At 55.6% G+C, this 57,671-nt stretch carries 49 protein-coding genes (2 of these 49 running past the window's edge); 25 read left to right on the plus strand and 24 right to left on the minus strand.

Annotated elements, in window-relative coordinates; all coding sequences use genetic code 11:
- The 7 genes from AB3175_RS03505 to rfbG form a co-directional block, all read right to left on the minus strand.
- Positions 1 to 1,126, minus strand: the 5' portion of a protein-coding gene (locus AB3175_RS03505) for a thiamine pyrophosphate-binding protein (protein ID WP_367359560.1). Its footprint begins 674 nt before the window's first position; only the first 1,126 of its 1,800 coding nucleotides appear in the window; it begins with the start codon at positions 1,124 to 1,126; its stop codon lies off the left edge, out of view.
- A complete protein-coding gene (locus AB3175_RS03510; RefSeq protein ID WP_367359561.1) occupies positions 1,123 to 1,605 on the minus strand; it encodes a KdsC family phosphatase in 483 nt (160 codons plus the stop codon). Before AB3175_RS03510 ends, AB3175_RS03505 begins: the two co-directional genes overlap by 4 nt.
- A complete protein-coding gene (locus AB3175_RS03515) occupies positions 1,598 to 2,476 on the minus strand; it encodes an N-acetylneuraminate synthase family protein (RefSeq protein WP_367359562.1) in 879 nt (292 codons plus the stop codon). The genes AB3175_RS03510 and AB3175_RS03515 overlap by 8 nt, the downstream gene beginning before the upstream one ends.
- 12 nt (positions 2,477 to 2,488) lie before the next feature.
- Positions 2,489 to 3,592, minus strand: a complete 1,104-nt coding sequence (locus AB3175_RS03520) for an NAD-dependent epimerase/dehydratase family protein (protein ID WP_367359563.1) — start codon at positions 3,590 to 3,592, stop codon at positions 2,489 to 2,491.
- Between the two features lies 1 nt (position 3,593).
- A complete protein-coding gene (gene rfbF / locus AB3175_RS03525) occupies positions 3,594 to 4,361 on the minus strand; it encodes a glucose-1-phosphate cytidylyltransferase (RefSeq protein WP_367359564.1) in 768 nt (255 codons plus the stop codon).
- A gap of 115 nt (positions 4,362 to 4,476) precedes the next feature.
- A complete protein-coding gene (rfbH, locus tag AB3175_RS03530) occupies positions 4,477 to 5,799 on the minus strand; it encodes a lipopolysaccharide biosynthesis protein RfbH (protein WP_367359565.1) in 1,323 nt (440 codons plus the stop codon).
- Positions 5,796 to 6,935 carry a CDP-glucose 4,6-dehydratase gene (rfbG, locus tag AB3175_RS03535; protein ID WP_367359566.1) on the minus strand — a complete coding sequence of 380 codons (1,140 nt, stop codon included), beginning with the start codon at positions 6,933 to 6,935 and terminating at the stop codon, positions 5,796 to 5,798. The genes rfbH and rfbG overlap by 4 nt, the downstream gene beginning before the upstream one ends.
- Before the next feature lie 176 nt (positions 6,936 to 7,111).
- Between rfbG and AB3175_RS03540 the strand changes: the two genes are divergently transcribed.
- The 5 genes from AB3175_RS03540 (at position 7,112) to AB3175_RS03560 (ending at position 13,051) form a co-directional block, all read left to right on the plus strand.
- Positions 7,112 to 8,320, plus strand: coding sequence for a tetratricopeptide repeat protein (locus AB3175_RS03540; RefSeq protein WP_367359567.1), 1,209 nt, complete (start codon positions 7,112 to 7,114; stop codon positions 8,318 to 8,320).
- A gap of 442 nt (positions 8,321 to 8,762) precedes the next feature.
- Complete coding sequence (locus AB3175_RS03545) at positions 8,763 to 9,176, plus strand: flagellar hook capping FlgD N-terminal domain-containing protein (protein WP_367359568.1); 414 nt, start codon at positions 8,763 to 8,765, stop codon at positions 9,174 to 9,176.
- A gap of 56 nt (positions 9,177 to 9,232) precedes the next feature.
- Positions 9,233 to 10,420: a flagellar hook protein FlgE gene (locus AB3175_RS03550; RefSeq protein ID WP_367359569.1), complete on the plus strand. Its 1,188-nt coding sequence runs from the start codon at positions 9,233 to 9,235 to the stop codon at positions 10,418 to 10,420.
- Positions 10,421 to 10,472: 52 nt separating this feature from the next.
- Positions 10,473 to 11,846 (plus strand): flagellar hook-associated protein FlgK, encoded by a 1,374-nt coding sequence (gene flgK / locus AB3175_RS03555; RefSeq protein ID WP_367359570.1) that lies wholly within the window; start codon positions 10,473 to 10,475, stop codon positions 11,844 to 11,846.
- A gap of 95 nt (positions 11,847 to 11,941) precedes the next feature.
- Positions 11,942 to 13,051, plus strand: a complete 1,110-nt coding sequence (locus AB3175_RS03560) for a FlgD immunoglobulin-like domain containing protein (protein ID WP_367359571.1) — start codon at positions 11,942 to 11,944, stop codon at positions 13,049 to 13,051.
- A gap of 3 nt (positions 13,052 to 13,054) precedes the next feature.
- Here the strand turns inward: AB3175_RS03560 and AB3175_RS03565 are convergent, their stop codons facing one another.
- Positions 13,055 to 15,172, minus strand: a complete 2,118-nt coding sequence (locus tag AB3175_RS03565) for an acetate--CoA ligase family protein (protein WP_367359572.1) — start codon at positions 15,170 to 15,172, stop codon at positions 13,055 to 13,057.
- Positions 15,173 to 15,411: 239 nt separating this feature from the next.
- Here AB3175_RS03565 and AB3175_RS03570 point away from each other — a divergent pair, with 239 nt between their 5' ends.
- Entirely contained in the window at positions 15,412 to 16,224 is an 813-nt protein-coding gene (locus AB3175_RS03570; protein ID WP_367359573.1) for an N-acetylmuramoyl-L-alanine amidase-like domain-containing protein, read from the plus strand.
- A gap of 65 nt (positions 16,225 to 16,289) precedes the next feature.
- Here the strand turns inward: AB3175_RS03570 and AB3175_RS03575 are convergent, their stop codons facing one another.
- The 4 genes from AB3175_RS03575 to AB3175_RS03590 form a co-directional block, all read right to left on the minus strand.
- Positions 16,290 to 16,631 (minus strand): cupin domain-containing protein, encoded by a 342-nt coding sequence (locus AB3175_RS03575; RefSeq protein ID WP_367359721.1) that lies wholly within the window; start codon positions 16,629 to 16,631, stop codon positions 16,290 to 16,292.
- Positions 16,632 to 16,725: 94 nt separating this feature from the next.
- Entirely contained in the window at positions 16,726 to 17,418 is a 693-nt protein-coding gene (locus AB3175_RS03580; RefSeq protein ID WP_367359574.1) for an ATP-binding protein, read from the minus strand.
- A gap of 4 nt (positions 17,419 to 17,422) precedes the next feature.
- Positions 17,423 to 19,069 carry a hydroxylamine reductase gene (gene hcp / locus AB3175_RS03585; RefSeq protein WP_367359575.1) on the minus strand — a complete coding sequence of 549 codons (1,647 nt, stop codon included), beginning with the start codon at positions 19,067 to 19,069 and terminating at the stop codon, positions 17,423 to 17,425.
- 231 nt (positions 19,070 to 19,300) lie between these two features.
- Positions 19,301 to 20,488: an anaerobic nitric oxide reductase flavorubredoxin gene (locus AB3175_RS03590; RefSeq protein WP_367359576.1), complete on the minus strand. Its 1,188-nt coding sequence runs from the start codon at positions 20,486 to 20,488 to the stop codon at positions 19,301 to 19,303.
- A 153-nt stretch (positions 20,489 to 20,641) separates the two neighbouring features.
- Here AB3175_RS03590 and AB3175_RS03595 point away from each other — a divergent pair, with 153 nt between their 5' ends.
- On the plus strand, positions 20,642 to 21,352 hold the full coding sequence (locus AB3175_RS03595; RefSeq protein ID WP_367359577.1) for a Crp/Fnr family transcriptional regulator: 711 nt from the start codon (positions 20,642 to 20,644) through the stop codon (positions 21,350 to 21,352).
- On the opposite strand, the gene AB3175_RS03600 is transcribed toward AB3175_RS03595, so the two are convergent.
- Together AB3175_RS03600 and AB3175_RS03605 are read right to left on the minus strand one after the other, a co-directional pair.
- The gene (locus AB3175_RS03600) at positions 21,328 to 22,347 is read right to left on the minus strand and encodes a DUF4922 domain-containing protein (RefSeq protein ID WP_367359578.1); all 1,020 of its coding nucleotides are present in this window, start codon (positions 22,345 to 22,347) and stop codon (positions 21,328 to 21,330) included. The two genes, AB3175_RS03595 and AB3175_RS03600, sit on opposite strands and share 25 nt — an antisense overlap.
- 44 nt (positions 22,348 to 22,391) lie before the next feature.
- Entirely contained in the window at positions 22,392 to 23,912 is a 1,521-nt protein-coding gene (locus tag AB3175_RS03605) for a glycosyltransferase (protein ID WP_367359579.1), read from the minus strand.
- A 240-nt stretch (positions 23,913 to 24,152) separates the two neighbouring features.
- Here AB3175_RS03605 and AB3175_RS03610 point away from each other — a divergent pair, with 240 nt between their 5' ends.
- The 10 genes from AB3175_RS03610 (at position 24,153) to AB3175_RS03655 (ending at position 35,674) form a co-directional block, all read left to right on the plus strand.
- Positions 24,153 to 27,212, plus strand: coding sequence for a BPTD_3080 family restriction endonuclease (locus AB3175_RS03610; RefSeq protein ID WP_367359580.1), 3,060 nt, complete (start codon positions 24,153 to 24,155; stop codon positions 27,210 to 27,212).
- A complete protein-coding gene (locus AB3175_RS03615; protein ID WP_367359581.1) occupies positions 27,199 to 28,632 on the plus strand; it encodes an RNA-binding domain-containing protein in 1,434 nt (477 codons plus the stop codon). Before AB3175_RS03610 ends, AB3175_RS03615 begins: the two co-directional genes overlap by 14 nt.
- 332 nt (positions 28,633 to 28,964) lie before the next feature.
- Positions 28,965 to 29,897, plus strand: coding sequence for an HNH endonuclease (locus AB3175_RS03620; protein ID WP_367359582.1), 933 nt, complete (start codon positions 28,965 to 28,967; stop codon positions 29,895 to 29,897).
- Positions 29,898 to 29,912: 15 nt separating this feature from the next.
- Positions 29,913 to 30,260, plus strand: a complete 348-nt coding sequence (locus AB3175_RS03625) for a nucleotide pyrophosphohydrolase (protein WP_367359583.1) — start codon at positions 29,913 to 29,915, stop codon at positions 30,258 to 30,260.
- Between the two features lie 18 nt (positions 30,261 to 30,278).
- On the plus strand, positions 30,279 to 31,565 hold the full coding sequence (locus AB3175_RS03630) for a 3'-5' exonuclease (protein ID WP_367359722.1): 1,287 nt from the start codon (positions 30,279 to 30,281) through the stop codon (positions 31,563 to 31,565).
- A gap of 527 nt (positions 31,566 to 32,092) precedes the next feature.
- Complete coding sequence (locus AB3175_RS03635; RefSeq protein ID WP_367359584.1) at positions 32,093 to 32,896, plus strand: transporter; 804 nt, start codon at positions 32,093 to 32,095, stop codon at positions 32,894 to 32,896.
- 1 nt (position 32,897) lies between these two features.
- Entirely contained in the window at positions 32,898 to 33,584 is a 687-nt protein-coding gene (cbiM, locus tag AB3175_RS03640) for a cobalt transporter CbiM (RefSeq protein WP_367359585.1), read from the plus strand.
- Between the two features lies 1 nt (position 33,585).
- Positions 33,586 to 33,921, plus strand: a complete 336-nt coding sequence (locus AB3175_RS03645; RefSeq protein ID WP_367359586.1) for a PDGLE domain-containing protein — start codon at positions 33,586 to 33,588, stop codon at positions 33,919 to 33,921.
- Entirely contained in the window at positions 33,911 to 34,840 is a 930-nt protein-coding gene (locus AB3175_RS03650) for an energy-coupling factor transporter transmembrane protein EcfT (protein WP_367359587.1), read from the plus strand. Before AB3175_RS03645 ends, AB3175_RS03650 begins: the two co-directional genes overlap by 11 nt.
- Positions 34,841 to 34,849: 9 nt before the next feature.
- Complete coding sequence (locus AB3175_RS03655) at positions 34,850 to 35,674, plus strand: energy-coupling factor ABC transporter ATP-binding protein (protein WP_367359588.1); 825 nt, start codon at positions 34,850 to 34,852, stop codon at positions 35,672 to 35,674.
- A 141-nt stretch (positions 35,675 to 35,815) separates the two neighbouring features.
- Here AB3175_RS03655 and AB3175_RS03660 read toward each other — a convergent pair whose 3' ends face one another.
- The 8 genes from AB3175_RS03660 to AB3175_RS03695 all read right to left on the minus strand — a co-directional run bounded on the left by AB3175_RS03660 (position 35,816) and on the right by AB3175_RS03695 (position 46,809).
- Positions 35,816 to 36,934: a radical SAM protein gene (locus AB3175_RS03660; RefSeq protein ID WP_367359589.1), complete on the minus strand. Its 1,119-nt coding sequence runs from the start codon at positions 36,932 to 36,934 to the stop codon at positions 35,816 to 35,818.
- Between the two features lie 53 nt (positions 36,935 to 36,987).
- Positions 36,988 to 38,115 carry an argininosuccinate synthase domain-containing protein gene (locus AB3175_RS03665; protein WP_367359590.1) on the minus strand — a complete coding sequence of 376 codons (1,128 nt, stop codon included), beginning with the start codon at positions 38,113 to 38,115 and terminating at the stop codon, positions 36,988 to 36,990.
- The gene (locus AB3175_RS03670) at positions 38,112 to 38,675 is read right to left on the minus strand and encodes a cysteine hydrolase family protein (protein WP_367359591.1); all 564 of its coding nucleotides are present in this window, start codon (positions 38,673 to 38,675) and stop codon (positions 38,112 to 38,114) included. The genes AB3175_RS03665 and AB3175_RS03670 overlap by 4 nt, the downstream gene beginning before the upstream one ends.
- A 258-nt stretch (positions 38,676 to 38,933) precedes the next feature.
- Positions 38,934 to 39,770 carry a hydrogenase iron-sulfur subunit gene (locus AB3175_RS03675; protein ID WP_367359592.1) on the minus strand — a complete coding sequence of 279 codons (837 nt, stop codon included), beginning with the start codon at positions 39,768 to 39,770 and terminating at the stop codon, positions 38,934 to 38,936.
- 102 nt (positions 39,771 to 39,872) lie between these two features.
- Positions 39,873 to 42,944, minus strand: coding sequence for an FAD-dependent oxidoreductase (locus AB3175_RS03680; RefSeq protein WP_367359593.1), 3,072 nt, complete (start codon positions 42,942 to 42,944; stop codon positions 39,873 to 39,875).
- A gap of 59 nt (positions 42,945 to 43,003) precedes the next feature.
- On the minus strand, positions 43,004 to 44,155 hold the full coding sequence (locus AB3175_RS03685) for a (Fe-S)-binding protein (protein WP_367359594.1): 1,152 nt from the start codon (positions 44,153 to 44,155) through the stop codon (positions 43,004 to 43,006).
- Positions 44,156 to 44,294: 139 nt separating this feature from the next.
- Positions 44,295 to 44,834 carry a (4Fe-4S)-binding protein gene (locus tag AB3175_RS03690; protein WP_367359595.1) on the minus strand — a complete coding sequence of 180 codons (540 nt, stop codon included), beginning with the start codon at positions 44,832 to 44,834 and terminating at the stop codon, positions 44,295 to 44,297.
- A complete protein-coding gene (locus AB3175_RS03695; protein WP_367359596.1) occupies positions 44,818 to 46,809 on the minus strand; it encodes an aldehyde ferredoxin oxidoreductase N-terminal domain-containing protein in 1,992 nt (663 codons plus the stop codon). Before AB3175_RS03695 ends, AB3175_RS03690 begins: the two co-directional genes overlap by 17 nt.
- Positions 46,810 to 47,253: 444 nt before the next feature.
- Here AB3175_RS03695 and AB3175_RS03700 point away from each other — a divergent pair, with 444 nt between their 5' ends.
- The 3 genes from AB3175_RS03700 (at position 47,254) to glp (ending at position 50,285) form a co-directional block, all read left to right on the plus strand.
- Positions 47,254 to 47,691, plus strand: coding sequence for a hypothetical protein (locus AB3175_RS03700; RefSeq protein ID WP_367359597.1), 438 nt, complete (start codon positions 47,254 to 47,256; stop codon positions 47,689 to 47,691).
- 463 nt (positions 47,692 to 48,154) lie between these two features.
- Positions 48,155 to 48,361, plus strand: a complete 207-nt coding sequence (locus AB3175_RS03705; protein ID WP_367359598.1) for a hypothetical protein — start codon at positions 48,155 to 48,157, stop codon at positions 48,359 to 48,361.
- Positions 48,362 to 49,073: 712 nt separating this feature from the next.
- The gene (gene glp, locus AB3175_RS03710; RefSeq protein ID WP_367359599.1) at positions 49,074 to 50,285 is read left to right on the plus strand and encodes a gephyrin-like molybdotransferase Glp; all 1,212 of its coding nucleotides are present in this window, start codon (positions 49,074 to 49,076) and stop codon (positions 50,283 to 50,285) included.
- Between the two features lie 12 nt (positions 50,286 to 50,297).
- On the opposite strand, the gene AB3175_RS03715 is transcribed toward glp, so the two are convergent.
- Together AB3175_RS03715 and AB3175_RS03720 are read right to left on the minus strand one after the other, a co-directional pair.
- Positions 50,298 to 50,765 carry an HIT family protein gene (locus tag AB3175_RS03715; RefSeq protein ID WP_367359600.1) on the minus strand — a complete coding sequence of 156 codons (468 nt, stop codon included), beginning with the start codon at positions 50,763 to 50,765 and terminating at the stop codon, positions 50,298 to 50,300.
- Between the two features lie 554 nt (positions 50,766 to 51,319).
- Positions 51,320 to 52,891, minus strand: a complete 1,572-nt coding sequence (locus AB3175_RS03720; RefSeq protein WP_367359601.1) for an acyl-CoA carboxylase subunit beta — start codon at positions 52,889 to 52,891, stop codon at positions 51,320 to 51,322.
- A 134-nt stretch (positions 52,892 to 53,025) separates the two neighbouring features.
- Between AB3175_RS03720 and truA the strand changes: the two genes are divergently transcribed.
- The 5 genes from truA to miaA form a co-directional block, all read left to right on the plus strand.
- On the plus strand, positions 53,026 to 53,766 hold the full coding sequence (gene truA / locus AB3175_RS03725; RefSeq protein WP_367359602.1) for a tRNA pseudouridine(38-40) synthase TruA: 741 nt from the start codon (positions 53,026 to 53,028) through the stop codon (positions 53,764 to 53,766).
- 66 nt (positions 53,767 to 53,832) lie between these two features.
- Positions 53,833 to 54,666, plus strand: a complete 834-nt coding sequence (locus AB3175_RS03730; protein ID WP_367359603.1) for an MBL fold metallo-hydrolase — start codon at positions 53,833 to 53,835, stop codon at positions 54,664 to 54,666.
- A 144-nt stretch (positions 54,667 to 54,810) separates the two neighbouring features.
- Positions 54,811 to 55,938, plus strand: a complete 1,128-nt coding sequence (mutL, locus tag AB3175_RS03735) for a DNA mismatch repair endonuclease MutL (protein WP_367359604.1) — start codon at positions 54,811 to 54,813, stop codon at positions 55,936 to 55,938.
- A gap of 32 nt (positions 55,939 to 55,970) precedes the next feature.
- Positions 55,971 to 56,690, plus strand: a complete 720-nt coding sequence (locus AB3175_RS03740; RefSeq protein WP_367359605.1) for a hypothetical protein — start codon at positions 55,971 to 55,973, stop codon at positions 56,688 to 56,690.
- 23 nt (positions 56,691 to 56,713) lie between these two features.
- Positions 56,714 to 57,671, plus strand: the 5' portion of a protein-coding gene (gene miaA / locus AB3175_RS03745; protein WP_367359606.1) for a tRNA (adenosine(37)-N6)-dimethylallyltransferase MiaA. Its footprint extends 32 nt past the window's final position; the window shows 958 of its 990 coding nt (coding positions 1–958); it begins with the start codon at positions 56,714 to 56,716; the stop codon falls past the right edge of the window.

A 57,671-nucleotide genomic window follows, 5' to 3' on the forward strand; every position in this document is an offset into this window, starting at 1 on the left:
TGCCCTCTGTACCGGCGTGATGCCCGGGAAGAACGAAAGGATAGCGGGCTTTCCATTCCCCGCACCGCCGCTTCCAGTCTTCTGGATTCGGGAAGGTATTCCGACCGGATTGCCGAAGGAATTCCTTGATGAAAAGCCCAGCATCCGTGCGGACGGGAATATCGATGATGTCGTTCACCTTGTTGATCTCAGCGGGATCAATATTGACCATGATCTTTTTTGCCCCTCTGGCAAGGTTCTCAGGCGCATAGGCCATCAGGGCCATGTCCAGCCTTGCTCCCAGGATGAGAAGGCAATCGGAATTCTGGAGGATGAAATTGGATGCGCGGGATGCAATGGAGCCCGGCATGCCGAAACACAGTTCATGAGCGGCAGGGATTAAGTCGACCCCCAGCCTTGTGGTTAAGACAGGCATTCCGAGAAGATCAACCAGTCTCAGGAAATCAGGCTGAACCCCCGAGAGCCTTATCCCGTTCCCGGCCAAAATCACCGGCCGTTTGGACATACTCAGTGCATCGATAACCTGAGAAACCTTGTACTCGAGGGAGTTCTGATCAACGGCCTGATCGGCTTCCTCCGCATCGAATCCATCAACCGCATCCGGGTCAATCCCGGCCGCCTGGACATCCAGCGGGATATCGATCCAGACCGGTCCCGGCCGACCCGATCTGGCCAAGTATGCAGCCTTCTCCAGATGATAGCGGATGGTCGCGGGATCCGTTACGGTCACCGCATATTTGGTGATGGATCGGACAAGGGATACAATGTCGATTTCCTGCACGCCGAACTGCCTGACACCGGAATCTTTTTTCATATCAGCACGCTTGACCTGTCCGGAAAAGAACAGGCAGGGTGTTGAGTCAAGCCAAGCACCGGCCACGCCTGTTAAGGCGTTGGTCCCTCCAGGGCCTGTGGTTACGATGGCGACGCCCAGATTGTTTGTGACGCGCGCATAGGCTTCAGCGGCAATGGCCGCTGACTGCTCGTGGAGCATGCAGACATACCCGATGCCGGGATGGCTTCCGAGGGAATCATTCAAATGCATCGCACCGCCACCGGGAAGCATGAAGACATGCCCGACACCTTGCTTTGCAATAAACTGAATGACATAGTCCGACAGTTTCATGATGCTTCCCCTTCCCTGCTTGACAAGATGAGATCGATCAGCTCTCGAACCGCACCCTGTCCACCTCCATGGCGAGTAACCATTTTTGCCCTTTTTCGGGCCGTTTCGTGAGCAGAGCACGGCGCCGCTGCCAGTCCCGCCGATTCCATGGCAGACACGTCGTTGAGGTCGTCACCCATAAAACAAATCTCCTCCAAGGGGATGCCGTTCTTTTGTGCAAAATGGATTAAAGCCGTCTTCTTGTCCTTGCAGCCTTTATAAATGTCGCCGATCCCCATTTTCCGGGCGTACCGGTCAATCAGGGGATTGTCTTCACCGGATATCAAGGCGAAGATCAAACCGGCCCTTCTCCCCATGGAAATGCCCATGACGTCCAGAAAGGAAAACTTTTTGTACTCCTCGCCGTTCTGTCCCCAGATAAAGGTCCCATCCGTCAATACGCCATCCACATCCAATGCGACCGCTCTTATTCTATGCAAAGACATACTCCTTGCGCCTGAGCTTCCTGATAATCGGCGCTTCTCTTTCGAACACCTTTTTGGCGCCGTCGCCCATGGCTATTTCCACCAATCGAATGCTGGACACCATTTTTATGATTCCGCTGGGGCCAAGCGATGCCGCCTGATCCGATCCCCACATGGCCCGCTCGAGGGTAATATGACGCTCCACCATACAGGCGCCTAAAGCCGCAGCAGCAACGGATGAAGGGATACCTGTCTCGTGGCCGGAATATCCGACAGGCACGCCATAGCATTTCTTGAGTCTGGGGATCACCGACAGATTCAACTCTGAATATTCAGCAGGATACGTGCTTGTGGCCTGCAACAGCACCAGGTCCTCCCTGCCGAGCACCTCGACGGCGTGGTCAATCTGCTCCAGAGTACTCATCCCTGTTGACAGGATGACCGGTTTTCCTCTGGATCGTGTATAACGGAGAAGATCGTCGTCCGTTAAACTGGGGGAGGCGATTTTATAACAGGGAACATCGAACTGTTCGATGAAATCTACGGAACGTTCATCCCAGCAGGAGGCAAACCAGGGGATGCGCTTCTCTCTGCAATACCGGTCTATTTCCTCGTATTCTTCAGTCCCGAATTCCAGACCGCATTTCAAATCGCCGTTTGTCGTTCCAAAGGGACTTTCGCGAGGTTTGGCCAGTTCTTCCGGCGTATAAACGATTTCGATGGTGCGTTTTTGAAATTTCACCGCATCGCATCCCGAAAATTTGGCCAGATCGATCAATCTCTTGGCGATATCGATATCGCCATTGTGGTTGATGCCGATCTCCGCAACGATAAAACAGGGATGACCATCACCGACCAGGGTGTTTCCTATTTTTACCTCTGCCATCTCAGCTCTCCTTTATTTGTCGGTTGCCTTGCTGAAGCAGCCGTCCTTGCAGAAATGTTTCCGCTCCTGTCCGATATAATGATTTCTATACCAGCGCATTGTCTTGGTGATTGCATCAGATAGGGGAATGGTCTGGCATAGTCCAATCTCCGCCTGAGCTCGTGATGTGTCCGGCACATAGTAATCCTGGGCAACGCCATCACTCCACTTTCCCAGCGCAGATACTTCCAGGGGAGGAATGGATTCCTGGGCAATGCGCTCGGCCATTGACCGGACGGTTATCGGAAACTCCGATCCCACGTTATACGGCCTGCAGGGAACTCCTCTGAACAGAATGGCCCATAACCATATTGCAAGATCGGCCATATAGAGATACGAGCGTACAGCGCTTCCATCGCTTTTGATCGTAATGGATCTTTTATACAGGGCATCCCGGATAAAATCCGTGACGGCAAAGGATCTTTCGAGCTGGAGGTAAGGTCCGATAAAGGAAAAACACCTGGCAATCTGCACTTCAAAGCGATTTTCTTTCGCATAAAGCACACTTAAGGATTCCGCCATTCGCTTGCCGTGATGATAGGCCCGGGAGCTGTCCGCCGGATCGCAGGCATTGGAAAAATCTTCCGGAATCACGGACATATTGGCGGGGATCTCGCCATAAACAGCACCGGTGCTTACCAGAAGCATCTTTTTGATCTTTGCCCGAACACAGAACTCAAGAACCCGTTTCGTGCCGCTTATCATTTCGTCAATCAGGGACAAGCCGCTTGGTTTTTCATGATCGCCCTGCCGGTAGACGGCGCTGTGAATCAGATGAGAGAACGGGCCATCCGGAAAGGCAAAATCCTTGATGTCTCCCTTCAAGAATTGAACAGCCGGATGGTGATACAGATGCGGTGCCCTTTCTGCAAAGGCCTCCGGATTCCGCGACAGGACCATCGCCTTAGCGTTCAGCTGGAGTTGATCATTCGCCCAGGTAAAACTTTCCAGAAGCCAGCAGCCGAAAAATCCCGTTCCGCCGGTCAGAAAAATCCTCTGATCTCGAAGCTCCTCCCATAGAGGTGCCGTATGGCTGAGAATATGATTTAGATCGTCAGCGATAGGAGAAGATTTCATGTCACCAGCTCTTCCAGGGGGCGCTATTCGCTTTCCACAGTGATTCCAGGTACTGGCGGTCCCGGACCGTGTCCATGCACTGCCAGAATCCCTCGTGTCTGTAAGCGTAGAGTTCCCCATCCTCCGCCAGTTTTTCCATCGGGGCGTGCTCCCACATGACATCTTCATCGATGTAATCCAATGCTTCGATACTCATCACAAAGAAGCCCCCGTTGATCCACCCTTCATGAAGGGTGGATTTTTCCTTGAAATGGCGGATCCTGTCTCCTTCAAATTCCAGGGCGCCGAAGCGGGCCGGGGGCCGCACGGCGGTAAGGGTGACCAGGCCTCTGTGCTCCCGGTGAAAGTTCAGCAGGGCCTCCAGATTTACGTCACTGACACCGTCACCATAGGTCATCATGAAAAGATCCTCATCGATCAGGGAGGCCAGCTGCTTTAGGCGTCCGCCCGTCAGAGTGAACCGCCCTGTGTCGATGAGCCGGACGCTCCAGGATTCGCATCGATTGCTGCCGAGGCTCTGAACGGAACCGTCCGCGAGCGATACGGCAAGATCTCGATTTGAGGTGTAATAATCGAGAAAGTACCGTTTGATCATCTCACCCTTGTAGCCCAGAGCGATGATGAACTCATTGAACCCATACCGGGCATAATGCTTCATGATATGCCACAGGATGGGTCGCTCACCGATTTCGATCATCGGCTTCGGCTTCAAGAGTGATTCTTCACCGATGCGCGTGCCCATGCCGCCGGCTAAAATGACGACTTTCATGGTTTCCACCCCAACATATTTTTTCTGCAGCCCCGGACCCTCTTCCTGAGAAACTCTCCGCTCTCGACTGGCTGCAGGCAGCCCGTATCCGTCAACATTCGAATCATTGGCCTCCTCAAGAGATGCGCTCTCCGGCCATGAAGCGGTCAAACACGGCCTGGATATGACTTAGATGCCTGTCATCGATTCCCGGATACACACCGATAAAGAAGGTGCTGTTCATGACACGGTCCGTGTTCTTCAGGTCTCCCGCAATGCGGCATGTTACGTTCTCATAGGCGGGGTGACGCAGGAGATTGCCGCTGAAGAGGTTTCGCGTCTCGATGCGGTTGGCTTCCAGAAAGGCCGTCAGGTCGTTTCGGGAAAAGCCGGCTTCATCCTTTACCGTGATGACATACCCGAACCAGGAGGGTTCGGAATTCTCCGTGCCCCTGGGAAGGAACAGGCGATCTCCGTGTTCCTGCAGCCTCCCGGTCAGATTCAGAAAATTCTCTCTGCGCACGGAGACGAACCGGTCAAGTTTCGCGAGTTGCGCACAACCGACGGCGGCCTGCAGATCTGTGGCTTTCAGGTTATAGCCGATGTGGCTGTATACGTATTTATGGTCATAGCCGAAAGGCAGGGAACCAAACCGCCCGCTGAAGCGCCTTCCGCAACGGTTGCTTTCCCCCCCCCCACAGCAGCAATCCCGCCCCCAATCACGGAAGGATTGAACGATGCGGGCGAGGTCATCGTTGTTGGTGGCGACGCACCCCCCTTCGCCCATTGTGATGTGATGGGCCGGGTAGAAGGAGAAGGTGGAGAGGTGACCGAAGGTGCCCGTCAGCTTCCCCCGGTAGGTCGAACCCAGGGCGTCGCAATTGTCTTCAATGAGCCAGAGCCTGTGCTTCTTCACGAGATCCATGACGGCGTCGAGACAAAAGGGGACCCCCAGAGTGTGCGCCATCATAATGGCCCTGGTCTTCGGACCGATCGCCCCGGCAAGTCTTTCGGGGATGGCGGTGTAGTCGCCGAGGTTCACATCGACAAAAACGGGGACCAGTTGATTCTGCACAATGGGGTTGACCGTTGTGGGAAAAGCGCAGGCCGTGGTCAGGACTTCATCTCCCGGCTTCAGGCGGCGATCCTTGAGCCTGGGGGACGTCAGGGCGGTCAGGGCCGCAAGATTGGCCGATGATCCGGAATTCACGAGCAGTGCATGGGACAACCCCAGATAATCGGCAAACTCTCTCTCGAAGCGTTGAGCATAACGGCCGGCCGTCAGGTAGAAATCCAGGCCGGCATCGACCAGATTCACGATTTCCTCTTCATCGAAAACCCGTCCGGCATAGTGAACCATCTCCTCATCAGGATTGAAGACTTCGGGGGCGAACTTTACCTGATGGTATTCTTTGACAAGGGCCAGAATCTCCGCACGGATTTCTTCGGCATTTCTCATGAATACACCACCGCCCCGGAGAGAATTGCCTCAACGTCCAGATCCAGATGCATCCCGGCGGCCTGATTCATGTAGTCCCGGATCTGTTCAATGCAGAGAGCGGAAAGATCGCGGTCCTGCCCTTGCCGGTAGTAGTTCCGGTACCATTGGACCGTCATTCGGATACACGTGTCAACGGAAAGAACATTGTGCCAGCTGAGCTCGGCATGGGCCTTGTCACAATTCAGCCTGAGAAGTTTCGCCTCATGAGGTGATCCGGGATCGGAGATATCCACCCGGACGCCCTCTCCCCAGAATTTGATCAGGAGGTCCGTCAATGCGAGGACTGTCAGATGGCCTGCGTCGTCGGGTCCAAAATTCCAGGCCCCGGAATACTTTTCAGGATTTTTTGAAAGACAGGCGCCAAGAAGAAGATACCCGCCGAGTGCTTCCAGGACATGCTGCCAGGGCCTGACGGAATGTGGGTTGCGGAGAAAGATGGGTTGGTGACGGCTCAAAGAGCGAATGCAGTCGGGAACAAGTCGGTCCACCGCCCAATCCCCTCCCCCGATCACATTGCCCGCACGGACGGAGGCAGCACCGATAGGCCTGTCATGGCCGCCGCCTTTTGAAAAATACGATTTCAAATAGGCATTGAAGACCAGTTCCGCGCAGCCCTTGGAGGCGCTGTAGGGGTCAGGACCGCCCAGCGGGTCGGATTCCCTGTAGCCCCAGACCCGGTCCCTGTCCGCATAGCATTTGTCGCTGGTGACATTGACCAAAACTTTGACGCTGGAGGTGTTGCGGACAGCTTCCAAAAGGTTCACCGTGCCGCCGACATTCGCATCGAATGTCATTTTCGGCTCCCGGTAAGAAAAGCGCACAAGGGGCTGAGCGGCAAGATGAAAGACAAATTCCGGCTGATATCTGGTGAAAGTATCCAATAACCGGTCGAGATCACGGATATCGCCGCGAATATCCGTGATTTTTTCCCGGAGATTCGTCGCCTCGAAATTGTTGGGCTGGCTTGGAGGATCAAGGGAATATCCGACGACATCCGCGCCCAGTTCCCTGAGCCAGAGGGCCAGCCAGGATCCCTTGAAGCCTGTATGGCCAGTGATCAATACGGTTTTGTTTTTGTAAACGTCATGAAACACGTTTTCGTTTCCCCGAGATAGTATGTCTTCAAGAAGATCACGGTTGAAGCAGCCGTTTTAAACCAGGGATTCAACCCTTTATCTGTGAAAAAAGTCACTCTGGTACTGCTGAATTGAGCAATATTGGTGCCATTTTATTTTCTAAAGTTTGCCGGGCTTGTTCCGATAATATCAGCATGGAAATACAAACCGCCGCCACGCAGACCAATGCCGATCTTCTTTTTTCTTCGACCACGCCAACGGCCGCCAATATGGAGTTCATCTCCGGCCAGGCCCTGTCGCGAGGCATTGATGCGTATTCCAGCGGCGACTACAGGAGGGCTGCCCGGGAATTCAAGCTGGCCATTTCTTTTGAGCCCTATTCGTACAACGCGCTCGATGCCTTCCAGTATCTGGGGGTTGCCCTCGAAAGCGACGGCGACGTGCGTGGCGCGATGAGGGCCTATCGCGAGGCCATCGCCTTATTCCCCACGGAAAGCGGGTTCAACGTCAGCCTTGGAAACCTTCTGTTTTCAGAGGGGAAGCACGAGGAGGCGCTGCAGCAGTACAACGACGCCATCAAAAAAAACCCGGCGGACAGCGAGATTCACTATGCCCTGGGTCAGGCCTATCTGACCTTGGAGAAGTTTGATCAGGCGGAGGAGCAGTTTCAAAGGGTCATCCAGATGTCCCCGAAGGAGACCGCCGGCTATTATGCCCTGGGGCAGGCATACCGGCAGCAGGGAAAATTCAAGGAAGCGGAAATGCAGTTGGAAAAGGCCCTGGCCATCGAGCAGGATTTTGCCAATGCCCATTATGAGCTTGGGTTGCTTTATGCTGAGACGAAGCAGATCGACAGGGCAAATGAGGAGCTCGAATTTCTTGCCGCAAACGCGGGAAGGGGTTCCGATTTTTATTCCAACCTGGATTTCACGATCGACGAGCATACCGCCCCCAGGTTCATTGCCGCCTACAGCGCTCAGCTCAATCTCGCCTCAGGACCGGGCACCCGGGTGTCAACCCTCGATAACTCCCTTAAAACACCCGGCGAAAGCAAAAATTATACGATATCCTTTGCCTTTGACAAAGAGATGGACACGACCTCCGTCCAGAACATCTCCAACTGGGACATCAGCAGGTCCACCAGTACATCGACCGGCGGTCTCTACAACTGGGGCTTCAAGACGAGTTCCACAGAAATCGACCTGTCCGCAAGGCCCGTCAACGTGATTTACGATTCCAAAACGCTGTCCGCCAAGGTCAGCTTCAAGGTTACCCAGAATGCTTCCGGCAACGGGACAGTCGACCTTTCGCACCTCGTGTTCAAGTTTCAGGGAAAGGACATCTACGGGAATTCCATGGATCCTTCGGCGGATCAATACAACCGTTTGTCGCTGGTCGTATAATGGAAATTTCCCCTCCCACGAGGGAGGTTTCGGAGGGGAAAAATGTGCCTTTCATGGAATATTTTTCCTGCGGGGTCACAACCTGATAATTCTAAAAAGGGGAAAGGAAGGCAGAGTCAAAGGCCGACAAAGGGATTTTCCTACCCCTGAAGAAGTAGGGAAATGTTGAAATCCTTCATAGTGATGAGCTGTTAACACCGTCATCCATTCCATTGAACCTGTCTCGCAGACCGATCTTCGGCTCCTTCCCGAACGGACAATTTATGATGGCATCCCTTTTGCTCAACGCACCTTCAGAACGGATTGAAGGAAAAAAGGAAGAAAAGCGAGAGCCGGCCGGATCCATTCCGTTGTTCTGTTCACGCCAAAAAACTGAAAATCGAGAAGGTCTTCTACGGATAATGACTGCTGCCGTTACGGGAAGATCGCCGAGGAGGAGAAAATGATTACGAGCGCCGTCAGCCCATCGGATTCATCAGCAAAAGAACTCACCAACCGCAATGCCTACGATATGAGAACAGAGGATTTTCTGGGGCTTCTCCTCACCGAGCTCAAGAACCAGGACCCCATGGAACCGGTCAGCACCAGCGAGATGGCCACCCAGTTCGCCACCCTCACCCAGGTGTCGCAATTGAACACGACCAACGGTTATCTGAAAACCCTCAGCCATACCCAGGCCGTTGATTATCTTGGCAAAACAATCACCTATGCCGGCGAAAAAAATGCGGATGGAACCTCTGCGGAAAAAACATCCCTGGTTACCGGCGTCGTCTACAAGGACAGTGTTCCCTACCTCATAACAGAAGGTGGGGATCACGTCGCCGCGGGTTCCGTAACAGGGGTTTCAGAATCATAAAAAGTCACCGGTTCTTAGGACATCAACGTTTCCAGAAAGACGAGAAGGAGAACATCATGAGTTCATTTTATACAACCCTGACGGGATTAAATGCCTTTCATTCCCAGATAGAACAGATCAGCAATAATATGGCCAATGTTGAAACGACGGCATACAAATCGAACAACATATCTTTCGAGGAAGTCCTTACGAATACGATGACGCTGAATTCAGCTTCTTCCGTTGTGGCAGGAAAGGGCGTCAAGATCATGGGAAGCACAGCCTGCTGGGAGCAGGGAGATCTGACCGAAACGGGCAACACCAATGACCTTGCCATATCGGGAGAGGGCTTCTTCATCGCTTCTGATGACTACGGGACCTACTACACCAGGGACGGGAGTTTTAAATATGACGAGGACGGCCTGCTGGTGAACAATTACAGGATGGCCGTCCAGGGATACGCCATCAACGAAGACGGGACCCTTGGAAATTTAGGAGATATCCAGCTCTCCACCGCTCCTATCCTGCCGACGGCCACTTCGGAAATAACCACGCAGCTTAATCTCAATTCCGGGACCGGAACTGCTGAAACGTTTGATACGACCGTTTCGGTCTATGATTCCCTTGGGAATGAAATCCCCATGGAAATCACCTTTACCAAAACCGCCACAGCCAACCAGTGGACGTGGGCAGCGGGCATCCCGGCAGGATCTGGATCAACCGTCTCAGCAGGAACTATAACATTCGATAATAACGGGAACTTAGCCGCCTCCACGAAGACCATCAATTTAACCTTGACCAACGGAGCGACTTCTCCGCAGGCAATAACCTGGGACATTGCGGCCACCGATCTGACCCAATACGCCTCCGACTCCAGGCTCGCAGCCTCGTCACAGGATGGGAACGCCACGGGAACCCTGGCCAAAGTCACCGTGAACGACGATGGGATCATCACCGGGACCTACTCCAACGGCGAAATCCGCAGTCTGTACCAGGTTGCACTGGCCCTTTTCTCCAATAATGACGGCTTGGACAAGGTGGACAACAGCCTCTACGTCGCGACGGGATCTTCGGGAGCAGCCGTCATCGGCGCTGCGGGAACGGATCAATACGGAAGCATTACCGCCGGTGCTCTTGAAGTTTCCAACGTGGACATGGCGGCGGAAATGGCCGATCTGGTCATCGCTCAGCGGGCATACGAGGCCTGTGCAAAACTGATGACGGCTGAAAGCGAAATCATGCAGACCACCGTGAACATGACCTAACGCCCGCTGAAGGACGGGGACATTTCGGAAAGATAGAAGGGGAAGATGAACGATGAATTCGATATCGGGATCGATCTATTCTGTATTGAGCGCCCTGAACACCTATTCCGCTGCGATTGACGTCACAAGCACGAATATCGCCAATGCCGAATCCGCCGGTTATTCGAGACAGACCGCCGTCATCTCGGAAAAGCTCGCTGCCGACGGAACGGGATACGGCGTGGACGTTTCAACGATCAAACGGGCATACGATTCCTTTCTGACGGCTCAGCTCCGCCGCGCCAGCCAGGATCTCGGGAAATCGAATGTTGAAGTGGAGATGTTCAGAGCCATCGAAGCCGTATTCACGGATTCCGAGAACACCGGCCTTTCCAAGGCCATGAGCCAATTCTGGAACGCCTGGCAAGGCCTGGTCAACGATCCCTCCAGCCCAACGGCGCGTTCCGTTCTAGCCTCCTCTTCCGACACCCTCGCAAAGACCTTCAACAGCACAAGCTCAGACCTGTCGGCAATTTCTTTGAAAATGGACGACGGCATCCATGAAACGGTGGAGGAAATCAACAAACTCACCCGGCAAATTTCGGACACCAACCAGAAGATCATCGCCATGGAGGCCTCCGGTCTCAGCGCCAACAGCGTGCGCGACCATCTGGACAGCCTGGTTCAGGAGCTGTCTTCCCTCGCAGAAATAAACATTTCCACGAATGATGCCGGCCAGATCAATGTTCAGATGGCCAATGGGAAACCCCTTGTGGAAGGGACGAGCACATGGATGTTATCTGCTGAGAAAGACGCAAACACCGGCCTTCTGGATGTCACCTGGCTGGACACGGAAGGGAATTCGATCGTTGTCACGCAATCCGTGACGCGCGGGAAGCTGGCAGGGTATCTGGAGGCGCGAAATGAGCTTGCATCGTACCAGGATCAATTGGACGCATTGGCCGTGAGCATGATGGACCAGGTCAATACGCTTCATCAAGGCGGGTATGACCTTTACGGAAGTTCAGGCGCCGCCTTTTTTTCGGGGACCGGTGCGGCGGACATGAAGGTCCAGGCGGCTATCCTGAATGATCCGGGAAAAATCGCCGCAGCATCCGCAGGGGGCGGCACTGGAGGCAGCGCCAACGCGGAAGCAATCGCTGAGCTTCAGACCAGTTTTCTCATGAACGGAACCTCAACCTACAGCGACTATTTCAACGCCATGGTAGGAAACATCGGCTCGGCGGTCCAAGCCGCGGAGATCGACAACGAAGGCCTGTCGAATGCCCAGACTTTTTACACAAATCAATGCCTGTCGGTCTCCGGGGTATCCGTGGACGAAGAGATGGCCAGGCTGGTCCTGTATCAGAACGCTTACGATGCGGCGGCGAAGCTTATGACCGTCTTTGATGAAATGATGCAGACGCTCATCGCCACGATGGATTGATCGAAATCCTGCCATGGGCTGAAGCCGCGGGCATGACGGAGCCGGCGGCTGATCCCGGGAAGGCCGGTGGATGCTGAACAATACGGGAGGGAATCATGAGAATCACCCGCAGCATGATGGTGAACAACATGTTGTACTGGACGGAAAAGCAGATGGGAAGGCTCAACGACCTATCGAACATCGTCGCGTCGGGAAAGCAGATCAACAAGCCGTCGGATGACCCTTCCGCTGCGGGACAGATTCTGTCGGACCGCACGACATTGTCGCTTTTCGGGCAGTATGAGCTGAACATCACCCAGGCAACGACATGGATCAAAACGAGCAGCACAACCCTGGAGACGACCGGCCGTTTTTTAGAAACGGCCCAGGGCATCATGTACTCCCTGTCAACGGCCGATAAGGCCGCAAAAGAGGGGTACCTGGAGGTGCTGGAAGACCTTTACGACCAGGTCGTGGATCTTGCCAATTCGAAATACGGGGGCGGCTACATGTTCAGCGGAAGCTTCAGCGACACCCAGCCCTTTTCACCCGATTTCAGCACAACGGTTACCGCCGGGGTCGGAAAGGACATCGCCTTCGATCTGGCAGATGCCGCTTCCAATGTGACGATAGAAATTACCGATTCCAACGGCACGGTCGTCCAGACCATCACCCCTGCCCAGCCCTGGGTCAAGGGGGCGAACACGGTTTCGTGGACTCCGGCTGTCGGCCTTGACGGCGATTACGGCTTCCGGGTGACGGCTACCGGCATCGGTGGCGATCCGGTGGCCGCTTTCGCTTCCTACAAGGGAAACGCCATGGAGAAGACCGTCATGGTCGGAGAGGGAAGTTCCATATCCCTCAACAGCAACGGGGGGCAGATTTTCAGCAATGCCCTGTCCGTCCTGAGCCGGGCGATCACAGCCACCCGTGAAGCCATCACGGATCCGGATTACGAAGTGGATCTGGGGGAGAATTTCGCCCTGGCATTCTCAACCCTGGAAGCTGAAGAGGTTTCTCTGGCCAACAGTTCTCTGCAACTGGAGTTTAAATCAGACCGTTTGAAACAACTCATGACGAACGCCAATGACAGGATCTCCGAAAAGGAAGTGGGAAGCACACAAGAAGCGGCGATCAAGCTGCGAACGCAGCAGACTTCCTATGATGTGACCCTGGAGGCTGTGGCGAGCGTATTGAAAATGACCAAACTGTCGGATCTCGTTTAAGGCTCATTCCCGTTTTTTCAGCTGGTTTTCCTCTTCAAGAGCCACAAGAATTCTGGAATCAGCAAGGGAAATTCCGCTGCCGGCGCGATGGACGAAAACCGGATTGAGGTCGATCTCGGCGATCCGGGGGGCATCGACAAGCAGAGCGGCGACGCGGCAGATCAGATCCGCCAGCGCCTCCACGTCCCGGGGCGCCTGCCCCCGGCGGCCCTGGAGAATCGGCCAGGCCTGGAGTCCGCTCAGCATGTCCAGGGCTTCATTTCTTGTCACCGGTGCAATGCGGACGGCCGTGTCCCGGAAGATCTCCAGAAAAATTCCCCCCAGACCGGCCACGACGACCGGTCCGAAAACCGGATCCTGTCGGCCGCCGACAAAAAATTCCTGGCCTTCGGCAACCATTTCCTGAACGAGAAACCCCTCTACGGACACGTCCGGAGCACGCTCCGAAACCGAGGTGCGGATCGCCTCCAGGGCCTTCCCAAGGGCATCCCGGTCAGGCAGGTTCAACCGGACCCCGCCGACATCCGACTTGTGAGACGCCTGGCTCGACAGGAGCTTCACCGCCACGGGGAAAGAAATCGCCCCATCCTCCAGATCCCCGATCTGTTTTATTTTGATGCTCCGGATAAATTTCAAACCAGCCGCCTCCAACAGGTCGATACATTCGTCTGCCAGGGGATGGCGTTTTTCCTCGATCAAGGCGGCCAGGCGTTCCTGCAGGGATGGCGGGGAAAGGGAAAAGCCGCCCCCTTCGCCCCGGGTGTCCCTCAACTCCTTTCGCTCCGCATAGGTTGCCGAAATATGGAGGGCTTTTATGGCCGCCAAGGGGCTGGTGTATACGGGAAAGCTTTTCAGGATTTCCATGGTTTCCGCCGCATCGGTGATGACGGCCACAGCGGCGGGCTTATTGTACTTGCGGACCAGGGAATCCAGCTCCCCCAGGAAGGTGCGCGACATGTCCGACTCGTAATGGGACTGGTAAACGTGATTGAACAGGGCGCCATCGACGCAGTCGAGCTTCAGCGCCTCTTCGAGGATCCGGGCGTAGATCCGGTAATCGAATATTTCCCCGAGGTCGAGAGGGTTCTGCGGGGCGATGACCCGCCGCGTGTAGAGGGTATTGAGCCGTTCAAAGAAACTTTCGGGAAAGGGAACGAGATCGAATCCGTATTGGGAACAGGCGTCGGCGGTAATGACGGCATGGCCCCCGGAACGGGAGAGAACCGCCAGCCGCCTGCCCCTCATCAGGGGCTGCTGGAGTATTTTGACGGCGGCAATGGCCTCCTGTTCGTCCTCCACCCGGATCACGGCCGCCTGACGGCACGATCCATCGACCACATCATCGCTGGCCGAAAGGGCGGCCGTGTGGGAGCGGGCAATGCTGGCGCTCAGGGGATTGCGGTTGGATTTCTGGAGGATAATGGGCTTGGAGGCGGACAGGGCGGCCTGGAAGAAATCCCGGCCCCGTTTGAAGCCCTCCAGATAAACGACCACCATATCCGTCGCTTCGTCCCCCAGAAAATACCGCAGAAAATCGGTTTCATCGAGTTGGAGCTTGTTGCCCATGCTGACCATCTTGCCCGGCCGCACGGAGTTTTCCGGAAGGCCCTCCAGGTAGATATGACCAAGCCCCCCGCTCTGGGCGATCATGCCCACGCGCCCACCGGGCAGACTTTGCTTGTAAAGGAGAAAGGGCATGACCAGGTTGAGATCGTAATTGACGATCCCGATGCAGTTGGGACCCACGAAACGAATGCCGTAACGTTCGGCGATTTCCAGGATCTTCGTTTCCAGGGCATCGTTCTCATCGCGGGAAAACTCGCTGAAGCCGCTGGATTCGATCACCGCGCGGCGAATGCCCCGCTTCCCGCATTCCTCGAGCAGATCCGGAATGGCGGCTGCCGGGGTAATGAAGAGGGCCACATCCGGCGTCTCCGGCAAGCTTGCAAATTCCCTGTAAATACGGATGCCGGCAATCTCGCCTTCCTCGGAACTGACCCCGTAGAGCCGGACCTTGCAGCCCAGCCGGACATTGTTCAGAATAATCAGATGCCCCAGATTTTTCTTTCTGGGCGACGCCCCGACTACCACCATGCTCTGCGGATAAAAAAAAGTCCTCATGATCCTCTCCTTCCGTCCTGCCCCGGGTCAACTGCACGAGCGATTCTTCATGAGCGGAAAAGTATTGGAAGAATGGGCTTCAAAGTCAAGCAAAAATCGGCGGAGATCGTTTCCCTTTTGAAGCGGCGACTCGCAGTAAGATTCCGGTTGCGTTCGACGGGTTAAGGGAGATAATAGGTCTCGGGTTAAAAACGGGATTCGGCATGCTCAGAGAAAAGGGACATCATCAGGAAAGGGACATGGAAGGCGGGAAAGAAAGAGAAGGGGCGCTCCTTTATTCCCCGGACGATCTGCTGATTTTCCGGGAAAGGGTCGAGACGCTGCTGCGGGGCCGGGAAGGAATCCTTGCCCCCGGTGCGGGAATGGCCGCTGCAGGCCTTGCCTTCCTGGAATGTCCCTACGGGGAGCACACCCTGGAAGGAGAGGGTCCGGAGCGGCTTGTCATCAATCTGCGCGAACTGGACTGCATGACCTTCCTGGAAAATGCCCTGGTTCTGGAGCGGCTGGTCCGAACCAGTGCGACGGCCTTTGCGGATTACGCCGCAACCCTTCAAAAGGTCCGCTACAGGAAGGGCACGTTAAACGGCTATGCCTCCCGCCTCCACTATTTTTCCGACTGGCTTAGCGATGCACAGGACAAGGGGTTCGTCCGCACGATGACGGAATCCCTCGGAGGGCAGCCTCTGCTGAAGCCGATCTCCTATATGACCCGGCACCGGGAACTTTTCCCCGCCCTGGCGGACCCTGAGACGTTTCGGCAGATGCGGGAAATCGAGGATCTGATCACGGCCAGGCCGCCCTGTTTCATTCCCCGGGAAAAGCTGCGGTCGGTCGAGGACCGGATCCAGGAGGGCGATCTTCTGGCGATCACGACGCGCATGCCCGGCATGGATGTGGCGCACGTGGGAATCGCCCTGCGGCGGAGAGGCAGGATTCACCTCCTCCACGCCTCACGGCTCGCCGGGAAGGTGCTGATCAGCCCCGAAACGCTTTACGGATACCTCATGAAAAAGAAAGAGCGCACCGGGGTCATGGTGGCGCGGGCTGTCTGAACGACATGCTGCTGTCTCCTGCCCCGGGGCACCTGCAAAACGTCGGTCCATCGGAGGGAAAAAGATTATTCCTGCTTTCCCCGGATCATGACCAGCAGCATTTTGAAAGGCTTTTCCGCAAAAAGGGCGTGGGGAACGCTGGCGGGCATGATCAGCATCTCCCCGGAAGAAACCTTCTGCGGATTGCCTCCGATGGTAATCCTGGCTTCTCCATCAAGGAGGTAGACCATCGCATCAAAAGGGGCGGTATGCTCACTCAACCCCTGGCCGGCATCGAAGGAAAACAGCGTGACCGTTCCGGCAAGGCTGTTCAGCAGGGTTTTGCTGACTACGGAACTATCGGCGTACTCAATCTCCTTTTCCAGGTTGAAGGGAATCCCCTTCTCTTTCACTTTCGGCTTTTCCATGATCCCTCCTTGCAGGATCTCCTGTTTTTTATTCGGTTTACTCATTCCATCCCTCCCCGGCGGAGGGCCGTTAATACCCGTTTCCCCCACTTTATTACAGGCATAAAAGTGTTCTGCCTTCCTGCACCCGTTTTCCCTGGCGGCTGATCACCACGACTTCCAGGGGGATGCTTTGACCGGCAAGCTCCATCCCCCTCCTGACAATTCGCGGCAGTCCGGAACAACAGGGAACCTCCATGATGGCCACGGTAATGCTCCTCACACCGGAACGGCGGAAGATCCCTGCAAACTTCTCCACGTAGAGATCGACCTCATCAAACTTCGGGCACCCCATCAGGATCACCTTTCCCGGAAGAAGCGCCCCGTGAAGATCGGGAAAGGCGACGGGGACGCAGTCGGCCACGATGAGAAGATCGGCGCCCGAAAGGAAGGAAGCACCCTCCGGAACCAACCGGATCTTGACCGGCCAGGAAGAAAGGGCGGAAGGCCGATCTGCCGCGGAAGGGATTTCCGGGGGGATATTCAGAACCACCTGGGAGGAAGGACATCGGCGGGCCATTTCCACGGCATGAGGATCAAAGGCGTCCGCCTCCCGCTCCACGATCTTCAAAGCGCCTGTGGGACAGTCTCCGATGCAGGCGCCAAGCCCATCGCAGAGGTTGTCGGAAACGACCCTGGCCTTGCCGTTCACCAAGGCCAGGGCGCTTTCCGCACACGCCGACACGCACTGTCCGCAACCGTTGCAGAGATCCTCGTCTATTTCGATGATCTTACGGGTCGTTTTCACACTCCTACTGCCCCTTCATCATGGCCGCAATATCATCCTGCACGGTTCCAGTCGGTTTGATGTCGAATTTATCCACCAGGACCTTGGCTACATTGGCTGAAAGGAAAGCCGGCAGTGTAGGTCCGAGGCGAATTCCCTTGACTCCGAGAAACAGCAGGGCCAGTAAAACGGCGGCGGCCTTCTGCTCGTACCAGGCGATATCGTAGGAAACGGGCAATTCGTTGATGTCTTTCAGCCCGAAGGCCTCCTTGAGCTTGAGGGCAATCACCGCGAGCGAATAGGAATCATTGCACTGACCGGCATCGAGCACGCGGGGAATTCCTCCGATGTCGCCCAGGGGAAGCTTGTTGTAGCGGTATTTGGCGCAGCCGGCCGTCAGGATCACCGTATCTCCGGGCAGGTTCTCGGCCACTTCGGTGAAGTAACTCCGGGCCTTCTGCCTTCCGTCGCAGCCGGCCATGACCACGAAACGCTTGATCGCTCCGGACTTCACTGCTTCGATCACCTTATCCGCCAATGCCAGGACCTGATGATGGGCGAACCCGCCGACAATCTTTCCGGACTCGATCTCCTGGGGCGGCTTGCATGTTTTCGCCTGTGCAATTGCGGGAGCAAAATCCTTCGCCCCGCCTTCCGGCCGGTCTGAAATATATTTAGCGCCTGGATAGTTGACCATGCCGGTGGTATAGAGCCTTTCCAGATAGGTGTTATCCTTCTTCACGGGAATGAGGCAGTTGGTGGTCAGGATAACGGGGCCGTTGAAGGATTCGAATTCCTCGTTCTGGTGCCACCACGAACCCCCATAGTTCCCCACGAAATGGCTGTATTTCTTGAAGGCCGGATAGTAGTTGGCCGGCAGCATTTCCCCGTGGGTATAGACGTCCACGCCTGTTCCTTCGGTCTGTTTGAGCAGCTCCTCCATGTCTTTCAAGTCATGGCCGGAAATCAGGATTCCAGGATTGTTTCCTACCCCGAGGTTGACCTCCGTAATCTCGGGATTTCCATAAGCGGTCGTATTGGCCTGATCCAGAAGAGCCATGGTCTTTACAGCCGTCTCCCCCGCCTTCATGACCAGGGCGATCATCTCATCCACGGAAAGATTCTTCGTGGTGGACGCCAGGGCCTCCATGATGAACCCGTAGATCTCGTCGCTTTCATGGCCGAGGATCTCCGCGTGCTCGGCATAGGCGGCGATTCCTTTGCATCCGATAATGAGCAGCTCTCGAAGGGACCGCACGTCTTCGTTTTCCGTCGCCGTGATGCGCACTTCAGCGGACTTGGCCTTGTCAAGAATGGCGTCCCTGTCCTCTGCAAACCAGGTCGCGCAATCCGGAATCGAACCGGGCAGGGCGGCTCCCACCTTGCTTTTGACGGTGTCCCGAACCTTGAACCCTTCCTTGATCCGGCCGATGATGGCATCGTCGTCCCATGCCGCATTGGTGATGGTCGTGAAAAGCGCCTTGCAGACAAAACGGCCTGCATCCCTGTCAACCGTGCCCATTTCCTTCAGCTTTTCGCCATAGATGGAAATTCCCTTGCACACGTAAATCAGGAGATCCTGAAGATCAGCAGTCTCCTCCGGCTTGCCGCATACGCCCTTGATGGTGCATCCTTGATTTTTGGCCGTTTCCTGACATTGAAAACAAAACATCTGATTCCTCCTTTCACTATGGTCAACCTGAAATTTGTCTTTCACCAGGGCTCTCTAATTGAATGATCCCCTGAATTCCTGGCGCCATTACCTCACAATCAGCAATTCTTCTCCTTGACTTAGATCAAAGAGAGAATTTTTTATTCTGTGATCGATCCGCACCTGTTTTCTTCCCGGAGTGCCGGCGGCCGGGAGCTGCCCGGCCTTTCAGCCTGCCTGAACGGCCTCTCGCTAAACCAGTCCGGCCATTTTTCCGCCGAAATCCTCGCAGGCCTTTACGGCTTCTCCGTCGGGGTTCCATTGAGCGCGAAGCCCGTCGTCAACGACCTGGAAACCCGCCTCCTCCAACCGCCGGTTCAGGATTTTTACCGACTCTCCGCTCCAGCCATAGCAGCCGAAGGCCGCCGCTTTTTTCCCCTTGAATTTCAGGCCGCTGATCTCCTCAAGGATTCCAGCCACAGCCGTGAGAATTCCCCGGTTGATCGTCGGGGAGCCCACCAGGATGCCTTTTGACTTGAAGACTTCCGTAATGACGTCATTCTTGTCCGAGTGGGCCACGTTGAAAAGCTTCACGTTGACCTGGGTATCCGCCTGCCTGATCCCGCGGGCAATATGCTCCGCCATGATCCGGGTACCGTTCCACATGGTGTCGTACAGGATCGAAATCTGGTTTTCCTGGTAATCGTCCGCCCACTTGAGGTACTGCTCCACAATCCGGGTGGGCTCCCTGCGCCAGATGACACCGTGACTTGTGCAGATGATATCTACGGGAAGTCCCAGGGCAAGTACCTCCTTGATCTTCCGGGCCACCATGACGCTGAAGGGCGTGAGGATATTGGCGTAATACTTGATGCACTCCATCATGAGTTCATTCTGATCCACCAGGTCATTGAACATGTATTCCGACGCGTAGTGCTGGCCGAAGGCATCGTTGCTGAAGAGGATGTTGTCCCCCGTCAGATAGCAGAACATGGTGTCCGGCCAGTGCAGCATGGGGGCCTCAAGAAAGACCAGTTCCTTGCCTCCCAGGCTCAGCCGGTCCCCCGTCTTGACGGCTTGAAAATTCCAGTTCTGATGATAGAGTCCCTTCAACGATTTGATGCCGTTTGCCGTACAGTAGATCGGCCTGTCGGGAATGCGGCGCATCAGCTCCGGCAGGGCGCCGCTGTGATCGCTCTCCCCATGGTTGGCGATGACGTAGTCGATTTTCTCCAGATCGACAACGCTCTCCAGAGCGGACACGTACTCCCCGGCGAAAGGTCCCCAGACCGTGTCGATCAGGGCCGTCTTTTCCTCTTCTACAAGGTAGGAATTATAGGTAGAACCGCGATGGGTCGAATACTCATCGCCGTGAAATCTCCGCAGTTCCCAATCGATCTTACCCACCCAACGAACATTTCCCTTGACCTTAAACGCCATGATTTCCTCCCGTTCCTGATGAAATGTGTTTGTACCCGCCAGCGAACCTTTTTAAGTTCTCCTTGATTTACGGAGTCATTGCCCAATATGATGCCATTTTACCCCGACAAAGATCAAGGGCAAGGAAAATTTACAGATTACAAGGGACGGACCATGGACAATGTTTTGAAGATGATCGGGGCGATTCCCCTCTTCCAGGGGCTCATCGAAGAGCAGCTTGGCCAGCTCCGGAACATTGCGCGGAACACATCTTTCAATAAGGGGGAAGTGATCTTTTCCGAAGACGATGAAGGAGAAGGGTTCTACGTGGTGGTCGCCGGGCAGGTCAAAATCTACAAGCTTTCCCAGGAAGGAAAGGAGCAGATTCTCCACATCTACGGGCCGGGAAACTCCTTTGGCGAAGTAGCGGTCTTTGCCGGAAAACACTTTCCCGCCAATGCGAAATCCCTGACGAAAAGCCACCTCCTCTTCTTCCCCCGGAAAGACTTCGTGGACCTGATCGCCGGCAATCCGTCCCTGTGCCTGAACCTTCTGGCCGACCTGTCGCTTCGGTTGAGGCAGTTTACGGTGCAGATTGAAAATCTAACCCTTAAAGAGGTCCCCGGACGGCTGGCCTCCTACCTCCTCTATCTCAGCGTTGAAGAAGGACAGGGGGATCATCTGACGCTTTCCATTTCCAAGGGGCAGCTGGCAAGCCTGCTGGGAACGATTCCCGAAACGCTCTCAAGGATCCTTGCCCGAATGAGCGGCGGCGAACTCATCGACGTGAAGGGAAAGGAGATCATGATCCTGGACCGGGTCGGCCTGCAGGAGCTGGCGGACGCGGGCCGACTGAGTGATCAGCGCCCACCGCCTGAAAGCTGATCCGTCCAGCTTTGCAGAAATTCCGGGGCAACCGAAACTTCCCGATAGATATGCCGGACGAGTTCGGCGTTCAGCTTCCGGAAATCCCGTTCGACCGGAACGACCAGCAATCCTCCCATCTCAACGCTGGCCGGGCTGATCAGGATCCGGTCAGAGCCTTCCCGGTCATAAAGATCCGGGCGATTTTTCCCTCGAGGGAACAGCAGAAGCCGCCATGCTCCTCCTTGATAAGCCGCATGGAGGTTCAGCATCGGTTCCGCCCCGGAAACGTCGGCGGCCTTCATAACCGTCAAGACCTTTTTGACGGCCCCTTCCAGGTCGGTTAAATCGGAACCCTTGATCACCAGCACGGCCCGGCCGAGGCGCTCCGCCCGACAGACGGAGGCGGAAACGTGCCTGGCGATTACGGGAACGGGGCGGCCGTCATCAATCTGCGCTTCGATGGGCAGGCTGCCTGCCGGACAGGCCTGAAAGTGCAGATGATCCGGCGCCGAAGCTCCGCAGGAAGGGCCGTTGTAGAAAACCGACAGGGAGGGAGCGAGGTCTCGAGCCAGCAGAAGAACGGTATCGATCTGCCCTTCCAGGAATTGAGGGCGATGGATTCGATGGCTGATTACAAAATGTTGAGAAAAGATGGGGAAGGGATTGCAGAGAACGAGAAAATCCCGGCGATAGAGGATTCCCCGCTGCTCTCCGGGAAGGTTGGCCGGGCAGAGAAAACAGGGGCGCGCCGCGATGGATGCCGGATCCAGGCGGGCGGCGCTGCTGACGATCCGTTGGGGATTGAACTGAAGAACCACGGAGAAATCTCCGCAGTCGACAGTTCGGAATTGAGACTGCGCAACCGCTTTATACCCGTCGGCAAGCCTCGGCCAGTCGATTTTCTGCCGGTTTAGAAGCTCCTCACACAGATCCGGAAGTCTTACGCCTGCCTTTATGTCTTCAGGATTGAATTCCGCGAAAATCCTGGAGTCTGACCCTATATTCCGTTCCATGGGTTCTTCATCTCCGATCTGTTTTCCGGCAACCGAAAGGACCGTCACGGGAGTTCCCGGTTCAGTCGCTGCCGGGCCAGGATTTCCAGGGTCCGGATTCGATCCTTGAAGAGATCGTTTCGGTTGACCTTCTCAATGGGCAGGGCGGCGTCGGTATTGTCCGTCCAGCGGCGGCAGAGATACAGACTTTCGTAAATTCTTCCGATCGAATACTGCCGGGAGAGGCGCAGGGCCATGGCGTAATCCTCTCCGTATCCAACATTGAGGAAGGGGATCTTTCGGAGAAGTTCCGTGCAAAAGGCCCGCGGCGCACCGAGACCGTTGATCCGCAGGGCGTTGTTGCGACCGTTTTCCCGTGTCCATTCCCGATGGTCGATTTTTCCCGGCGGAATCTCCTCCAGTCGTTCATTGACCAGAGTGTAAGCTCCGATGACCATGGCATGGTGGCCGGTCCGCAGGAAATCCACCATCTGCTGCAGGGCATCGGGACGGCTGTAAAGGTCGTCTGAATCGAGCTGGACGGCATAGCGTCCGCACGCAGGATCTCCTATGGCGGCGTTCCAGCAGCCGCCGATGTCCAGATCGAGCCGTTCCGGAAGGCGATGCTTCAGCCCGGGACAATCCTTTGCCCGCTCGGCCAGGAGTTCGCTGGTCCCGTCGGAAGAAAAGTTGTCCACGACGATCACGTTGAAGGGGAAATCCGTTTCCTGGGAAAGGGCGCTGTTCACGGCTTCGAGAATGGTCCTCTTCCTGTTGCGGACGGGGATAACTACGCTGGCTTCCACAGGAAAATCCTGAAGGCTCGGGGGTGGCATATCGAATTCAGGAGCGAGATAGGCACCGAGACCCTTCAGATGGGCTGTCGCCACAGTTTCCAATTCCCGCTGAATCTTCTGCTGATCGGCTCGAACATAATCGAAGAGTTTTTCACCGCTGCTGCGGTCATCGATCTCCGCACGGGTACAGAGAAATTCCGGAAGATGGAAGAAAGCGGAGTTGAGGGACAGTTTCAACCGCAGGTCGTAAAGCCCTGCCGTATTCAGAGAGGGGATCGCCCCCCGGGAATTCAGAGCCTGAGAAATCGCCGGGACGGAAAAGAGCATCAGAGGACCGAAGTCGAAGGTGTCCCGGATGCTACCCAACTGATAATCCAACAGAGGGTGATCCACCATATGCCCGTCTTTCCTCCGTTCCCGGAAATCCGCATACACCAGACCAGCCCCGGTCAGTCCGCCGACCTCCAGCAGGCGCTCCAGGGACGACGGGGGTATGTCCAAACCCAGGGCATCTGGGATCACAAGAAGCCAGGGGGTATCGATCCTGCTGAGCAGGGAATTCAGGGCATCGCCGGAGTTGAGGACTTCCCGCGGAGCAGTCCGGCACTTTGGGAAAGCCAATTGCCGACCCGAAGATCGGGAAGAGATCCAGATGGTCTCGACAAGAGGGGACTCGACCAAAAGACGCAGCACCGGTTCGTCCGCATCCCGGATGTCCGGCATTTGAAGAAGAACAGTCAAAACAGCCACCAGGCAATACTCCTCGAGAGAAAAGTCATGATAAAGCATCTGGACAGCGGTTATCCAGAACTCTCAACCTGCGCTTATATCTCATCAGACAGTCTTCAGCAAGACAGGATTCTTCTTCCTCTCTCTTCTTTACCTCTCATGAATTCCGTCGATCACCGAATCTTTTTCATCATAATGCCATGATATCTTGCTAGTTTTTTAGAATTGGTGTATCAAGTGCCATCGATTTCTTCCACTGCTCTTAAAAGAGCGCTATTCCAGGCAGGAGACAGGCTAACCATGGACAATCGATTCTTCGAACAGCCTATTCTCAACTCCCCCTATGCATACCCTTCCCGGCACTGGGAACTTGATGATCAGGGCCAGCCGACCCAGCAGATTATCGAGAGACGCCGGAAGGCGGAATACATCACTCCCATCCCCAAACCCCGGAAACGCAAGGCCGCCGCAGCCCAAGCGGATCTCGTCTTCGACGAAGGCAAAGGACTCTCCACCCAGGACCAGCAGTATGACCCCACGCCGATCATCAATCTCCTCCGAAGCCGCGTGGACGAGTGGCGCAGCCTGCCGAACCCGAACGACTGGCAGGTGACGCCTGAAACCGCCCGTCTGCTCAAGCATTGGCGACATCATCCCTTCAGCAACATCCGCCCTTTTTTCTGCCAGGTGGAGGCAGTCGAGACGGCCATCTGGCTGACGGAGGTCGCCCCCACCGCCGGAAAGGCCGGGAAAAGATTTCTGGATCATCTGGCCGACGCCAATCACAGCGCCAATCCGGACCTGATGCGCCTGGCCCTGAAGCTGGCCACGGGTACGGGCAAGACCGCCGTCATGGCCATGCTGATCGCCTGGCAGACGATCAATGCCGTCCGCCGCCCCAACAGCCGGAAGTTTACCCGCGCCTTTCTGGTTGTCACGCCTGGCCTGACGATCCGCGATCGGCTCCGCGTCCTCCGGCCGAACGATCCGGACAGCTATTACCAGAGCCGCGAACTTGTTCCGGCCGATATGCTGGCCGATCTGGAACGGGCCAAGATTGTGATCACGAACTTCCACGCCTTCAAGCTCCGTGAACGGGTGGAACTCTCGAAAGGCGGCCGCCTGCTCCTCCAGGGGCGGCAGGGCGCGGCACTGGACACGCTGGAAACGGAAGGCCAGATGATTCAGCGGGTCATGCCCGATCTGATGGGAATGAAGAACATCCTCGTCTTCAACGACGAGGCCCATCACTGCTATCGCGCCAAACCCGAAAATGCGGAAGGGGAAGACCTGAAAGGAGACGAACGGAAAGAAGCGGAACGGAACACTGAGGCGGCACGGCTCTGGATCTCCGGCCTCGAAGCCGTCAACCGCAAGCTGGGTATCACCCGCGTCTTCGATCTGTCGGCGACGCCGTTTTTCCTCAGCGGTTCCGGTTACGCCGAAGGCACCCTTTTCCCCTGGACGATGAACGACTTCTCCCTGATGGACGCCATTGAATGCGGCATCGTCAAACTGCCGCGCGTGCCGGTGGCGGACAACATCCCCGGTGGGGAGATGCCCATGTTCCGGAACCTCTGGGAGCATATCCGCAAGGACATGCCAAAGAAAGGCCGAGGCAAGGCGGCGGGCCTCGATCCTCTGAAACTGCCCACCCGGCTCCAGACGGCGCTGGAGGCCCTCTACGGACACTACGAAAAGACGTATCACCTCTGGAAGGAAAGCGGTGTTAAGCTGCCACCGTGCTTCATCGTCGTCTGCCAGAACACGGCCATCTCCAAGCTGGTGTACGATTACATGGCCGGTTTCGAGCATCCCCCCCACGAGGACGGCGTCACCCCGCCGCCTTTCCTCGGTAAATTCCCGCTCTTTTCAAACTACGATGAATATGGGCGCCAACTTGCCCGGCCCCGGACGCTCCTGATCGACAGCGAGCAGCTCGAATCCGGCGAAGCTCTGGATGATCTTTTCCGCCAGATCGCCTCTCCGGAGATCGACCGCTTCCGCAGGGAGATCGTGGAACGCACCGGTGACCGCCGCCAGGCGGAGAACCTCACCGACCAGGATCTGCTCCGGGAAGTCATGAACACCGTCGGCAAGCCGGGTCGCCTGGGCGATTCCATTCGCTGCGTCGTCTCCGTTTCCATGCTCACCGAGGGCTGGGACGCCAACACCGTCACCCATGTCCTGGGCGTCCGCGCCTTCGGCACCCAGCTTCTGTGTGAACAGGTCATCGGCCGCGCCCTGCGCCGCCAGTCCTACGATCTTAACGAAGACAATCTCTTCAATGTGGAATATGCCGATGTACTGGGTGTGCCCTTCGACTTCACCGCCAAGCCGGTTGTCGCGCCACCCCAGCCTCCCCGCGAGACCGTCCGCGTCAAGGCCATGCGTCCCGAACGCGACCACCTCGAAATCCGTTTCCCTCGCGTTGCCGGCTACCGGGTCGAACTGCCCGAAGAGCGATTGAGCGCCGTCTTCAACGCCGATTCCGTTATGGAACTGACGCCGGACCTCGTCGGTCCGACCATTACCCACGATCAAGGGATTATCGGCGAAGGCGTGGATTTGAACCTGATCCATACGGGTGATCTTCGCCGCTCCACGCTCCTGTTCCATGTCGCCAGGCACCTGCTCTACACCCAGTTCCGCGATCCCGGCGAGGAGCCGAAACTGCATCTCTTCGGCCAGTTGAAGCGGATCACCAAAGAGTGGCTGGACAACTGCCTGGTCTGCAAGGGAGGCACTTATCCCGCCCAGTTGTTGTACCAGGAACTGGCCGACATGGCCTGCGAGCACATCACCGCCGGAATCACCCGGTCCCTGGAAGGGAAGTACCCGATTTTGGCCGTTCTCGACCCTTACAATCCCGTCGGTTCCACGATGTACGTGAACTTCAACACCTCCCGGAAGGACCGCTGGGAGACGGATGCCCGACGGTGCCACATCAACTGGGTAATTCTCGACAGCGACTGGGAGGCCGAGTTCTGCCGCGTCGCCGAATCCCACCCCAAGGTGCAGGCCTATGTCAAGAATCACAACCTCGGCCTGGAGGTTCCCTACCGTTACGGCTCGGAGACGCGCACCTACCTGCCCGATTTCATCTGCCTCGTGGACGACGGCAAAGCCGATCCGCTCCACCTGATCGTCGAGATCAAGGGCTACCGCCGGGAGGACGCCAAAATAAAGAAAGCGACCATGGAAACCTACTGGGTGCCCGGCGTCAACCATCACGGCCGGTATGGCCGGTGGGCCTTCGCCGAATTCACCGATGTCTACCGGATGGAAACCGACTTCGAGGCCAAGGTCGAGGCCGAGTTCAACAGGATGATCGAAGGCGTAACGCATGGGAAAGGGTGAAATGAAGCGTGACGACCTGCTTGCCGGCATAGCCCTGGGAGAAGACAGCTCCCGTCAGTTCAAGGTCACGGTGAAGAATGTCGATTCCCTGGCCTCGGAGATGGCGGCCTTTGCCAATTCGGAAGGCGGGACGATTCTCATCGGCGTGGCAGACGACGGTTCCACGCCCGGTCTGTCGCGTGAGGATATCGTTCGGATCAACCAGCTCATCAGCAATGCGGCCAGCCAGCATGTGCGAAGCCCGCTTACCGTTCAGACGGAAAACATCCAGCTTCCCAATGGGCGACTCATCATTGCGTTAACCGTCCCCAACGGAGTCGACAAACCCTACTTTGATAAAAACGGCGTCATCTGGCTGAAAAACGGCGCCGATAAACGGCGGATCAATTCCAAGGAAGAATTGCGCCGACTCTTCCAGCTCTCCGACCAATTCCATGCCGACGAGCTGCCCACCAAAGCAGGAATAGAGAAAATCGATAAGCTGCGCTTTCGCGACTTTCTGCGCGATTTCTACAAGCTGGACTATCCGGACTCGCCTGCCGAAAGGCTGCGGCTCCTGCAGAACATGAATCTCGCCACCGAGGGAGGCATGCTGAATCTGGCCGGGGTACTCCTCTTTGCCGAACGTCCGGAGTGGATCAAGCCCCAGTTTGTCGTGAAGGCGATCCGTTATCCGGGAAACGAGATCCACGTCAGCGACTACGTCGATACGGAGGATTTTTCCGGCCCCCTGCGCAAGGTGTTCGAGAATTCCCTGGCCTTTGTCATGCGCAACCTGCACAAGGTACAGGGCGGCCGCGGCGTCAATGCCCCGGGACTGCCGGAGATCCCGGAGGCGGTTTTCGAGGAGTTGCTGGTCAACGCCCTGATCCACCGGGACTATCTGGTCAGCGCCACCATTCGCCTTTTCATCTTCGACAACCGCATCGAGATCATCAGCCCCGGTCACCTGCCCAACAACCTTACGGTGGAGAAGATCCGGACAGGGATGTCCAATATCCGCAACCCAATCCTGGTTTCGTTTGTGGCCAAGGGGCTTTTGCCCTATCACGGACTCGGCTCGGGGATCAAACGGGCGCTGGAAGAATGGCCGGATATCGACTTTACCGACGATCGGGAAGGCTGCCTGTTCACCGCCACGGTTCACCGGAAAGCGGTGGCGGGTTCGGAAGAACTCACCGGTCCACCGAAAAGTTCGGGGAAAAGTTCGGGGAAAAGTTCGGGGAAAACAGAGGAACAAATCCTCATCTCTCTTTCAGAAAGGCCAAAAATGACCATTCCGGAACTGGCCGAAGCTCTTGGTATGACGACGAGGGGAGTGGAAAAACAGATTTCGAAGTTACGCCAGGATGGCCTCCTCCGCCGCGTCGGGCCGGCCAAGGGCGGACATTGGGAAGTTATTGAAAAGAGTGAAGGATAAGCACATGGCCAAGAAGGAAAGCGTAAAATCCATCGAATCTATTACCACGAGGCGGCCCGGCGGAAGAACATCCCCACCGCCGAATACCAGTCAGTGATGCAAAAGGAGGAATAGAGACCCGTCCGCGTTGCCTATGAGCGCGGCTCCTCCGGACTGGAGCGGGTAAAGGACGGCCGCGACCTCGACCCGCAACTGGTGTGGCGCAGAAAAGGTAGGTCTGGTCCGACTTCGTTGTCCTTGCTTTGATAAAGCAAGTGTTGTTCAAGGGGACAATTTAACTTATTTGTAATTATTCCAACGATTATATGATGTTGACCAATTGAGGTTCTTAAATGAAGTTTTGGGTTGGGGTCACTGATAACAAATGGTATCAATTCCTTTCACAAGCACGTCCGGATGAGGTGAATTTTTGGCAACCAAGCGGTATGCCACCCTTCAAAGGTGCACCCATCGGTCTCCCTTTTCTGTTCAAACTCAAACGGCCTCACAACCATATTGCTGGTGGGGGATTTTTTGTTACTTACAGCTCACTACCCCTGAGCTTGGCTTGGGATGTGTTTGGACAGAAGAACGGGTGTCTCTCGCTTGACGAACTTCGCGCACTAATCGCTCCATTGGCTTCTAGTAGACGAAGAGATGATCCAATTGGATGCACTGTTTTGGCAAATCCTTTTTTCATTGAACCAGGTGGATGGATTACAGACCTCCCCGATTGGTCGTCAAATTTTGTGCGTGGTAAAATGTATGATACGACCGAAAACGCCGGTGCAACGATATGGCGCAAAGTTCAGCAACACATTTCATTATATCCCTTTGAATCAAGTAAAATCAATACGGTGACTCTGGTTGCAGAGCAGGGTGCAAAATATGGTTCTACGGTTGAAATCAGACCAAGACTCGGACAGTCTTCTTTCCGGGTTTTAGTCACGGATGCCTACCAGCGACGCTGTGCCATTACAGGCGAGAGAACATTAATGGTTTTGGAGGCGGCACACATCGTTCCCTATTCGGAAGAAGGCACACATGACGTCCGTAATGGGCTCCTGCTCCGTGCTGACTTTCATCGGCTTTTTGATGCAGGCCTGGTCAGTGTTACACCAGATCTTCGAGTCAGAGTCAGCCCAAGGATCCGAGAGGAATGGTTTAATGGCAAAGTCTACTATCGTCTCGATAACAGCCCCCTAACCATCGTACCGACACATCCATCGATGCGTCCCGATCCGGATCGCCTAGATTGGCATTATCGGAATAGATTTCAGTCATAATAGAAAGGATGATTCATGATTTCAGCAACACTTCTGGACGCATTGATTACATTTCGCCGAGAAAGAGATTGGGAACAATTTCATACCACCCGCAATCTTAGCTCGGCTTTGTGCGTTGAAGCCGCCGAATTGCTTGATATTTTCCGATGGTCTCGTGATTCCGAAATTGCAAACATCGTTGAGAAGCAAAAAGCTGAAGTCGAGAGCGAAATAGCCGATGTGGCCATATTGCTTATGTATCTGTGTCACGACCTTAACATTTGCGTTGAGGAAGCGGTTCGAAAAAAGCTTGAAATGAATCGGGAGAAATATCCTGTCAAGACTTCAAAAGGGATTTCGACTAAATATAACCGGTTGAAATAAGGGTGGTGATTTTCTCCCCTGCACTTGGCATCTTTATGGCCCAAGTCAATCAAGGATGTCCCTGTCTTGCTCACCACCTTCTCCGAAACCCTGGCTCATGCCCTGAAAACGAAATTGAGACATTTGATCCACCACGAACCGCGCCTCGGCGAGCGTCTGGAGATCCATGCCCTGAACGAAATCGGCTTGCGGCTCCACGAGTTGAACATCGGACACCCGCATATTGCCTCACGGGAAAAGATCCGTCAGTTTCTCGAAGAAGCCGCCGGCGCAGTCGGGGGGCACAAATTTACACGCCATTTTCTGATGATGGAGTGGGAGGACGTGGTTGATGCCTGGCAACTGGATTCCTGGGAGGCTTACCGCGACGCCCGGCGTCTGGGCCGGAAAACGCGGCTGCCGGAGAAGCAGCGCGCCGTCCTCTGGTCGATTTTCGAAGGAGTGCAATCGTCCCTGAAGAGCGGAAACCTGGTCACGATGGCCGGCATGTTCAACCGTGTCGCTGCGCATTTTGGGGCCGGTCGGAAACCGCCCTTCGACTTTGTCGTGGTCGATGAGGCTCAGGATATGGGCATCCAACCATTGCGGTTTATCGCCGCCCTCGGAACTGGACGACCAAACGGCCTTTTCTTCGCCGGCGACCTGGGCCAGCGAATCTTCCAGCAACCCTTTTCCTGGAAGGCGTTGGGCGTCGATATCCGGGGGCGGTCACGGACCCTGCGGATCAACTACCGGACGTCACACCAGATCCGCATGCAGGCTGACCGCCTCCTTGGACCCGAGTTATCCGACGTGGACGGGAACACGGAAGAGCGGCGCGGTATCGTTTCCGTCTTCAACGGGCCGAAACCGGCCATCACGATCTTCGACAGCCAGGAGGACGAAATCAAAGGGGTCGGGGGATGGATGATCGAGCGGATCGGTGAGGGGATGGCGCCTCATGAAATCGGCGTTTTTGTTCGTTCGGCTGCGGAGTTGGATCGGGGCCGTCGGGCTGTCGAAACGGCTGGGCTGCCATTCAAGATTCTTGATGACAAAGTCGAAACGACGGGTGGCTATGTCTCGATCAGTACGATGCACCTGGCGAAGGGCCTGGAATTCAGGGCCGTTGCCGTGATGGCCTGTGATGACGAAATCGTTCCCCTCCAGGAACGGATTGAGGCAGTGGCCGATGACACGGATCTGGAAGAGGTCTACAACACGGAGCGGCACCTGCTCTATGTCGCCTGCACCCGCGCCCGGGATCATCTCCTCGTGACGAGCGTTGCTCCAGCGTCGGAATTCCTTGATGATCTGAGGATGTGAGTTTTTTGTTGTTTTTGAATTGGGATACCTTGCAGCCGGTTACCCGGGCGGCGCCATTGGCGATATTGGGATTGCAGGGCAAACGGTCGATGCTCTCTCCTTTGTTGTAGGCCGTTATTCTTTTCAGGGAGGTCATTTGATCCTCAGCCATTGATGAAACCCTCCGCCAACTTCCTGGCCAGTTATGCCGCCTCCGAGGTGATCCATCCTTTTTTCGACCAGGATGTATAAAGTTCTCGAATTCATAAAGAGGACACCAAAAAAAGGATTTTCAAAAAATTTGACAATCTCCAAAGAACTTGCTACGTATTACTAAAATTATTATAGTAGCACCAAGACATGTAAAGAAGACTTAAATCATAGGGCAAATGCTGGAGAATTCTCTTGTTGAAACTCAATATATGGCTGCTGGGGCAAAGGAAAAGAAACGTACTCTTGCAGAAATCATGACTGCAGTTTTTTTGATCGACTGGTAGCACTTTTTCCCAGGTCACAACCTTGATAATCACGGACAAGAGAAATGTCTTATGAATGAGCTTCTGCAGGCTTTTTTGCGAATGTCGAATAAATTCTTTCCCCTCTATCTTTTGATCTCACTAACGTATCTGACCGGATTGACGCCAAACGCTTTTGCCGCAATTCCTCTGGTCACCGATGATACGGGCACCCAGGGCAAGGGGAAGTTCCAGCTGGAAGTTCTCGGAGAATACGGTTATGACAAGGACGACGGAGCCAAAGAGAATACGGAGGATTTCACGGCATCCTTCACCTATGGAATTTTCGATCCTGTTGATATTGTGCTTTCCGTTCCTTATGAGTTTGGGAGAGAAAAAGAAGGCGGGTGTACAGAAAAAGAGCAGGGACTCGCCGATCTTTCCCTGGAATTGAAGTGGCGATTTTTCGATAGGGAGGGCTTCAGCCTGGCCCTGAAGCCCGGTTTGACCCTTCCCACCGGTGATGAGGAAAAAGGACTGGGTCCGGGGAGAGCAAACGGTTATCTTTTTCTTCTCACTTCCAGAGAGGCAGCTCCTTGGGCCTTCCATTTGAATCTGGCCTACATCCGGAACGAAAACAAGACGGATGAGAGGAAGAATTTATGGCACGTTTCGCTGGCATCAAGTTATGACATTTTCAAATATTTAAAATTCGTTGGCGATCTAGGTATGGAGAAAAATCCCTACCGCTGTTCCTCCGTCGATCCGGCCTATATCCTTGGAGGCTTCATCTATTCGCCTCGCGAGAATGTTGATATCGGTCTGGGGATCAAAGGCGGCCTGACGGATGCTGAAACGGATATCTCCGTCCGTGGCGGCGTCACCTGGAGGTTTTAAATTGCATATTCCTGACGGATATTTGAGCCCACAGACCTATGTTCCCCTCTGGGGCGTGTCCCTTGCCTTCTGGTCCGTTTCTTTGAAAAAAGTCAAGAAGGAAGTATCGACAAAACAGGTTCCTTACCTGGCCATGGCGGCGGCCTTTTCCTTTCTGATCATGATGTTCAATGTCCCCGTTCCGGGAGGGACCACGGGACATGCCGTGGGAGCCGGGATTATCGCCCTTTTTCTTGGCCCCTGGACGGCGGTGATCGCCGTTTCCGTCGTCCTCATTCTCCAGGCAATTGTCTTCGGCGATGGCGGCATCACGGCCATCGGAGCGAACTGCTTCAACATGGCGGTGATCATGCCCTTTGTTTCCTACGGGATGTTCAAACTGATCAACGGCAAAACAGGCTCCGGGACCCGCACGTCCCTGGCTGCCTTTTTTTCCGGTTACGTGGGGCTTTCGGTGGCCGCAATCGTTACGGCCGTAGAATTCGGCATTCAGCCGCTTATCGCTTCCAGCCCGGATGGCAGGCCTCTTTATGCCCCGTACCCATTATCCATTGCCGTTCCGGCGATGGCGCTTGAACATCTGCTTTTGTTCAGTATCATCGAAGGGGTTGTCACGGTGCTGCTCCTTCGATATTTCCTGAAGAATGAACCGGCCCAGATTTACGCCCTGCGTGTAAAGGAGGGTTGACATGGAAAAGGGGCAGAAAAAACTCTGGATCAGCCTGATCGTTCTTGCCTTTCTTTCGCCGATCGGCATTATCCTCCCCGAAACGTTCAACGCCGGGGATGCCTGGGGGGAATGGGGCACGGATACCCTCCGGCAGCTTCTCGGCTATGTACCCGAAGGGCTGCGGAACGATGCGGAGCTATGGAAAGCCCCCATCCCGGACTACAACTTCTGGGGAGATGGAGCGTCTGCGGGCATGCAGATTCTTGCCTACATCCTTTCGGGACTTCTGGGCATCCTTCTGTGCGCTACGGTGATCTATCTCCTTTCCAGGGGGATTTTCCGGCGTGCCAGGTAATCTTCCTCCTTTCCTGCTCAGTCCGCCGCGTCCGTATCCGGCAGACTCTCCCAGAACCAAATCCGCATCCGGGGCGACATTCCTGGACAAAGGGCTAGCGGGCTGCGCCGCCCTCCTTAAAACGACCTTCGTACAGTGGGATACGGCGCGCAGGAAAGGGTTTTTCCAGAAACTCGACGCCCGGGTCAAGTTATTTTTCCTCCTTTTTTTTGTCGTTCTGATAAGCATCAAACAGAGTCTCCTTCCCGAGGTCGGCATCGCCCTTTTGATCCTGATGCTTGCCGGATTGTCCCGTCTTGACCTGTGGTCCTTCTACCGTCGGGTTTTGTTTCTGAGCTTTCTGTTCGGATTCCTCGTGGCCCTGCCCTCGTGCCTGAATGTCATTACGCCCGGCGAGATCCTCCTTCCCCTGGTCGATTTTCCAGAAGAACGCTGTTTTTTCGCCTGGTGCCTTCCGAAAACCGTCGGCATAACCCGGCAGGGACTGGAAGGCACATCGATGCTGACCCTCCGGGTCTTCAATTCTCTCTCCCTGTCCTTTCTGGTTATTTACACGACGCCCTTTTCCGAGATGATTCGTGCCCTGAAGAGCCTGAAGGTGCCGGATCTTTTTCTTCTGATTATAGCCCTTTCCTATCAGTACATTCTCATCTTCGCGAAGGTCATGGAAGATCTCCATCTCGCCAGGAAGAGCAAGCTTATCAACAATGATTCCCGTGAGGCGAGAGACTGGGTGGCGGGACGGATGGCCTTTCTTTTTCGCAGGACGAAAGGACGTTGCGAAGAGGTCTTTTCCGCCATGCTTTCTCGAGGGTTTACCGGAGAGATCAAGCTCTATGCCCCGCGAAAACTTGAGTGCGCCGATCTGGCCTGGACCGTTCTTTTGTTTTTCCCCGGAATGTTACTTCTGATTATTTAAAGATGTGTTATGGGCGATATTCTTGCCGTGAAAAATATCAGCTACCGTTACCAGGATACGATTCCAGCCCTGGTGGACGTCAGTCTCGGCATCAACGGAGGGGGAAGATACGCGGTCATTGGGGCAAACGGCTCTGGAAAGTCGACCCTCCTGCGCATCATGAGCGGCCTCCTTTACCCTGACCGGGGCACCGTAACTTTTCAGGAACGGGAAGTATCGGAAAGAACCCTGAGGAACAGGGATTTCCTTCGTTTTTTCCGGGCAGGGGTGGGATATCTTTTTCAGGATTCCGATGTGCAGCTTTTCTGTCCCACCGTCTTTGACGAGCTGATTTTCGGCCCCATGCAGCTGGGACTTGAAAAAGGAGAATCAAAAGACCGAGCTGACGAGATCATGAAAATGCTCGACCTTGAAGGCCTCAAGGACAGGCCGCCCTACATGCTGTCCGGGGGGGAAAAAAAGCGGGTCGCCTTCGGCTCCGTTCTTACCATGAATCCGCAGGTTCTTCTTCTCGACGAACCAGCCAGCGGTCTCGATCCAAGGACACAGTGCCTTCTGACCGAGCTGATCTTTGAACTCAGCCAGGAGGGCAAAACGATCCTGATCAGTACCCATGATCTGGCCCTTGTTTCTGAATTCCAGCCCACCGTGGCCGTCCTCTCCGAAGATCACCATATCGAAACGGTCGGCTTCGCCGATGACATACTCCGGGACGAGGATCTGCTGCTGAAGGTGAATCTCATCCACGAGCACATACACTTCCACGGGAAAACCACGCACATCCACCGCCATTCCCATTATGCCTGGCACAGGCATCCAGAAACAGAAGACTGAATGTTCATATCATATCATGCTGTTGATGAAGAGAGGAGGTAATACGGAGGCATTTGTCCCGGCTTGGGGTGCACCCGGCAGAGATCCCGGGCATAGCGATTCAAGTGCGTCTTGAGATTTCTCTCACAGGCCCCAAAGCACTCAAGCGCAGCCTGACGAAACCCGTTCTCTGCGTAATTGCCTCAAGTGCCTCAGCCTGGGAATAATTTCCCTGTGTATCTCACAGAGAACGGATTTTCCTGCCCTTGTACCGCTCAAGAGCAATTTGTCGTGCGGACATCCTCCCTGGCAGACCGTTTTGAATTCGCACTGCCGGCACTCTCCGGGAATGTCCGGTTCCGAGACGTCGTAGTAATAGAGGGAACATTGGATGGCTTTTAAAGGATCCGGTTCAAAGATGGTCCCCGATATATGGGAATGTTCCCGGATACAGGACGTAACCGTCCCGTCAGGATGGACGGTTACGAGCCTTCTCCCGCAACCGTAAGGAGAAGACTCGATTTCCCATTCCGGAATCAGGAAATCCAGCAGGAAGGTCGTTTTGACATCGTATCCCCTGAGAATGCACTCTTCCAGCAAGTCACACAATTCATGGTATCTCTTTAACAATCTTGCTCTGTATGCCGGGTCCGATCCCCGGAACATATCCCGTTGGTACCGTAAACGGTATCCATTCTCAACGCCGAATCTTGACAGCTCCAGAAGTCTCTCCAGATTGTAATCATCCAATGTAGCAACGACGGTCTGACCAATCACATTGGATCGATCCCCGATGACTTTCATCCTTCGCGACAGTTCCTGGATCGGGGTGTCCGCGGCATTTGTGATCATATACTGGATGTCTTCCAGGTCCGCCCAATCGACGGAATCCACGAGGTCCCCGTTTGTATAGACAGATGCCTGCATGCCATCCGTCCTTTCAAAGACGGAGTCCATGACTTTCCTGATCCTGTCCGTTCTCAACAGGGGTTCTCCGCCGAGAAAAATAACGGAATTAACCTTGATATTGTTTACCTTCCAGACTTCCGGAATCCACTCCAGCAATCGTGAAAAGGTTTTTTCGTCCATCTCCAGCGGATCTTCATCGCCGACCTGGTTGAAGGCATAACAGTATTCACATCGCCTCGTACACTTATAGGACATGAACAAGTGGAACCAGAAGAGAGGGAATTTCGCCCAGCGGCCGGTTCCCTGCACTCGCCCATTCTTCAGGGAATACATCCTCTCCAATTTTTCGGCATGTTCCGTCTGTTTTCTCATGGTCTTCTTCTTTTCTTCTTGTCCCGGGCCGAAGAACGGATGCTTGAGCCCGATTAATCGTGGCCTGCGATTGCCTGTGGGCCCAGGATCCCGCAGTTTGGAACAACGGCATTCATGATCCGGACGTGTCCGAGGAATACCTCGAGGGTAACGTCTCCGGATAATTTGGCCTGGAAGCTGCGGGCAAGACCTGAAAGCTCACGGCGATCCGCATCAAACCATCCCCCCCGGTAAACGATTTCGGCCCATTGCTGATCCATTTGACGCTTCAGCTTCCGCTCAGAGAGCGTGAAGACGGCATCCTCAAGAAACTGGTGGGCGCTGTAAAGAATCGCACTGGCAGGCGATTCGTAAACACCGCGTTCCTTGTATCCCAGTTCCGGGATGGTGTCCTCGAAGACGACGATCCTTCCCACCCCATGCTTCGCACCGGTCAGGGCACAGTGTTCGATCAGTTCGTGCAGGGGCATCGATGTCCCATTGATGGCGACGGGCAGACCTTCGTCAAAACGCAGGGTAATGCGATCGGCCTCAAGAGACGATGACCGAAAATCCTGCGTGACATGAAACACCCCTTTCGCCTCGACATCCTCAAGATCGTTCAGGGGACCGCCTTCCAGGGCCCTTCCCCACAGGTTTTCATCCTCGGCGATTCCGGCGCTCTTTCCGGGAGTCATGCCATAGTGCTGGAGAATTTCTATTTTATCCTGGCGGGTCAAATTCCTGTATTTAAAGGGCGTCACGGCAACAAAATGAGGATGGAGGGTGCAATGTTTCTCGATCCGGTAGCGCGTATTCTGATATCGCGTGCAGCCGTTGATCAAGTATCGCGTTTCACCACCCTCAAACGTGAGGTAAGCCGCCGCCGCCTCAACGATGTATGCCCGGGAGAGTGGCGTGATCAGAGGATATCCCCAGTAGGAGCCGTTCATCCTAATGGCTTCCGATAAAAAATTACGGGCGAAATCGGCCCGGCCGTCAAGGGCGGTGAAGTCCAGGCCCAGGACCTTCGCGCGTTGTTCGGCTCTGCTCTTCCGGTTGACGAACCCTCCTAAATCGACGTAAAGCAGCAGCATCTCTTCCCGTTGGAGGCCAAGATCTTCTAAAGCAAGGAGCGGGGCTACCGTCGAATCGACCCCGCCGGAGTATAAGGCTACAGCACGATATTTTTTCTTGGTCACTTCAGCTCTCCTGTTAATAACGTTATTGCATCATCGGTGCGCAGAACCGTGGAAAACATCCAGCCCTGGATTGCACAAACCACCTGATGGACGACATCTGCCGACAAATCGCCTATTGGAAGCGCTGCCGTGGCATCGCTCACAAAAACAACTTCATACCCACGGGCGTGAGCCTCGCGGGCCGTTGTATCCACGCACATGAACGAAAGCAGACCGCAGAGGTACAAGCGCGCAATGTTCCGTGACCTCAAATAGACGTCGAGATCCGTGTCATAAAAGGCGCCCGGCTTGGTTTTGGTGATGATGGGCTCGCCTTCCCGGGAAGAGACTTCGTCGGCAAATTCGAGATACCTGCTTCCGGGTGCAAACGTTACGGCTCCAGGCTTCAGGCTGACATGACGGATATGCACTACGGGGATTTCGATTTTCCTGGCCGCCTCAAGCAACTTGAGGGAATTGGCCAGGGCCGACGCGCCATCGGGCACCCGGAGCGGGCGTCCGGCTTCAAAATATTCCCTCTGAAGGTCAATGCAGAGCAGTGCAGATGATGGCTGTTTCATGATTCCCCCTTATCAGGCCACAGAGTCTTTGCAACGATCGGACGGCTTTGTTGTCCCATGCTTGACCTTGACCATGGCCGCCCTTGCCGTTTCAACGGCCTCCTCCTGAAGAACGGCCAGTCATGATCGCCTTTTCAGACCGGTCCGGCGCCAGGACATAAACAAGAAGGACTTAGCCGTAGAAGACTAAGTCCTTCTTTGAAGATGGGAATGGACAGAATGGATCTGCCGACGCCCGCGACAGATATTTACGGCATGCTACGCTGTCGCTTCCTTGCCCTTTTTGACGATGTCCCTCTGGCCCTCCGGGGGAGGCGGGGGAACAGTCTCACCTACCAGCTTCGTAATCGCGCCGAACTGAGGCGGACAGGCGGCGAAGCAGGCACCACAGCGGATGCATTTATCCTGCTGAATGATATGAACCTGTTTCTTCTCGCTGATGATCGCTTCAACGGGGCACCGGCGCGCACAGGTCATACAGGCCTGACACTTCTGGGGATCGATGTAGTACGACAGCTTCTCGCTGAAGAGCTTCTCGACCTCCTCCGTGGTGAACAGCTTCTCCACTTCCTCGTGGCTGTACACAGGAGTCCCCAGCTTTTCGTTCGTCATCACCTTGATGTAGGGGATCTGCCGGGAAAGTTCCTCCAGCCGGGCATCGAGGTCTTCCTTGGCGATTCCTTCCTTGACGCCGAGTGGACCGATTTCCTTGATCGTCTTGACGAAGGCGTTGACGCAGTCCGCATAAAGGTTCGCTTCCGCGCCCGACATGAAGTTCAGCCGCAGGCGCTCGGGATCCATTCCGATGCGCTCCAGAAGCTTCTTCGCCAGGGCCACCATGTTCTGCGCATGGTAATTGCCGTTCGTGATATAGTTGCACTCCCCGAGGTGGCATCCGCCGACGAACACCCCGTCGCAACCGTTCATGAAGGCACGAAGTACATGGGTTAAATCTACCCGCCCCGTGCACATGACACGGACCAGCCTCATTTCGTGTGTATATTGCAGTCTGGAAACTCCAGCCAGGTCAGCGGCGCCGTATGCTCACCAGTGGCACACGAAGCCGATGATCCGGGGCTTAAATTTTTCAGCCATTTCTTTCTCCTTCCTGAGAATCTTTCTTCCTGCTTCTATCCCATGTTGCCCTTCAACGGCTAACGGCGTTTACCCCCCAGCCGTTGAAAAGACAACCCGGTTTTATTCGACTTCCACGGCCACCTGTTCCGGAACGATCGCATCGATCTGGGCCATCAGCTCATCTTCCGTATAGTGCTTCAGATAAATCGCTCCCGTCGGACACATGGCGTTACAGAGGCCGTCACCCTTGCAGAGAACGGGATTCATGGTCGCCTTCCGGCCCTGCTTGGTCTCGCGCATCTCGATGGCCCCGTAAGTGCACACCGTCGCGCAGGCACCGCAGCCCATGCACCTCTTCTCATTCACCTCGCAGACGGAACCGGAGGCGGTGACCGTATCACGGGACAGCAGCGTCAGAACCCGGCCGGCACAACCGTAAGCCTGGTTGATCGTTTCCGTGATGTGCTTGGGATACTGAGCCAGACCGCAGAGGAACACGCCGTCGGTGGCGAACTCCACCGGCCGCAGTTTCACGTGGGCTTCCTTGAAGAAGCCGTCCAGGCTCAAAACAACTTTGAACTGCGCCGCCACTTCCTTGGTCGCTTCCGATGGAAGCGTTGCGGCGGACAGGACGAGATAATCGGCGTCCAGGGCCATATACTGCCCCAGAATCGGGTCGGGAACGGTCACCCGCAGGACGGGACGCCCTTCCTCGACAACCGGCTCCACCTGGGGGGCATCCGCCGGTTCAAAGCGGATGAATTTCACGTCCTTCTCTGATGCCTCCCGGTAATAATCCTCGGAGAACCCGTAGGTCCTCATATCCCGGAAGAGGATGTAGATATCCATTTCGGGATTCTTTTCCTTCAGCTTCAGGGCATTCTTGATGGCATGGGTGCAGCAGATCCTCGAACAGTAATTCCGGTCCTCGTTTCTGCAGCCTACGCACTGGATCATCACCAGAGACTGGGCATTGCCGATCCCTTCGTCTTCCTTGACGATCTTCTCCTCCAGCTCCAGCTGCGTCATGACCCGTTCATCCTGGCCGTAGAGGTATTCGGTCGGTTTGTATTCCTCCGCACCGATCGCAAGGACGGACGCCCCGTGTTTGATCTCCGTGGTTCCCCGCGGAGACTTTACCGTCGTGACGAAATTCCCGATATAACCGGCAGCCTCTGTAATGGTCGCATCCGTATAGACATGAACCATTGGATTCTGGTAGATTTTCTGCTTCAGATCGCTCAGGTAGGCCTGAACATCCAGCCCTTCCAGGGTGTAATGGACCCGGTTGGCGTTGCCGCCCAGATCCTTCCCCTTTTCGATCAGGTAGACATCGTGCCCCTGTTCGGCGATGGAGAGGGAGCAGACCATCCCGGCGATCCCGCCGCCCACGACCAGGGCGTTGTTGTTCACGGGGAGATCGAATTCCTGCAGGGGCTGCAGCATACGGGCCCGGGCTACGGACATCCGCGTGAGGTCCTTGGCCTTCTGCGTGGCCTCTTCCTTTTCCTTCTGGTGCACCCAGGAGTTGTGCTCCCGGATATTCGCCATTTCATAGTAATACTGGTTGATCCCCGCCTCCCGGACCGTATCCCGGAACAGAGGCTCCAGGGTTCTGGGCGAACAGGCCGAGATGATCACGCGGTTGAGCCCCAGTTCCCTGGTCTTATCGGAGATCTCCTGGGCGGAGTTCGTCGCGCACGAGAACAGCTGCTCCTGGGCGTAGACCACGTTGGGCAGGGTCAGGGCGTATTCGACCACCTCGGGGACATTGACGATCCTGCCGATGTTCGCCCCGCAGTGGCACACAAAGACGCCGATCTTCGGCTCCTCAGCGGACACATCCTTCTCCTCCGGATAGATCCGCTCCGTGGACAGATTGCCCCGGCGGTAGTCGAGAAGCTCGCCGATCTGGGAGCCGGCCCCGCTGGCGCTGAACACAGACTCGGGAATGTCCAGAGGACCCTGGAAGCCGCCGCTGACAAAGATCCCCGGCTTCGTCGTCTGGATCGGATTTGTGAGATCCGTTTTGGCGAAACCGTGCTCATTGAGCTCAATGCCGAATTTTTCCGCCATCTCCAGATAATTCTTGGGCGGCGCCAGGCCGACGGCCAGGACCACCATGTCGAATTCCTCTTCCTTCACCCCTTCGTCGGGGGTGGAGTACCGAAGGATGACATTCTTGGTGACCGGGTCCTCACGGACTATGGAGACATAGCTGCGGATGAACCGGATGCCCTCCAGGGCCTGGGTCCTGTCGACGTAACGCTCGAAGTCCTTCCCATAGGAACGCACATCGTTATGAAAGATCGTGCACTCCGCCGTGGCGTCGTGGTCCTTCGTCAGGATCGCATGCTTCTGGCTGTAGGTGCAGCACACCATGGAGCAGTAGCTGTTCTCCCCTTCGGTCACCCGGCGGGAACCGATGCAGGAAAGCCACGCAAGCTTGTGGGGATGCTTCAGGTCCGAAGCCCGCAGGATCTCGCCGCCGTAGGGACCGGTGGAACCCAGCAGACGCTCGAAGTCCATCCCCGTGACCACGTTGGCAAACTCCCCGTAGTGGTATTCCTCCTTCACCTTGGGATCGAAGGGCTCCATGCCCGCCGCCAGGATGATGGCTCCCACCTTGATGTCCAGAATCTCCTCCGTCTGCTTCAAATCAATGGCGTCCGCCTTGCAGACCGCCTGGCAGATCTTGCACTTCTCTTCCTTCAGATAAAGGCAGCTCTCGTCGATATAGGTGATCAGGGGAATGGCCTGGGCAAAATACACATGGATGGCCTTGTTCTTCGAGATCTCCTGGTTGTATTGATCGGGATAAACGACGGGGCAGTATTCCACGCAAACCGTACAGCCCGTGCACTTGTCCTCGATGATGTATCGGGGTTTCCTCCTCAAGGTGATTGTGAAGTTCCCCGCCTCTCCCTTGACGCGATCCACTTCCGTGTACGTCAGGACCTCTATGTTTGGATGCCGGCCGACCTCGACCAGTTTGGGTGCGAGAATTCACATGGAGCAGTCGTTGGTGGGGAAGGTCTTGTCCAGCTGGGCCATGTGGCCGCCGATGCTGGGCGACGTCTCCACCAGGAATACCCTGAAACCCGCGGTCGCCAGATCCAGCGAGGCCTGAATGCCGCTGATCCCGCCGCCGACGACCATTACGTCTCCAAAATTGTTCTTTTCTTTTTCCATTTATATACCCTCAGCGAATTGATGAATTCGTGAAAAAAAAATATCTCATCCTCTATGTGCTAGATCACTTCCGCAATCACTTCCGAGATCTCCTTGACCTCGATCTTCTCGTCAAACCCCATGGTCACCCGGCTGTCCTCGAAGTTCGTGATGCAGTACGGACACGCCGTCACCAGCACCTCCGCGCCGACGCCCACCGCCTGATCGATCCGAAGGTCGCAGAACCGCTCCCCTTTCACCGTCTCCATCCAGATCCGGCCACCGCCGCCGCCGCAGCACAGGCTGTTGGCGTGGTGCTCCGGAAGCTCCGTGAACTCCGCTCCGGGAACCGCCTGGAGAACCTCCCGGGGCTCGGCGTAGATGCCGTTGTGCCGGCCCAGGTAACAGGGGTCGTGCCACGTCAGCTTCTTGGCGAACTCCCCGCTGAGGGTCAGCTTCCCGTCCCGGATCAATTCGGCCAGGAACTGGGAAATATGGACGATCTCGAAGTTCACCATGAACTCCGGGTACTCGTTCTTGAAGGTGTGGTAGCAATGGGGGGAAGACACCAGGATCTTCTTCACCCCGGCGTCGACAAAGGCCTTGATGTTTTCCTTGGCCAGGCGCCTGAAAACCTCTTCGTCACCCGCCTTGCGGATGCTCTCGCCGCAGCACACTTCCTTCTCGCCCAGGATGCCGAAATTGACCCCCGCCTTCTGCAGAACCTTAGCCGTGGCCACGGCCACCCTCTTCATCCTCGGGTCATAGCAGGCGTAGCAGTCCGGAAAATAGAGGATGTCCATATCCTCGGTGAACTCCGGAACGTTCAGTCCCTTGGCCCAGTCCGCCCTCTTCCCCCGCTCTTCGTTCAGGGGGTTCCCCGAACCCACGAGGCTGCCTCGAATCGACTTGATGGGCAGGACGGAATGGGGAAATACCCCGTACTCCGTGGCGATCCTCCGCAGGGCAACCCCGGATTCGATCTGCTTTACGTCCCTCGGGCACTGCTGGGGACATCTCCCGCAGGTGGTGCAGCGCCACATGTCCTCGCTCTCGATGTCCGTCAGGCCGAAGGTGGCCTCCCGGACCAGCTTGCGCATACTGAAGGTCGTCACCCGGTTCCAGGGGCAGACACTGTCGCACAACCCGCATTGAAAGCATCGCTTGAAGGCGTCTCCACCGTGCGATTTCACTTCGACGATAATCTCTTTGTAAGGAGCTATAGTCTCCATCGATTTCCTTCCTTAAATAATAATCCTGTTTCCGACTTCTTCCTCCGGCGCGGATGCAGGGCCGTCCAACGACCTGCACCCCGCCGGATTCAACCGGATAATTTCACTGGATGTCGTTACGTTACGGAGCGCTAAGCCCTCAGTCCTTCAGCTGCATCCGGGAAAAGGCATCCTTCATCTTCTCCCAGCCGTACTTGTCCACCATGGACGCCAATCCGAACTCCACATCCTCCATCTCTACGCTCTCGTCGGCCTCTTCTTCCACCTCTTCGTAGGTGAGCACGTCGCTGATGCACCATTCGACACATTTCGGAACTTCCAAAGGGGGATCGCTTTCACACATGTCGCAGCGAAGGGGGAGACCGGAATCCGGCTCTTTGAACCTGTCCCGGGCCGGACAGGCAGCCCGGCAGAAGTCGCAATCACTGTATTCCTTGCCGTCGATTATATACGTTTCCCGGCCCATGCATTCGGCTGCGGTGTACTCACCTGCAAACACTGGAAGCCAGATGTCCGAGGTAGGGTGACGGACAATCTTAATGCGGGATCTAGCCGGATTGATGACACTATATTTCGGGACCGAGTGAAAACCGGCACAAACCATCTCACAACCCCGGCAGCCATTGCACTTATCTGCATCAACCTTGATTCTCTTGATTTTCTTAGTTATTTTCGCCATCTCTCAATATCCCTCTCTTCATTAAGTCTTCCGCGACATAATCCAAATCTAATTCATGGAGTCGTTCTTTCGTGGGAACGCCATCCAGATTCCATCCCTTGTACTGATAGTATGTATCCAGCAACTCTTTCTCCAGTTCGGGATAACGTCTCTTCCAGTGATCTTCCGGCGCGTTCTCATCTTCCCTCCTGAAGCCGTACCTGAGATTCAGTGCCCGGTGCAGGTTCCTGTTGCGATTGACAATTTTCTTCAGCTTTGCTTCATCCATTTCAATCCCTGTCGCCGCCTGGATAACCCTCGGATAGTTGTGGATATGCCAGGGTGGCTTCAGGCAGAAGCCGGACATCCCGCAACAGATGCAGCAGGCGTCATCGATGTTGTGCATCATCTCCATCCAGTCGACAATCTCACTGCACATGTAAGGCGTGGGGAAGAAGGGGATCGATTTTTCTCCCCGGGGTTCCCAATCCAGAACGTACTGTTTGAAGTGATCATCGGGGAGCTGCGGCCAGTCTCTGACGAATTCCTCTCTCATCTCCATGGTGGGGAATGCCGCCTGGGGCCAGTTCCCCTCGATCTGGGTGATGCTGATCTTTTCGTTGGTCGTATACATGAGGAAATAAATGGGATCCAGCGTTCCCAGCTTGAGTGGCAGCTGCTCATGCTTCTTGATCGTATTGTGGTCAAAGGCTTCCGCCCCATTGCCGATCGCTCTGGCCGCCCAGTAGACACCGTCGGCCAGGAGATTGCCGATGCCCTGCCGATAGGCCGTCCGATCCATCAACCAAAGGAACCGCTCCTCGGTCTCTTCCGGGCAGGGTGGGTATTCGTCCGTCCCGACCAGATCTTCCTCGGTCAGAATGCCTGCCTCAATCAGCTCGACACCGAAGGCGAGGATCTGCGGCGTTGAGAAGGAGTCAAATCCATACTCCGTCGCCCGCTGCAGGGCTCTCCAGGACCAATCCAAGCTGTCGACATAAGCCGCCATGGCGTACGTCATCTTCCCGAAACATTTTGCCATGTAACGGGGCGTATCCTTGAAGGCGATCAATGCCCCGCAATGTTGGGGGCAGTTGTAGCAGCTGATCAGCCGTTTGATCCCGGCCAGCTGCGTTTCAGGCCATTCCACGGAAATGTTCTCGTCCCAGAATCCCCTTCTCCGGACGCGTGCATTTCCCCACATGAAATTTTCCGTATGCCACTTCTCATCGGTATGCACCATCTCCTGCGGCGAGCCGATCCCGGCCAGAATGGTCATGACTCCGGGGATGGGGTTGGCGTTCCGGTAATTGATGTAAGCCATCATGTCCATCATCTCTTTCATGAAGGCTTCACCGTCGTACAGGTTGATGTCCTTGGTCCCCCGCACCGCAATGGCCTTGACCTTCTTGTCTCCCATGATGGCGCCACCGCCAAGCCGGCTGGCACTCGACCGGCCCTGTTCCATGGACGCGGTGAAGCACCGATTTTCTCCCGCCGGACCTATGGCGAAGATCTGGGCATCGGGCTCTTTAAGCTCCTCGCGGATAAGATCCTGAGTTTCGTATGCACCCCTTCCCACGAGATGAGAGGCATCACGCAGCTCGACCTTGTCGTTCTTTATCCAGATATAAACCCAGTTGGGCGATTTGTTGTTCAATATTACTTTGTCGTAACCCGCGTACTTGAGTTCCGCGGACCAGAATCCTCCCGAAAACGGATACGCCAGCATCCCCGTCTGGGGGGAAACAAAGGTGACCAAGGTACGATTCGCACTCCAAGCCGGTGTGGCATTAAGAAGACCGGAGCTGAAAATCATCATGTTCCCATCGTCAAAAGCCTTCGTTTCCGGAGGGACTCTATCCCAGTGCAGCTTGACATTGGTGCCCAGCCCTCCAAGATGGGTTTCGACTAGTTTTGGATCAGTTTCGACTCGCTCTATGTTTCCCGTCGCTAAATCAATCTCCAAATTATACCCCGTCTCTGCATACCTCATATCGCTACCCCTTTAAAATATTGGTTACATTGTGACCGTTTCATAGCACAGCCCAACTGATTGTCAAGGAAAATTTGTCATATTTTGTCATTAAATAGATCGAAGTAATTTATAGAAATATTCTTCGCTTTAGGCTATCGATAACATAAGTTGATGTTCTGTTTCCATCCCCCCGGAGGCTTCTGCACCCTTAGCCGCATGAAAGGTCAACATCAGGCGAGACATGTTCATTATATTGTAAATATTCATAATATATTTTTATACATCATCATTTTCTCCGTTTTGTCCTGAAATAAAACAGCCCGATCCGCTTTTTTATCCCCGAAATAAATTCTGTTATTCAATGTGAGAAAAACAGATATTTTTCTTGAAATGCGGAGCGGATTCTTATATTGGATAAACCAATTCATAATTAGAAAGATCATGAGCAAGGAGGAACAGGATATGTCTTTAGGAGCAGGAACTGTTAAGACCTACATCACCCCTAAGCCTTTCACACCGCAGAATTTCAAACCCCACCCCGCAAAAGAGACTCTGTTGATCATCAGCGAAACCGTTCGGTTCGCCCTGAAAAACCTGGGCTACTCAGTGGCGGAGGCTCCAGGTTATGACCCGGAAATCATTCGACAGATCCAGGCCGAAGGTGAGGTTATTTCGGACTTTCTGGCCAAGGTTCTGCGGGCCCGGCGGACGGCCGACAGAGATGAGCTCAAGAAGCTTACTGATACGCTGAAGGAACAGGTTTCAGCCGTTTTGGCCGCAGCTGAGCAGCTCAAGGCCATCGCCGCAAACACCGGCAAACCCGAATGGGTGAATGTCTACCTGCAGACCGTCGTAACCAACCTTGCAGAAGTCGAAGCTCATGTAAAAAGACTTCCCTGAGTACAAGGCTCTGCGGTAAACAATCACGGAGTCCGGCAACCGATGAACTGATGGGGCGGGCGCCGCAGCCTTGAACGCGCCGGATGTGTGGAACGGTCTCAGGGAACATCGGTGACGATCGATCTGCTTATGAGCTGCCAGCCAGCCCTGCGACAGATCGAAGAGGCGCTGACCCTTGAGAAGCCCGATCTGGAAGATGAAGAAACAAACAAGCAACAGGCCGGCTGTATATTACGCTGTCAGGCGGCAGGAAACGCTTCCATCGCCCGTCAACACTTTTGCTCAAGGGATGAATAACTCCTGCAACCACTGCCTGATGCGCTCCTCTAAGTATTGACGGCCGGAAAAACACTTGTCCCGGCCTTGTTGGTGGTTGTCGCACTCTGAGTTTCGGATTGCTGCCCGCTGAATAAATACCTCCGTGGGCAATGATTTTTTAAAAATATTGAAGGGGAGAGATAGAATGGAAGAGATTAGCAAAGATAAACTCAGCTTGAAGGAATTCGAGAAAAAACCGGATGGCACCTGGGTTTGTGTCAGGAATGCGGACATCCAGACCAAATCGGGTAAGGTGATCAGGGTGCTTCCTGGCACCGTTTTCAAAAAAGGTTTCCCCCTCTGGGGTGGTTGTCAAGTTGCGGAAACACTTGACGAAGTGAGTTCGAGTTAAAACATTCCTGGCTGCAAGTTCCAGAGTGCCGGGAAAAACTGTTCATCGAGCGGGAGGATATCGCTCTTGCTTGCTGATGGTTGGCGGTTTCACCATCTGGCCCTTTACGCAGACGGTTTCATAAAAAAGCGGCCAAAATTTTCAACGCTCTCTATAGAATGGCCGGATATGTCTGCTGCGGCTGCTGATCGAAAGCCCGAAGCTAAGCGCCACCGGCTGGCAATTCCCTTGTGCCGAATTGCCAGCCGGTCCCCACCTGTCGTTATGGCGCTGACCAGTTCACCGAATACGGGTCCCCGCGCTTTTTCGCAAGAGACTACCACCGTATCGGCTTTCCAACCACTGGCGGTCCCTTGAGGTGAGGTTTTCCGCTGCAACCTCTAATTTCCTGAGATGGGCTACCCTCTTTTTCAACGTTCACCAGGTTGACAGAACCTGGGAAAACGAACCCCACGGCCCCCTTGAATCCCTCACCCGTCGTCGGATAGGGATCGGACATACCCTTTTTCTCTATGATTCAGCACCTGGAATCGAGACACGTCCTTTCCGGACTGATCAGGTTACCCGTCAAGTCAAGCTGGTTTTTCCCCTGCCGGATTTCTGCGGCAGCGACAGGATGCCGTCGGAATCCTAACCGGATGTTTGAAGAAGCATTCGCCTCTCTGGCGAACAGCAGATCAAGTTCCGGTCTCTTTTTCTAAGGAAATGCATTATGAAATCTCTGTCTATTGGTCTTGAAGAGGCTCTGCGATTGACCCAGGAGGGCATTACCCCCCTTTCCGCGGAAAATGTTTCCCTGGTTGAAAGCGTTGATCGCATCGCGGCCCGTGATCTTTTTGCCTTGGTCGATTCCCCCTCCACGGATTCTTCCCGCAAAGACGGCTACGCGGTCCTGGCCCATGAGGTCGCCGGGGCTACAGCCGAAAATCCTGTCCGGTTGAGGCTGCTGGGTTCCATGGCCGCTGGTGGGAAGACGGATATCCAGGTCAGGGAGGGGACGACGGTCAGGGTCTTGACGGGAGCCCGCATCCCGACCGGAGCTGACGCCGTGGTCGCGGAAGAATATGCCCGGAAAGAGCACTCCCATGTGCTGGTGGAAAGCTTTGCCCAGCCCAAGAATGTTCTGAGGCGCGGCAGTGATGTGGCCAAAGGGCAATGGATCCTCCGTGCCGGCCGGCGGATATCGCCTGTCATGGCAGGCCTCCTGGCCGCCGCAGGACATAGCAGTGCCCCCGTCTTCCGTAATCCCGTTGTCGGAATGCTCGGCACCGGCGATGAAATTGTCGAACCGGGGAACCCTCTAACGGATGGGAAACTCTATGCGAGCAACATCACGACCCTGGCCGGATGGTGCAATCGATACCGGATGAAAAGCCGTACGGCCATCGTCAGGGATGATCGTGCTGCCCTGCTGTGCGCATTGAAAAACCTGGCGGACCAAACGGATGCCCTGATCACCAGCGGCGGGGCCTGGGTGGGGGATCATGACTTGGTGGCTCATGTCCTTGAAGAGCTTGGATGGAAGAAGATTTTCCACCGGATCCGCATCGGACCCGGTAAAGCCGTTGGTTTCGGCATGCTGGATCGAAAACCCGTTTTCATCCTGGCCGGTGGCCCCCCATCCAACCTGATGGGATTTCTGCAGATCGCCCTTCCCGGAATCCTTGCCCTTGCCGGTCACACAAACCCAGGCCTGCCGACGATGACTGCCCGGCTTGCCTCGGACCTCAGCGAAGGCGAAACCGATTGGACGGATTTTTTCTTCGGCACCCTCGAAAACCATGAAGAATTACCGGACTTCCGTCCCATGGCGAAACGCAGCCGCTTGAACTCCCTTGCCGAGGCTACGGCAGTGGCCTCCATCCCGGAAGGGAAAAAGGCTCTTCCGGCGGGATCCATCATTTCCGTGCAGCTGTTGACATAGGAAACACATCACTCAGAATAAAAACCGGAATCCATGCCTGTTCACACGATCCCCGTAGGCCGGCACAACGTGCATATGGACATGCTGATATTCCTTCCCGGAATCGGGACCTTCGTTGAACCCCATGGAAAATCCGGAAGGGGCAACATGCGTCGCTCCGCGGAGAAATTCAATACCGGAATGGCATCTTTCAATGACCCTCGTATCGGATTTTTCCGCCAAAGCAATGTAGTGTTCATACCTTTCAATAAAATTGATTCGGTGAAACTGATTAAAGAGAACCCTCCAGGCAACTTTTCGAAATTGAAGATATTCTTCATTGGTCAACTCGAAGATGCTTTCAACGTGCCTTAACGGTATAATTAAAAAGTGGCCGACATTTTTAGGACAGATCTCGACCAGCGCGGCCAGCAAACGATCGCGGTAAAAAATATTATACGCGTTCGTTTCGATCATTTCGCAAAACTGACAATACCCCATGTTCGATTAATGCCTTTCAGATGCATTCCTGTTGGTGGAGCGCATGCGAGGAAGAAATGCGTCTTTCCGGAGAGTCCATCAAGACGGGAAAGGCCGGGGGGAAAGCATCTCCGGCAAAATGGCCTGATTTCTCTGTCCTGGGGTTACAGCCCCTGGCTCTTCGACGGACGCGTTCATGCTCATATCCAGTCCGCCACATCCGTCACAACCTCCTCTATAGGATCAAAACGGTCGGTGTCAAGAGATATATGTCTTACAGGACACATGCCTTCTGCAGGCTCTTCGTGACGGGAAGACGATTATCTGTGAACGCACCCCCTCTTTTTACACCCGGCGTTAGTAGAGGTTTCAGGAGCCCCTGCCACGAGGAGTTCCGGAACATCGTTCCCAAGAGTGCATGAAGGGTTCGGAATACAGAGGAGACTTCAGCGCCTTCGGCTGAGACCTTGATGAGAAGGGCTTCAGACCATGGAGGGGGAGAGAGACGGGATGCGCTCCCGTCTCAAGGTTCATGTTTCGTGCGGCTCTTTTCAGGACATTCGGAATAGATGACTTTACAGTGGGATGTTGTTGTGCTTTTTCGGAAGACGGTGCTCCGACTTTTCCTTCAGGGCCTCCAGCAGAAAGGCAATGCGTTTCCGGGTGTCCATCGGAAGGATGATTTCGTCGATGATGCCCAGGCCCGCGGCAAAGTAAGGATTGTTGAACTGCGCTTCATAGGTTTGGGCCAGCTCTTTGCGTTTGGCTGCGGAATCCTTTGCCTCCTGAATCTCCCGGCGGTAAATAATGTTGCAGGCGCCTTCCGCCCCCATGACGGCAATTTCCGCGGAGGGCCAGGCCATGACGTAGTCCGCGCCGAGCTGCTTGCTGCACATGCCGATGTAGGCCCCGCCGTAATCCTTGCGGACCACGATGGTGAGCTTGGGCACCGTGGCCTCCGAATAGGCATGAAGCATCTTTGCCCCATGGGTGATGATCCCCGCCCATTCCTGGCGGGTGCCGGGAAGATATCCGGGAACATCGGCGAAGGTCAGCAGGGGGATGTTGAAGGCATCGCAGAAGCGGATGAAGCGGGCGGCCTTATCCGAAGCGCTCACATCGAGCACGCCGGCCCCGAATCGCGGGTTGTTGGCCACGATCCCCACGGGACATCCCATAATCCGGATAAACGCGACAATCATGTTTTTAGCCCACAGGGCATGGGGCTCCAGCATCTCATGGTTGTCGGCGATTTCCAGGATGATCCTCTTCATGTCATAACTCTTTGATGGCTTGTCGGGAATGATGCTGTTCAGGTCCGGGCATTCGCGGTCCGGCTTGTCCGACGTCGGCATGATGGGCAGGGGGCTGTGACAGCTGTCGGGAAGATAAGACAGCAGCGTTCGGATTCTGTTGATGCAATCCCGGTCGTTGTCCATGGCGAAATGGCAGACGCCGCTTTTGGTGGAATGGACCAGGGCCCCCCCCAGGGCTTCATTGGTCACCTCTTCGCCGATGACGGCCTTGATGACATCCGGTCCCGTAATGCACATGTAACTGCTTCTTTTAACCATGAAGACCCAGTCTGTCAGGGCCGGGGAATAAACGGCCCCGCCGGCGGTGGGTCCCATGGTCGCCGTGATCTGGGGAATGTAGCCGGAGGCCAGGGTGTTTCGATAAAAGATCCCGCCGTAGCCGTCCAGGGCGGGAACACCTTCCTGGATGCGCGCCCCCCCGGAATCGTTGAGGGAAACGAAGGGCTTTTTTGCCGCGATGGCCATGTCCATCACTTTCCATATTTTTTTCGCCTGCATTTCCCCGAGACTGCCCCCGGAACAGGTAAAATCCTGGGCCGCTGCAAAGACGACGCGGCCGTCGACCCGGCCGAATCCGGTAATGACGCCTTCGGCAGGAATGTCTTTCTCTCCGAGGCCGAACAGTGTCGAACGATGCTTGGTGAAGAGCTGCACCTCCTGAAACGTCGCGGTGTCAAAAAGCAGGTCAAGTCGTTCCCTTGCGGTCAGCTTGCCCAGTTCATGCTGCTTTCTGACCATCTCCCTGCCGCCCATCCGCATTAACGTCTTTTTTCGGGATCCGTAATCCCTGATTTTTTCCGATGTGGTATTCGTCGAATTTTCCGTGGCCATAATCCCTCACAGAATGAAGTTAAATAGTTCGGGGAACCTGAAAAACCCCGGTTAAACAGGTTTTTCGAATTGACCATACTTAATTTAAAAAAGTATAATTGTACATAATTTTTTACAAAATCACCGTGGAGACGATGAAACGAAACATAAAACTTGTCCTGGAATATGACGGGACGGCCTATCGAGGCTGGCAGCGCCAGGGGCAGCAGCCGACCATCCAGAAAATTCTTGAGGAGGCCATCGGCAGAATCACGCAGGAATCCATTACACTCTATGGATCGGGACGGACCGACGCCGGGGTTCACGCCCGGCATCAGGTGGCCAACTTCAAAACGGAATCGGGAATTCCGGCGGGAAATCTCCTGCGCGGGATCAACAGCCTCCTTCCCGAAGACATTGCGATCAAGGAGATTCAGGAGGTTGAGGGGGATTTTCATTCCCGTTATTCCGCGAAGAGCAAAAGCTATCTTTACCGGATTTTCAATTCCCCGATCCGTTCCCCGCTGGAGAGACATTCCGCCTGGTTCGTCCGCGCCCCCCTCGAGTTCGATAAAATGGCCCGGGCCTTGTCCCTTCTTCACGGCAGCCATGATTTCACCTCTTTCTGCGCCGCGGGCAGCGACGTGAAATCCTGCGTCCGCACCGTTCTCAGGACGGAGATGCTCCTCGATTCCGGCCGGGTGATCTCAATCTCGATTGAAGCGGACGGCTTTCTGCGGCACATGGTCCGCAACATCGTCGGGACGCTGGTCGAACTGGGTGCGGGGGAAGAGGCCCCGGAGATCATCCAGGACATCCTGGAGGCGAGAGACCGGGGACGGGCTGGAATCACCGCGCCTCCCCAGGGACTTTTTCTGCAGGAAGTCCGGTATTGACGACCGTCTTCCGGTGCGGGAATAAGGGAAGAGAAATTTATAGAAAGAGAGAAGAACCCGGTCCCCATGGTCCATGTGATTCCAGATTGCGGCTTTGCACAGGCCTATGTCATCTCCGGAGCAGACGGCCTGATGGTCGTTGACGTGGGCAGCATCGGCGCCGCCATGGATGTCGAGCGGTTTCTTGCCGGCCGTCCGGACCTGTCCATCGAAGATGTCCGGTTTGTCACGGCGACCCATTTTCATATCGACCATATCGGCGGGATGGGAACGTTCCTGGAAAAATGTCCGCCAACAACAAAGATCCTCTTTTCTCCCCTGGTTGGGGAGTACTTCCACGGGAAAAGAAAACTGTCCCTGATCCGGAGCTGGTTCGTCGGTTTTATGCCCGCCTCCCTGTGGTGCAGCCGCTACGTCAGGAGGTTTGACCATCTGCGCGTTGAAAGCCTCTCCGGAATTCCTCTCCCGGGATTGAGAAATCTGATCAAACCGCCCTGCCCGGAAACGCGGATCCGGTACTTCGATCTGGACCTTTTTCCGTCTCGGAATCCGGCCGATGGACGGCGAAAGTGCCCCCAAGCCTGCCCTGTCGGTTTCGGTGATTGGAAAGTCATAGAAACACCGGGCCATACCGAAGATTCCCTCAGCTTTTACAACCCTGTCACGAGGGAGCTGATCTGCGGCGACCTGGTGATCAACACGGTCAAAAACGGTCCGGGCAGGCTGAACACCTTCTGCTGGAGCCGGAAGATAACGAAAAGGACCTATGACAAGCTCCGGACGGGGCTTGTCCCCCGGATTCTTTATCCCGGACATGGGTACAGGATCGCTCACCCCCAGAATGCCCTGGCAGACGTCGAAGTTTCACGGCTGTTCCTGCGGCGGCGGGTGTGCCCTTGAGCCCTTCTCTTCGGCATTGCATCGGGCAATCGTTTCTGATAGCCTCAAGCCCTGGGCAGGGATGCCGGAAAGCCGCGGAAGGCCATCCCACCCGGGCCGCGATGGCCCTTTCCTTAAAAGATCCCAATGAACTGGAGCAACTCTTTGAGCCGCAGAATTCACCTTCTTCCCGAAACGCTGACCCATAGAATCGCCGCCGGCGAAGTCGTGGAAAGACCGGCGTCCATCGTCAAAGAGCTCATGGAAAATGCCCTCGATGCCGGGGCGACGGAGATCACCATTGAACTGGAACAGGGCGGCTGCGGACTGATCCGCATTTCCGACAACGGGAGCGGCATCAGCGCCGAGGATGTTCCGCTGGCCTTTGCCCGTCACGCCACCAGCAAAATTGCGGAGTTCGACGATCTCTACCGGGTGCGGTCCTTCGGCTTCCGCGGGGAAGCCCTGGCAAGCATCGCCTCCATATCCCGGACGGAGCTGGTGACCCGGACCCCGGAGGCGCTGGCGGGTATACGGATCATTGTCGAAGCGGGAAAAATGATCGAAAGAGCAGAGGCGGGCTGCCCCGTCGGGACGACCGTGACGGTGAGCCGGATCTTCGATTCCGTGCCCGTGCGCAAGAAATTCCTCAAATCCGAAAACACGGAGCGGTCGTACTGCCTCGATGTGATTACCCGGCTGGCCCTGGCAAACCCCGAGGTACGAATCCGGGTTCTTGCCAAGGGGCGGGAACTCTTCTCCTACCCGGCAACGCCACGCCTGGTGGAGAGGATCGCCATCGTCCTCGGACAGGGTGACTCCCACCGGATGCGGCCGATCGAGGGCGGCGGCGCCGGGCTCAAGGTTTACGGATTTGCCTCCCAGCCCGACCTGACCTGTGCAACGGCGAGGCAGATCTACCTGTTTGTCAACCGGCGGCACGTCAAGGATTACCTTCTCAACCATGCGGTTATGACGGCCTATCGGCGGGTCATCGAGCCCCGGCGCTACCCGGCGGCGGTTCTCTATCTCGATCTGGATCCGGCCGATGTGGATGTAAACGTCCATCCCGCAAAGCTGGAGGTGCGCTTCCGGCAGCCGCGGATCGTCTACGAGGCGGTTGTCGAGGCCTTGTCCCTCATGCTCCGCGGCTTGGCTCAGCCCCCTTCCATCGAGCACTCCCACGGGCCTTCCGGGGCCCTCGAGAAAGCTCCATGCTGCGGGAAGAATACGCATCCCGGGTTTCCGAGGCGTTGCGGCGGTATTCCCTGGCGTCGGGAAGCCGGAAGCTGATGTATGGGAAGAGGCCGGAGTCAGAGGCAGAAATGCATCCAGCCGTCAGCCCCGAGATGGGATTGCAGACCCTGACGGCTTTGCCGCCGGCCTGGAACAGGAAAGCGGAAGGAGATTCTGCAGCCCCTGATCTGTTCGAGCCGGCTCCGCCGCGGAACCGTTCCCGTCCCGTCTTTTCGGACCTGGACTGTATCGGCTCTCTCTGGGAGACCTATCTGATTTTTCCCTCCCCCGAAGGAATGATCCTGGTCGACCAGCATGCCGCCCATGAGCGGGTCCTCTTTGAAAAGATCAAAGGCGGGGCCGAGAGGGGAAAGCAGGCCGTTCAAGGGCTTTTGATCCCTGAAGTCCTCAGCCTGTCCAAGGCTGACTTTGAACGGATTTCCGACCTGATCCCTCTGCTTGAGGAGGCCGGTGTCGAAGCGGAGCCCTTCGGCGGCGACTCGGTGGTTATCAAGGCCCTGCCCGCCCTGTTGGCCCATCTGGAAGCGGGGGCGCTCGCAAAGGATCTGATCTCCGAATTTTCCGATCGGGAGCGGGCTCTTTCCCTTGCCGAAAAGAGGGACAGAATTTACGCCTTCCTGGCCTGCCGGGGAGCGGTCAAGGCCGGTCACCACCTGACCCGTGAAGAAGTGGGGCAGTTGTGCCGGGATCTGGATTCCACCCCCTTTGCCGCCACGTGCCCTCACGGAAGACCGGTCTATGTTCTCTATCCCCAGCGGGAGATCGAACGGATGTTCAAGCGCCGGTAATGCATGGGAGCGGGCAGGATAACATGATCAGGGAGCAAGAAAAGCCCCGCCTCATCGTGGTGATGGGTCCCACCGCCGCAGGCAAAACCCGGACGGCCATCGCCCTGGCGGAGTTCTGCAACGGCGAAATCGTCAGCGCCGATTCCATGCAGGTCTATCGCCATATGGACATCGGAACGGCGAAGCCGACACCCGCCGAACAAGGTCAGGTTCGTCACCATCTCATCGACATCGTGAATCCCGATGAACCCTTCAGTGCAGCCTCCTTCATGGAGCGGGCCAGGGGCGCCATCACCGATCTCCATCGCCGGGGAAAGGGAATCGTCGTGACAGGGGGAACAGGTCTTTATATCCGCGCCCTCCTGGGGGGGCTCTTCGATGGTCCCGGTGCCGATGAGGCACTGCGCCGATCCTATGCCGCCATTCTGGAGCGGGAGGGAAAACCCGGCCTGTACGAGATACTGAAAACGAAGGACAGTCGCGCCGCAGCGATCATCCATCCCAACGATGTGGCGCGGACAGTCAGGGCCCTGGAGGTCCTGGAACTCACCGGCGTCTCGATCGTGGACCAGCAGCAGGATCATGGTTTTGCCCAGCGGCCCTATTCGGTCCTGAAAATCGGTCTGCGGATGGAACGTCCCCGCCTTTATGAGCGCATCGAAGCCAGGACGGATCAAATGATGGCGTTGGGATTCCTCGAAGAAGTTCAGGGCCTGCTGGATATGGGCTTTTCCGGGGATCTCAAGCCTATGCAGGCCCTGGGCTACCGGCAGTTGGTCAGGGTCCTGAAAGGCACCCTTGGCCTTGAGGAAGCGGTAACTTCGATCAAGCGGGAAACCCGGCGCTACGCCAAGCGCCAGCTGACCTGGTTCGGCGCTGATCCGGAGATTTCCTGGTTTGACGCCGGGGACAGGGAGGGGATTCTTCAGTCTGCCCGACGCCTTCTGGAGAGAAATCCCACCAGCAGATCCCCCCTCCAGA

The organism is Syntrophus sp. (in: bacteria), assembly GCF_040768185.1.
GTDB classification, from domain to species: Bacteria; Desulfobacterota; Syntrophia; order Syntrophales; family Syntrophaceae; genus Syntrophus; species Syntrophus buswellii.

What these genes read in the sequence shown, in the direction of transcription:
- AB3175_RS03625 (WP_367359583.1), top strand. Translation starts at nt 29,913, where the DNA reads ATGATTTCAGCAACACTTCTGGACGCATTGATTACATTTCGCCGAGAA.
- AB3175_RS03685 (WP_367359594.1), bottom strand. Translation starts at nt 44,155, where the DNA reads ATGGAGACTATAGCTCCTTACAAAGAGATTATCGTCGAAGTGAAATCG.
- AB3175_RS03570 (WP_367359573.1), top strand. Translation starts at nt 15,412, where the DNA reads ATGGAAGGCGGGAAAGAAAGAGAAGGGGCGCTCCTTTATTCCCCGGAC.
- AB3175_RS03545 (WP_367359568.1), top strand. Translation starts at nt 8,763, where the DNA reads ATGATTACGAGCGCCGTCAGCCCATCGGATTCATCAGCAAAAGAACTC.
- AB3175_RS03610 (WP_367359580.1), top strand. Translation starts at nt 24,153, where the DNA reads ATGGACAATCGATTCTTCGAACAGCCTATTCTCAACTCCCCCTATGCA.
- AB3175_RS03635 (WP_367359584.1), top strand. Translation starts at nt 32,093, where the DNA reads ATGAATGAGCTTCTGCAGGCTTTTTTGCGAATGTCGAATAAATTCTTT.
- rfbH (WP_367359565.1), bottom strand. Translation starts at nt 5,799, where the DNA reads ATGAGAAATGCCGAAGAAATCCGTGCGGAGATTCTGGCCCTTGTCAAA.
- AB3175_RS03515 (WP_367359562.1), bottom strand. Translation starts at nt 2,476, where the DNA reads ATGGCAGAGGTAAAAATAGGAAACACCCTGGTCGGTGATGGTCATCCC.
- AB3175_RS03600 (WP_367359578.1), bottom strand. Translation starts at nt 22,347, where the DNA reads ATGGAACGGAATATAGGGTCAGACTCCAGGATTTTCGCGGAATTCAAT.
- AB3175_RS03550 (WP_367359569.1), top strand. Translation starts at nt 9,233, where the DNA reads ATGAGTTCATTTTATACAACCCTGACGGGATTAAATGCCTTTCATTCC.
- AB3175_RS03565 (WP_367359572.1), bottom strand. Translation starts at nt 15,172, where the DNA reads ATGAGGACTTTTTTTTATCCGCAGAGCATGGTGGTAGTCGGGGCGTCG.
- AB3175_RS03720 (WP_367359601.1), bottom strand. Translation starts at nt 52,891, where the DNA reads ATGGCCACGGAAAATTCGACGAATACCACATCGGAAAAAATCAGGGAT.
- AB3175_RS03645 (WP_367359586.1), top strand. Translation starts at nt 33,586, where the DNA reads ATGGAAAAGGGGCAGAAAAAACTCTGGATCAGCCTGATCGTTCTTGCC.
- AB3175_RS03540 (WP_367359567.1), top strand. Translation starts at nt 7,112, where the DNA reads ATGGAAATACAAACCGCCGCCACGCAGACCAATGCCGATCTTCTTTTT.
- AB3175_RS03655 (WP_367359588.1), top strand. Translation starts at nt 34,850, where the DNA reads ATGGGCGATATTCTTGCCGTGAAAAATATCAGCTACCGTTACCAGGAT.
- AB3175_RS03660 (WP_367359589.1), bottom strand. Translation starts at nt 36,934, where the DNA reads ATGAGAAAACAGACGGAACATGCCGAAAAATTGGAGAGGATGTATTCC.
- AB3175_RS03575 (WP_367359721.1), bottom strand. Translation starts at nt 16,631, where the DNA reads ATGGAAAAGCCGAAAGTGAAAGAGAAGGGGATTCCCTTCAACCTGGAA.
- AB3175_RS03690 (WP_367359595.1), bottom strand. Translation starts at nt 44,834, where the DNA reads ATGGCGAAAATAACTAAGAAAATCAAGAGAATCAAGGTTGATGCAGAT.
- AB3175_RS03615 (WP_367359581.1), top strand. Translation starts at nt 27,199, where the DNA reads ATGGGAAAGGGTGAAATGAAGCGTGACGACCTGCTTGCCGGCATAGCC.
- AB3175_RS03670 (WP_367359591.1), bottom strand. Translation starts at nt 38,675, where the DNA reads ATGAAACAGCCATCATCTGCACTGCTCTGCATTGACCTTCAGAGGGAA.
- AB3175_RS03715 (WP_367359600.1), bottom strand. Translation starts at nt 50,765, where the DNA reads ATGGGGTATTGTCAGTTTTGCGAAATGATCGAAACGAACGCGTATAAT.
- AB3175_RS03700 (WP_367359597.1), top strand. Translation starts at nt 47,254, where the DNA reads ATGTCTTTAGGAGCAGGAACTGTTAAGACCTACATCACCCCTAAGCCT.
- AB3175_RS03705 (WP_367359598.1), top strand. Translation starts at nt 48,155, where the DNA reads ATGGAAGAGATTAGCAAAGATAAACTCAGCTTGAAGGAATTCGAGAAA.
- glp (WP_367359599.1), top strand. Translation starts at nt 49,074, where the DNA reads ATGAAATCTCTGTCTATTGGTCTTGAAGAGGCTCTGCGATTGACCCAG.
- rfbF (WP_367359564.1), bottom strand. Translation starts at nt 4,361, where the DNA reads ATGAAAGTCGTCATTTTAGCCGGCGGCATGGGCACGCGCATCGGTGAA.
- AB3175_RS03605 (WP_367359579.1), bottom strand. Translation starts at nt 23,912, where the DNA reads ATGCTTTATCATGACTTTTCTCTCGAGGAGTATTGCCTGGTGGCTGTT.
- AB3175_RS03520 (WP_367359563.1), bottom strand. Translation starts at nt 3,592, where the DNA reads ATGAAATCTTCTCCTATCGCTGACGATCTAAATCATATTCTCAGCCAT.
- AB3175_RS03730 (WP_367359603.1), top strand. Translation starts at nt 53,833, where the DNA reads ATGGTCCATGTGATTCCAGATTGCGGCTTTGCACAGGCCTATGTCATC.
- flgK (WP_367359570.1), top strand. Translation starts at nt 10,473, where the DNA reads ATGAATTCGATATCGGGATCGATCTATTCTGTATTGAGCGCCCTGAAC.
- truA (WP_367359602.1), top strand. Translation starts at nt 53,026, where the DNA reads ATGAAACGAAACATAAAACTTGTCCTGGAATATGACGGGACGGCCTAT.
- AB3175_RS03695 (WP_367359596.1), bottom strand. Translation starts at nt 46,809, where the DNA reads ATGAGGTATGCAGAGACGGGGTATAATTTGGAGATTGATTTAGCGACG.
- AB3175_RS03590 (WP_367359576.1), bottom strand. Translation starts at nt 20,488, where the DNA reads ATGGCGTTTAAGGTCAAGGGAAATGTTCGTTGGGTGGGTAAGATCGAT.
- AB3175_RS03595 (WP_367359577.1), top strand. Translation starts at nt 20,642, where the DNA reads ATGGACAATGTTTTGAAGATGATCGGGGCGATTCCCCTCTTCCAGGGG.
- AB3175_RS03560 (WP_367359571.1), top strand. Translation starts at nt 11,942, where the DNA reads ATGAGAATCACCCGCAGCATGATGGTGAACAACATGTTGTACTGGACG.
- hcp (WP_367359575.1), bottom strand. Translation starts at nt 19,069, where the DNA reads ATGTTTTGTTTTCAATGTCAGGAAACGGCCAAAAATCAAGGATGCACC.
- AB3175_RS03620 (WP_367359582.1), top strand. Translation starts at nt 28,965, where the DNA reads ATGAAGTTTTGGGTTGGGGTCACTGATAACAAATGGTATCAATTCCTT.
- AB3175_RS03740 (WP_367359605.1), top strand. Translation starts at nt 55,971, where the DNA reads ATGCATCCAGCCGTCAGCCCCGAGATGGGATTGCAGACCCTGACGGCT.